At 72.3% G+C, this 56451-nt stretch carries 54 protein-coding genes (1 of these 54 only partly in view); 17 read left to right on the top strand and 37 right to left on the bottom strand.

Annotation, left to right across the window (positions count from 1 at the left end):
- Together folP and ACIRST_RS38220 are read right to left on the bottom strand one after the other, a co-directional pair.
- Positions 1 to 558, bottom strand: the 5' portion of a protein-coding gene (folP, locus tag ACIRST_RS38225; RefSeq protein ID WP_402808578.1) for a dihydropteroate synthase. Its footprint begins 315 nt before the window's first position; the window shows 558 of its 873 coding nt (coding positions 1–558); it begins with the start codon at positions 556 to 558; its stop codon lies off the left edge, out of view.
- A gap of 146 nt (positions 559 to 704) precedes the next feature.
- Entirely contained in the window at positions 705 to 2546 is a 1842-nt protein-coding gene (locus ACIRST_RS38220; RefSeq protein ID WP_402808576.1) for a phosphatidylglycerol lysyltransferase domain-containing protein, read from the bottom strand.
- A gap of 381 nt (positions 2547 to 2927) precedes the next feature.
- Between ACIRST_RS38220 and ACIRST_RS38215 the strand changes: the two genes are divergently transcribed.
- Together ACIRST_RS38215 and ACIRST_RS38210 are read left to right on the top strand one after the other, a co-directional pair.
- Positions 2928 to 4082 (top strand): alpha/beta hydrolase-fold protein, encoded by a 1155-nt coding sequence (locus ACIRST_RS38215; protein WP_350525673.1) that lies wholly within the window; start codon positions 2928 to 2930, stop codon positions 4080 to 4082.
- Between the two features lie 119 nt (positions 4083 to 4201).
- Positions 4202 to 4990, top strand: coding sequence for a ferritin-like domain-containing protein (locus ACIRST_RS38210; RefSeq protein ID WP_350525674.1), 789 nt, complete (start codon positions 4202 to 4204; stop codon positions 4988 to 4990).
- Between the two features lie 46 nt (positions 4991 to 5036).
- Here the strand turns inward: ACIRST_RS38210 and folE are convergent, their stop codons facing one another.
- From folE to dacB, 6 genes are all read right to left on the bottom strand, one after another.
- Positions 5037 to 5642 carry a GTP cyclohydrolase I FolE gene (folE, locus tag ACIRST_RS38205; protein WP_350525675.1) on the bottom strand — a complete coding sequence of 202 codons (606 nt, stop codon included), beginning with the start codon at positions 5640 to 5642 and terminating at the stop codon, positions 5037 to 5039.
- A gap of 107 nt (positions 5643 to 5749) precedes the next feature.
- Complete coding sequence (ftsH, locus tag ACIRST_RS38200; protein WP_350525676.1) at positions 5750 to 7804, bottom strand: ATP-dependent zinc metalloprotease FtsH; 2055 nt, start codon at positions 7802 to 7804, stop codon at positions 5750 to 5752.
- A gap of 227 nt (positions 7805 to 8031) precedes the next feature.
- Complete coding sequence (gene hpt / locus ACIRST_RS38195) at positions 8032 to 8586, bottom strand: hypoxanthine phosphoribosyltransferase (RefSeq protein ID WP_030059589.1); 555 nt, start codon at positions 8584 to 8586, stop codon at positions 8032 to 8034.
- Positions 8587 to 8657: 71 nt separating this feature from the next.
- Positions 8658 to 9785 (bottom strand): tRNA lysidine(34) synthetase TilS, encoded by a 1128-nt coding sequence (gene tilS / locus ACIRST_RS38190; protein WP_350525677.1) that lies wholly within the window; start codon positions 9783 to 9785, stop codon positions 8658 to 8660.
- Between the two features lie 280 nt (positions 9786 to 10065).
- On the bottom strand, positions 10066 to 11235 hold the full coding sequence (locus tag ACIRST_RS38185) for a zinc-dependent metalloprotease (RefSeq protein WP_350525678.1): 1170 nt from the start codon (positions 11233 to 11235) through the stop codon (positions 10066 to 10068).
- Between the two features lie 312 nt (positions 11236 to 11547).
- Positions 11548 to 13164, bottom strand: a complete 1617-nt coding sequence (gene dacB, locus ACIRST_RS38180) for a D-alanyl-D-alanine carboxypeptidase/D-alanyl-D-alanine-endopeptidase (RefSeq protein ID WP_402808569.1) — start codon at positions 13162 to 13164, stop codon at positions 11548 to 11550.
- Positions 13165 to 13240: 76 nt separating this feature from the next.
- On the opposite strand from dacB, the gene ACIRST_RS38175 reads away from it, so the two are divergent.
- On the top strand, positions 13241 to 13732 hold the full coding sequence (locus tag ACIRST_RS38175; RefSeq protein ID WP_030244505.1) for an inorganic diphosphatase: 492 nt from the start codon (positions 13241 to 13243) through the stop codon (positions 13730 to 13732).
- Positions 13733 to 14019: 287 nt separating this feature from the next.
- Positions 14020 to 14688 (top strand): biliverdin-producing heme oxygenase, encoded by a 669-nt coding sequence (locus ACIRST_RS38170; protein WP_350525680.1) that lies wholly within the window; start codon positions 14020 to 14022, stop codon positions 14686 to 14688.
- Between the two features lie 197 nt (positions 14689 to 14885).
- Here the strand turns inward: ACIRST_RS38170 and ACIRST_RS38165 are convergent, their stop codons facing one another.
- The 3 genes from ACIRST_RS38165 to ACIRST_RS38155 form a co-directional block, all read right to left on the bottom strand.
- Entirely contained in the window at positions 14886 to 15095 is a 210-nt protein-coding gene (locus tag ACIRST_RS38165) for a dodecin (RefSeq protein ID WP_350525681.1), read from the bottom strand.
- A gap of 202 nt (positions 15096 to 15297) precedes the next feature.
- Positions 15298 to 16257 (bottom strand): asparaginase, encoded by a 960-nt coding sequence (locus ACIRST_RS38160; protein WP_350525682.1) that lies wholly within the window; start codon positions 16255 to 16257, stop codon positions 15298 to 15300.
- A gap of 74 nt (positions 16258 to 16331) precedes the next feature.
- Positions 16332 to 16949: an ABC transporter substrate-binding protein gene (locus ACIRST_RS38155; RefSeq protein WP_350525683.1), complete on the bottom strand. Its 618-nt coding sequence runs from the start codon at positions 16947 to 16949 to the stop codon at positions 16332 to 16334.
- Positions 16950 to 17593: 644 nt separating this feature from the next.
- On the opposite strand from ACIRST_RS38155, the gene dtd reads away from it, so the two are divergent.
- Positions 17594 to 18034 carry a D-aminoacyl-tRNA deacylase gene (gene dtd / locus ACIRST_RS38150; RefSeq protein WP_402808564.1) on the top strand — a complete coding sequence of 147 codons (441 nt, stop codon included), beginning with the start codon at positions 17594 to 17596 and terminating at the stop codon, positions 18032 to 18034.
- 26 nt (positions 18035 to 18060) lie between these two features.
- Here the strand turns inward: dtd and ACIRST_RS38145 are convergent, their stop codons facing one another.
- From ACIRST_RS38145 to ACIRST_RS38135, 3 genes are all read right to left on the bottom strand, one after another.
- Entirely contained in the window at positions 18061 to 19023 is a 963-nt protein-coding gene (locus tag ACIRST_RS38145) for a folate-binding protein (RefSeq protein WP_350525719.1), read from the bottom strand.
- Positions 19024 to 19042: 19 nt separating this feature from the next.
- Positions 19043 to 19525 carry a Fur family transcriptional regulator gene (locus ACIRST_RS38140; protein WP_350525685.1) on the bottom strand — a complete coding sequence of 161 codons (483 nt, stop codon included), beginning with the start codon at positions 19523 to 19525 and terminating at the stop codon, positions 19043 to 19045.
- Positions 19526 to 19638: 113 nt separating this feature from the next.
- On the bottom strand, positions 19639 to 20241 hold the full coding sequence (locus ACIRST_RS38135; protein ID WP_350525686.1) for an FABP family protein: 603 nt from the start codon (positions 20239 to 20241) through the stop codon (positions 19639 to 19641).
- A gap of 348 nt (positions 20242 to 20589) precedes the next feature.
- Here ACIRST_RS38135 and ACIRST_RS38130 point away from each other — a divergent pair, with 348 nt between their 5' ends.
- Positions 20590 to 20952, top strand: coding sequence for a DsrE family protein (locus ACIRST_RS38130; protein WP_350525687.1), 363 nt, complete (start codon positions 20590 to 20592; stop codon positions 20950 to 20952).
- Positions 20953 to 20988: 36 nt separating this feature from the next.
- Here the strand turns inward: ACIRST_RS38130 and ACIRST_RS38125 are convergent, their stop codons facing one another.
- The 7 genes from ACIRST_RS38125 to ACIRST_RS38095 form a co-directional block, all read right to left on the bottom strand.
- Positions 20989 to 21261 (bottom strand): DUF3099 domain-containing protein, encoded by a 273-nt coding sequence (locus ACIRST_RS38125; protein ID WP_350525688.1) that lies wholly within the window; start codon positions 21259 to 21261, stop codon positions 20989 to 20991.
- A 123-nt stretch (positions 21262 to 21384) separates the two neighbouring features.
- Complete coding sequence (locus tag ACIRST_RS38120) at positions 21385 to 21675, bottom strand: DUF1416 domain-containing protein (RefSeq protein WP_030059605.1); 291 nt, start codon at positions 21673 to 21675, stop codon at positions 21385 to 21387.
- 37 nt (positions 21676 to 21712) lie between these two features.
- Complete coding sequence (locus tag ACIRST_RS38115; RefSeq protein WP_350525689.1) at positions 21713 to 22546, bottom strand: sulfurtransferase; 834 nt, start codon at positions 22544 to 22546, stop codon at positions 21713 to 21715.
- 234 nt (positions 22547 to 22780) lie between these two features.
- Complete coding sequence (locus tag ACIRST_RS38110) at positions 22781 to 22861, bottom strand: Ms5788A family Cys-rich leader peptide (RefSeq protein WP_350517234.1); 81 nt, start codon at positions 22859 to 22861, stop codon at positions 22781 to 22783.
- 294 nt (positions 22862 to 23155) lie between these two features.
- Positions 23156 to 23890: a DUF2993 domain-containing protein gene (locus ACIRST_RS38105; RefSeq protein WP_402808559.1), complete on the bottom strand. Its 735-nt coding sequence runs from the start codon at positions 23888 to 23890 to the stop codon at positions 23156 to 23158.
- A gap of 220 nt (positions 23891 to 24110) precedes the next feature.
- On the bottom strand, positions 24111 to 25577 hold the full coding sequence (locus ACIRST_RS38100) for a hypothetical protein (protein WP_402808556.1): 1467 nt from the start codon (positions 25575 to 25577) through the stop codon (positions 24111 to 24113).
- Between the two features lie 5 nt (positions 25578 to 25582).
- On the bottom strand, positions 25583 to 25876 hold the full coding sequence (locus ACIRST_RS38095) for a MoaD/ThiS family protein (RefSeq protein ID WP_350525692.1): 294 nt from the start codon (positions 25874 to 25876) through the stop codon (positions 25583 to 25585).
- A gap of 708 nt (positions 25877 to 26584) precedes the next feature.
- On the opposite strand from ACIRST_RS38095, the gene ACIRST_RS38090 reads away from it, so the two are divergent.
- The 5 genes from ACIRST_RS38090 to ACIRST_RS38070 all read left to right on the top strand — a co-directional run bounded on the left by ACIRST_RS38090 (position 26585) and on the right by ACIRST_RS38070 (position 32226).
- On the top strand, positions 26585 to 27316 hold the full coding sequence (locus tag ACIRST_RS38090; protein ID WP_350525693.1) for a response regulator transcription factor: 732 nt from the start codon (positions 26585 to 26587) through the stop codon (positions 27314 to 27316).
- A gap of 125 nt (positions 27317 to 27441) precedes the next feature.
- Positions 27442 to 28503, top strand: a complete 1062-nt coding sequence (locus tag ACIRST_RS38085; protein ID WP_350525694.1) for a LacI family DNA-binding transcriptional regulator — start codon at positions 27442 to 27444, stop codon at positions 28501 to 28503.
- A gap of 185 nt (positions 28504 to 28688) precedes the next feature.
- Positions 28689 to 29843, top strand: a complete 1155-nt coding sequence (locus ACIRST_RS38080) for a trypsin-like peptidase domain-containing protein (RefSeq protein ID WP_350525695.1) — start codon at positions 28689 to 28691, stop codon at positions 29841 to 29843.
- A gap of 68 nt (positions 29844 to 29911) precedes the next feature.
- A complete protein-coding gene (locus tag ACIRST_RS38075; protein WP_350525696.1) occupies positions 29912 to 30682 on the top strand; it encodes a response regulator transcription factor in 771 nt (256 codons plus the stop codon).
- Positions 30679 to 32226 carry a HAMP domain-containing sensor histidine kinase gene (locus ACIRST_RS38070; protein WP_350525697.1) on the top strand — a complete coding sequence of 516 codons (1548 nt, stop codon included), beginning with the start codon at positions 30679 to 30681 and terminating at the stop codon, positions 32224 to 32226. Before ACIRST_RS38075 ends, ACIRST_RS38070 begins: the two co-directional genes overlap by 4 nt.
- Positions 32227 to 32318: 92 nt before the next feature.
- Here ACIRST_RS38070 and ACIRST_RS38065 read toward each other — a convergent pair whose 3' ends face one another.
- From ACIRST_RS38065 to ACIRST_RS38040, 6 genes are all read right to left on the bottom strand, one after another.
- Complete coding sequence (locus tag ACIRST_RS38065) at positions 32319 to 34118, bottom strand: bifunctional metallophosphatase/5'-nucleotidase (RefSeq protein WP_350525698.1); 1800 nt, start codon at positions 34116 to 34118, stop codon at positions 32319 to 32321.
- A 186-nt stretch (positions 34119 to 34304) separates the two neighbouring features.
- The gene (locus ACIRST_RS38060; RefSeq protein ID WP_396549292.1) at positions 34305 to 35654 is read right to left on the bottom strand and encodes an ATP-binding protein; all 1350 of its coding nucleotides are present in this window, start codon (positions 35652 to 35654) and stop codon (positions 34305 to 34307) included.
- Between the two features lie 113 nt (positions 35655 to 35767).
- Positions 35768 to 37342, bottom strand: coding sequence for an SCO6880 family protein (locus ACIRST_RS38055; RefSeq protein ID WP_350525700.1), 1575 nt, complete (start codon positions 37340 to 37342; stop codon positions 35768 to 35770).
- A gap of 7 nt (positions 37343 to 37349) precedes the next feature.
- A complete protein-coding gene (locus tag ACIRST_RS38050) occupies positions 37350 to 38588 on the bottom strand; it encodes a hypothetical protein (protein ID WP_402808548.1) in 1239 nt (412 codons plus the stop codon).
- 49 nt (positions 38589 to 38637) lie between these two features.
- Positions 38638 to 39456, bottom strand: coding sequence for a hypothetical protein (locus ACIRST_RS38045; RefSeq protein ID WP_402808546.1), 819 nt, complete (start codon positions 39454 to 39456; stop codon positions 38638 to 38640).
- Positions 39457 to 39623: 167 nt separating this feature from the next.
- Complete coding sequence (locus tag ACIRST_RS38040) at positions 39624 to 39974, bottom strand: hypothetical protein (RefSeq protein WP_350525702.1); 351 nt, start codon at positions 39972 to 39974, stop codon at positions 39624 to 39626.
- Positions 39975 to 40222: 248 nt separating this feature from the next.
- On the opposite strand from ACIRST_RS38040, the gene ACIRST_RS38035 reads away from it, so the two are divergent.
- Together ACIRST_RS38035 and ACIRST_RS38030 are read left to right on the top strand one after the other, a co-directional pair.
- Positions 40223 to 41401 (top strand): NlpC/P60 family protein, encoded by a 1179-nt coding sequence (locus ACIRST_RS38035; protein ID WP_402808543.1) that lies wholly within the window; start codon positions 40223 to 40225, stop codon positions 41399 to 41401.
- Positions 41402 to 41595: 194 nt separating this feature from the next.
- Positions 41596 to 42318 (top strand): phosphatase PAP2 family protein, encoded by a 723-nt coding sequence (locus tag ACIRST_RS38030; RefSeq protein WP_350525704.1) that lies wholly within the window; start codon positions 41596 to 41598, stop codon positions 42316 to 42318.
- Between the two features lie 102 nt (positions 42319 to 42420).
- Here the strand turns inward: ACIRST_RS38030 and ACIRST_RS38025 are convergent, their stop codons facing one another.
- The gene (locus ACIRST_RS38025; RefSeq protein WP_350525705.1) at positions 42421 to 42609 is read right to left on the bottom strand and encodes a hypothetical protein; all 189 of its coding nucleotides are present in this window, start codon (positions 42607 to 42609) and stop codon (positions 42421 to 42423) included.
- A 163-nt stretch (positions 42610 to 42772) separates the two neighbouring features.
- Here ACIRST_RS38025 and ACIRST_RS38020 point away from each other — a divergent pair, with 163 nt between their 5' ends.
- On the top strand, positions 42773 to 43669 hold the full coding sequence (locus ACIRST_RS38020; protein WP_402808539.1) for a hypothetical protein: 897 nt from the start codon (positions 42773 to 42775) through the stop codon (positions 43667 to 43669).
- Between the two features lie 195 nt (positions 43670 to 43864).
- Entirely contained in the window at positions 43865 to 44053 is a 189-nt protein-coding gene (locus ACIRST_RS38015; RefSeq protein ID WP_402808536.1) for a hypothetical protein, read from the top strand.
- A gap of 59 nt (positions 44054 to 44112) precedes the next feature.
- Here the strand turns inward: ACIRST_RS38015 and ACIRST_RS38010 are convergent, their stop codons facing one another.
- Complete coding sequence (locus ACIRST_RS38010; RefSeq protein WP_402808534.1) at positions 44113 to 44502, bottom strand: metal-sensitive transcriptional regulator; 390 nt, start codon at positions 44500 to 44502, stop codon at positions 44113 to 44115.
- Positions 44503 to 44862: 360 nt separating this feature from the next.
- On the opposite strand from ACIRST_RS38010, the gene ACIRST_RS38005 reads away from it, so the two are divergent.
- A complete protein-coding gene (locus ACIRST_RS38005; protein WP_350525709.1) occupies positions 44863 to 45483 on the top strand; it encodes a DUF47 family protein in 621 nt (206 codons plus the stop codon).
- Positions 45484 to 45488: 5 nt separating this feature from the next.
- Positions 45489 to 46484, top strand: a complete 996-nt coding sequence (locus ACIRST_RS38000) for an inorganic phosphate transporter (protein WP_350525710.1) — start codon at positions 45489 to 45491, stop codon at positions 46482 to 46484.
- A 213-nt stretch (positions 46485 to 46697) separates the two neighbouring features.
- Here ACIRST_RS38000 and pstB read toward each other — a convergent pair whose 3' ends face one another.
- The 8 genes from pstB to mshD all read right to left on the bottom strand — a co-directional run bounded on the left by pstB (position 46698) and on the right by mshD (position 56339).
- Positions 46698 to 47474: a phosphate ABC transporter ATP-binding protein PstB gene (gene pstB, locus ACIRST_RS37995; RefSeq protein WP_350525711.1), complete on the bottom strand. Its 777-nt coding sequence runs from the start codon at positions 47472 to 47474 to the stop codon at positions 46698 to 46700.
- Between the two features lie 39 nt (positions 47475 to 47513).
- Positions 47514 to 48584: a phosphate ABC transporter permease PstA gene (pstA, locus tag ACIRST_RS37990; protein ID WP_350525712.1), complete on the bottom strand. Its 1071-nt coding sequence runs from the start codon at positions 48582 to 48584 to the stop codon at positions 47514 to 47516.
- Positions 48581 to 49558, bottom strand: a complete 978-nt coding sequence (gene pstC, locus ACIRST_RS37985; RefSeq protein ID WP_350525713.1) for a phosphate ABC transporter permease subunit PstC — start codon at positions 49556 to 49558, stop codon at positions 48581 to 48583. The genes pstA and pstC overlap by 4 nt, the downstream gene beginning before the upstream one ends.
- Positions 49559 to 49708: 150 nt before the next feature.
- The gene (gene pstS / locus ACIRST_RS37980) at positions 49709 to 50842 is read right to left on the bottom strand and encodes a phosphate ABC transporter substrate-binding protein PstS (RefSeq protein ID WP_350525714.1); all 1134 of its coding nucleotides are present in this window, start codon (positions 50840 to 50842) and stop codon (positions 49709 to 49711) included.
- A 245-nt stretch (positions 50843 to 51087) separates the two neighbouring features.
- Complete coding sequence (locus tag ACIRST_RS37975; RefSeq protein WP_396549435.1) at positions 51088 to 51525, bottom strand: NUDIX hydrolase; 438 nt, start codon at positions 51523 to 51525, stop codon at positions 51088 to 51090.
- Between the two features lie 91 nt (positions 51526 to 51616).
- Positions 51617 to 52702, bottom strand: coding sequence for a CHAD domain-containing protein (locus ACIRST_RS37970; RefSeq protein WP_350525716.1), 1086 nt, complete (start codon positions 52700 to 52702; stop codon positions 51617 to 51619).
- A gap of 121 nt (positions 52703 to 52823) precedes the next feature.
- The gene (locus ACIRST_RS37965) at positions 52824 to 55001 is read right to left on the bottom strand and encodes an RNA degradosome polyphosphate kinase (protein ID WP_350525717.1); all 2178 of its coding nucleotides are present in this window, start codon (positions 54999 to 55001) and stop codon (positions 52824 to 52826) included.
- A 342-nt stretch (positions 55002 to 55343) separates the two neighbouring features.
- Entirely contained in the window at positions 55344 to 56339 is a 996-nt protein-coding gene (gene mshD / locus ACIRST_RS37960; RefSeq protein ID WP_402808526.1) for a mycothiol synthase, read from the bottom strand.
- Positions 56340 to 56451 lie beyond the last annotated feature (112 nt).

Below are 56451 nucleotides of genomic sequence, written 5' to 3'. Positions count from 1 at the left end.
CAGCTGGTCTTCCTTGACCCCGGCCGCCAGCAGCGCGTCCACCCGGGCGGTGAGCTCGGCGACCACGTCCCGCACCACGTCGTCGTAGACGGCCAGCCGGTCCATGTCGGCGGACTGCCCGCGCCAGTGCATCACCACGAAGGGCGCGCCGGTCTCGGCGACCACCCGGGCCATCGCCGGGTCCGCCAGCCCGCCGGAGACGTCGTTGACGATCGCGGCGCCGGCCTCGACGGCCCGCTCGGCGACCGAGGCGCGCATGGTGTCGACGGAGACGGTCACCCCGGCGTCGGCGAGCTCGCGCACCACCGGGACCACCCGGCGCAGCTCCTCCTCCTCGGGCACCCGCTGCGAGCCCGGCCGGGTGGACTCGCCGCCGACGTCCACCAGGTCCGCGCCGCGGGCCCGCAGGGCGAGCCCGTGCGCGATCGCCTTGGCGGGGTCGTGCCAGAGCCCACCGTCCGAGAAGGAGTCGGGCGTGACGTTGACCACGCCCATCACGGCGCAGCGTTCGAGCCGCGGCAGACCGACCGGGAGGGAGAAGGACGGTGTCTCGCTCATGCGCCCGCCCCGTTCCGCTCGGCAGGGGCCTGGGCCCGTGCGCGCCTTCCGGTGATCCGCTCGCTGCGCTCGCTCATGCTCCCCATTATCGAACGAGGCCCCCGCCGGGGATTCCCGGCGGGGGCCTCGTTCACGGCTGCGGTGCCTCAGGCGGCCTCGGTGACCTCTCGGGTCGACGGGACCGGCATCAGGCCCTCCCGCTGGCGCTTGCGGCCGAAGCGCGGCATGCCGAGGGTGATGAAGGCCTCCGCCTGCATCGCGGCGAAGCCGATCCGCGGCAGATCCCGGGTGTTCGGGAAGACCAGGAAGCGCGGCTCCCACTCGGGCTGGAACTTGGCGTTGAACTTGTACAGCGACTCGATCTGGAACCAGCGCGACAGGAACACCAGCAGTCCGCGCCAGGCGCGCAGCACCGGGCCCGCGCCGATCCGCTCGCCGCGGGCCAGGGCCGAGCGGAACATCGCGAAGTTGAGCGACACCCGGCGGACGCCCAGCGCGGGCACCGCCTGGAGGGCGGCGACGATCAGCAGCTCGTTGAGGCCGGGGTCGGCGGCGCGGTCGCGGCGCATCAGCTCCAGCGAGATGCCGTCCGGGCCCCAGGGCACGAAGTGCAGCACGGCCTTCAGGTCGTCGCCGCTCTCGCCCTCCTCGGGGTCCTTGTGGGCGGTGACCACCACGCAGTCGTCGTCCAGCGGGTCGCCGAAGCGGCCCAGCGCCATCGAGAAGCCGCGCTCGGTGTCCGTGCCGCGCCAACGGGCGGCGGCGTCGGCGATCCGGTACTTCTCCTCCGCGGTGAGCTCGGAGACCCGGCGGACCTTGCAGGAGTAGCCGTTGCGCTCGATGCGCTTGACCATCTGGCGGACGTTGCGCATCGCCCGGCCGGCGAGCGAGAAGGTCGAGGTGTCGACGATCGCCTCGTCGCCCAGCTCCAGCGCGTCCAGGCCCGCCTCGCGGGTCCAGACCTCGCCGCCGACCTCGCTGCAGCCCATCACGGCCGGCACCCAGGCGTGCTCGCGGGCCTCGGCCATGAACACCTTGATCGCGCCCGGCCAGGCCTCGACGTCGCCGACCGGGTCGCCGGAGGCCAGCATCACGCCGGAGACCACCCGGTAGGAGATCGCGGCCTTGCCGGTGGGCGAGAACAGCACGCTCTTGTCGCGGCGCAGCGCGAAGTAGCCGAGCGAGTCGCGCTCGCCGTGCCGCGCGAGCAGCTCGCGGACCTTCTCCTCGTCCTCCGCGGTGAGCTCGGGCTTCGGCTTGCCCGGGCGCAGCGCCAGGTAGGCGGTGGTGAAGGCGGTCAGCAGCCCGAGCCCGCCGAGCAGGTAGGCGACCAGGTCGGACATCCGGATGTTGGTGTACCGGATCGGGCCCTCGAAGCCGAAGAGTCCGTAGCCGACGTGCTCCAGGCGCTGGGCCAGGCCCGGGTGGCCGATCTCGTACTTGGTCCGGGTGCTCACGATCAGCAGACCGAGCAGCACGCTGAGGACGCCCATGACGACCAGGTTGGCCAGCGCCCGCCAGCGGGTGCGCGGGTCGGCCTTGGCGTAGAACTCGCGCCGGTGGAGGAGCATCACGGCGAGGACGACCAGCGAGACGACCGCCGGGCCGACCTGGTGCCAGCGCACGATGTGCAGCGCCGCGCTGAGCGGCAGCAGCACGCAGACCACCCGCCAGGCCCGACGCTTGCGGCGGCGCAGCGCGTGGGCGAGCGGCACCAGCAGGATGCCGACCATCAGCGTGCCGACCGCGGCCAGGCTGGTGGTGCCGCCCGGCAGCTGCCCGGCGACCGTGTGCATCTTGGTGTGCCGGAGCTTGGGGAACACCGCGCTGGTGATGTCCACCAGCCCGATCAGCAGACAGGCGTAGCCGACCGCGCCCGGGAGCCAGGCCCTCGGAACAGCGGCTGCCTGGGTGCGCAGCGTCTGCAGGCCGCGGCGACGGCGCGGCGGCTGCTCGGGGCTCGGCTCAACGGACACGGGAACGCTCATGGAAGCTCAGCGTAGAGGCTGCGGTGCGGTGTCCCGTCACTCCGGGGGAGGACGCGTGATGGACCTTCATGCCTATTCCTTCATCAGGCAATGCGCATACCAAGGACCCGGAAACGGTCGGTAAACCGGGACCGTGGACGCGCTGCGGGGTTGAGCCGGCGGTGGGAGCAGGGGGGTCGCCGCAGCGTGGCGCGGCGGCACCCCCCGGGACGCGTTACGTACGGTGGACGCCGCATTCTAGGGCGCCGGTTGCCTGCGACTTCCCCCCGCCCTTCCGGCCCCCGCCCGGGCGCCCGGACAGCCTAGCTGCGGTGGCCCGATCTGATGGGCCGCCAGACGATGAAGCCTGCCCCGCCAGTGTCCCACCGGAAGGCCGACCGCATGGAACTGACCAGCGACGCGTTGATGAACTCGCTGCTCGCACTCGGGACCGCGGCCCTGGTCACCACCCTGTGGGTCTGGCCCCGGCTGGCCAGACAGCGCCCCCTGCCCGTGCTCGGCCGGATCGGCCTGCTGACGGTCGTTCAAGTCTCGATCGTGGCCGTGCTCGCGCTGTCGGTGAACAACTCCTTCGGGTTCTACACGTCCTGGAACGACCTGCTCGGCCACAGCGGCGCCAAGCTCGCCCTGACCAGCAACGAGAACCACAAGGGCGGCACCCCGGTCGCCGACGCGCTGATCCAGCCCACCACCGAGGGCGGCCTGGAGACCGTCACCAACCTGCCGAAGGGCACCCCCGAGGAGGTCGGCAAGGTCGAGTCGGTCCAGGTCAGCGGCAAGGAGACGGGCTTCTCCGACCAGATGTTCGTCTACCTGCCGCCCGAGTACTTCGACCCGAAGTTCGCCCTGGTCCGCTTCCCCGTCCTGCTGGCCATCGCGGGCTACCCGGGCACGGCGCTGAACCTGGTCAAGGACCTCTCCCTCCCCCAGACGGCGTACGAGCTGGAGCGCTCCGGCAAGATGCCGCCGACCGTCCTGGTGATGGTCCGCCCGGGGGTGGTCCCGTCCCGGGACACCGAGTGCGTGGACGTCCCCGGCGGGCCGCGCACCGAGGCCTGGTTCGCCAAGGACGTCCCGGAGGCCGTCCTGAGCACCTACCGGGTCGGCCGCACGGCCGGCTCCTGGGCCACCTTCGGCTACTCCACCGGGGGCAGCTGCGCGCTGCGCCTGGCGATGCGCTTCCCGAACGTCTTCGGCACCGCGGCCAGCCTGCACGGCGACTTCACCGTGCGCCAGGACGGCTACACCGGCGGCGACCTCTTCAACGGCGACAAGGCGCTGACCCAGCAGCACGACCTCGGCTGGCGGCTGCAGAACCTGCCGGTGCCGACGCTCAACGTCCTGGTGGTCTCCACCCGCAAGGAGTCGGACTACCCGCAGACCGTCCAGTTCGTCGACCAGGCCACCCAGGTCGCGGCGGCCAACCCGCAGTTCAAGGTCGACTCGCTCTACCTGGAGGACGGCGGGCACAACATCGACAGCTGGACCAAGGAGCTGCCGGCCTCGCTCGAATGGCTGGGCACGCACCTCGGCTAGCGCGTGTGAGTGATTACCCGCCGGTCGGCCCGGGCGGCCGACGGCCGGGGGGAACGCATCGAGGCCGTCCCGCCCGCCGCCCAGGCGCGCGGACGTCCCGGATCCGCGCAGGAGGCGCAGTGCTGAGCACCCGATCGCTCTTCAACGAGATCTACCGGAACGACCAGGCCTACCAGCTGTTCTGCAGCATCGCGGCCGGTGGTGAGGACCAGGGCGGCTGGGAGAACGAGCGGATCACCACGCTCACGCGGGACCCGGTCCTCGCCCCGAAGGTCGCCCGGCACGGTGCCGACGAGCGCAAGCACGGCCGGATCTTCACCCAGCTGCTGGCCAAGCGCGGCCTGCCCAAGGTGCCGGTCCCGGACGAGGCCGACTACTGCATGCTGCTGGAGCGCCAGGGCGTCGGCCTCTCCCACGAGCGGCTGAACAGCGACCTCCCGCTGACCGAGCGCGAGATCATCACCTACCTCGCGCACAGCCGGGTCACCGAGCAGCGCGCCGCCGAGCAGATGCGCCAGCTGGTCAAGGTGTACGGGGACAACCCCGACCTCGGCCGGGCGATGAGGATGATCTCCGCCGACGAGGACAACCACCTGGCGTACTGCCACGAGGAGCTGCTGCGGCTCCGGGCCGAGGGGCACGGCCCGTACATCCGGCACACCCTGGAGACCAGCGCCCGCGGCGAGATCCGCACCCACCGGGACGTCGGCCTCGCGGTCACCTCCCGGATGGCCCGGATCCTGCGCTGGCCGCGCTGGCAGCTGGCCCTGGTCACCCTCGGGGTGCACGCGCTGTACCTGTACGACCGCGCCTACGGCTGGCGCCGGATGGTCACGCTGCGGATGCCCGAGCGCCGCAACGCACTGGGCACCCCGGCTCCGCCGCACGCGGAGCACGAGGTGCCCTGAGAGCCGTTCCCGGCCGCTCGGCCGGGCCCTACCGGCCCTATCGGCCCTATCGGCCGATGATGAGGCTCATCGCCTCGGCCCGGGTGGCCGGGTCGCGCAGCTGGCCGCGCACGCAGGAGGTGATGGTCTTGGCGCCGGGCTTGCGGATGCCGCGCATCGACATGCACATGTGCTCGCACTCGACCACGACGATCGCCCCGCGCGGCTCCAGGATCCGCATCAGCGCGTCCGCCACCTGGCTGGTCAGCCGTTCCTGCACCTGCGGCCGGCGGGCGTAGACGTCGACCAGCCGGGCGAGCTTGGACAGCCCGGTGATCTTGCCGCTGAGGGACGGGATGTACCCGACGTGCGCCACGCCGCGGAACGGCACCAGGTGGTGCTCGCAGACCGAGGTCAGCTCGATGTCCTTGACCAGCACCATCTCGTCGTGGCCGAGGTCGAAGGTGGTGGTCAGGACGTCCTCGGGCTCCTGCCACAGGCCCGCGAATATCTCCTTGTAGGCCCGCGCGACCCGGGCCGGGGTCTCCAGCAGGCCCTCGCGGTCCGGGTCCTCCCCCACGGCGAGCAGCAGCTCACGGATGGCGTTCTCGGCCCGCTTCTGGTCGAAGGTCCCGACGGCGGGCGGACCGTCGAGCGTCACCGGGTCGATCATGCGGGCCTCGCTTACATGTGGGAAGACTCTGGCTGAACAGCACGGATGCCGCGCCTCCAGGGTACAAACCCTGGTGACGCGGCATCCATTCCCTACGGAACCGGGGGTCAGCCCTCGACCGGCGGCTCGGAGGCCGGCAGCGGCGGGAGCTTCACGACGTCCACCGGAGCGGTGTCCCCGGAGACGGCGCCGTTGGTGAGCGCCAGCTCCTTGGGGGACTGCACCGGAGGCCGGGTGGACGGCGTGCGACGGGTGGAACCCGTCCAGGCCGGCCGGGTCGGGCGCTTGACGATCGGGGCGAAGATCTCGGCGATCTGCTCCTTGTTGAGGGTCTCCTTCTCCAGGAGCTCCAGCACCAGGTTGTCGAGCACGTCGCGGTTCTCGACCAGGATCTCCCAGGCCTCGTTGTGCGCGCTCTCGATGAGCTTCTTGACCTCTTCGTCGACCAGCGCGGCGACCTCTTCCGAGTAGTCGCGCTGGTGGCCCATCTCACGGCCCAGGAACGGCTCCGAGTTGTCGGAACCGAACTTGATCGCGCCCAGGCGCTCGGTCATGCCGTACTGGGTGACCATGGCCCGCGCCGTGGCGGTGGCCTTCTCGATGTCGTTCGAGGCGCCGGTGGTCGGGTCGTGGAAGACCAGTTCCTCCGCCGCGCGACCGCCCAGCATGTAGGCCAGCTGGTCGAGCATCTCGTTGCGGGTGGTGGAGTACTTGTCCTCGTCCGGCAGCACCATGGTGTAGCCGAGGGCCCGACCGCGGGACAGGATCGTGATCTTGTGCACCGGGTCGCTGTACTGGCAGGCCGCCGCGACCAGGGCGTGACCGCCCTCGTGGTACGCGGTGATCTTCTTCTCCTTGTCGGACATGATCCGCGTGCGCTTCTGCGGACCGGCCACGACGCGGTCGATCGCCTCGTCCAGGATGCCGTTGTCGATCAGCTTCTTGTCCGAGCGGGCGGTCAGCAGCGCCGCCTCGTTGAGGACGTTCGACAGATCGGCACCGGTGAAGCCGGGGGTGCGCTTGGCGACGGCCGAGAGGTCGACGTCGGGCGCGATCGGCTTGCCCTTCTGGTGCACCTTGAGGATGTCCAGTCGGCCCTGGAGGTCGGGACGCTCCACCGCGATCTGGCGGTCGAAGCGGCCCGGGCGCAGCAGCGCCGGGTCCAGGATGTCGGGGCGGTTGGTCGCGGCGATCAGGATCACGCCGCCCTTGACGTCGAAGCCGTCCATCTCGACCAGCAGCTGGTTGAGGGTCTGCTCGCGCTCGTCGTGGCCGCCGCCGAGACCCGCACCGCGGTGCCGGCCGACGGCGTCGATCTCGTCGACGAAGACGATCGCCGGGGCGTTCGCCTTGGCCTGCTCGAAGAGGTCGCGGACGCGGCTGGCGCCGACACCGACGAACATCTCGACGAAGTCCGAGCCGGAGATGGAGTAGAACGGCACCCCGGCCTCGCCCGCGACGGCGCGCGCCAGCAGGGTCTTGCCGGTCCCGGGCGGGCCGTAGAGCAGCACGCCCTTCGGGATCTTGGCGCCGACGGCCTGGAACTTGGCCGGCTCCTGCAGGAACTCCTTGATCTCGTGGAGCTCCTCGACCGCCTCGTCCGCGCCTGCGACGTCGGCGAAGGTGGTCTTCGGGGTGTCCTTGGTGAGCAGCTTGGCCTTGGACTTGCCGAACTGCATGACGCGGGAGCCGCCGCCCTGCATCTGGTTCATCAGGAACAGGAACACCAGGACGATGATCACGATCGGCAGCATCGACAGCAGCAGGCTGACGAAGGTGCTCTGCTTCTCGGGACTGACGGTGTAGCCCTCGGCGAGGGTGTTCGAGTCCTTGTCGTTGACCTGGGCCTGCAGCTTGTCGGCGATCGCGACACCCTGGTCGCCGATGTACGAGGCCTGGAACTTGGTGCCGGACGGGGTCTTGCCCGTACCGGCGCTGGGCAGCGTTGCGCCGTCCTTCAGCTGGATCTTGATCGTGTTCGAGTCACCGGTGGTGATCTGCGCCGACTTGACGTTGTGCGCGTCGATCGCCGCCACGACCTGACCGGTGTCCACCGTCTTGTAGCCGTTCGAGTCCGAAACGACCTGCATCAGTACGATGACGGCGAGGACGGCCAGCACGATCCACATGATCGGCGCACGGAAGTATCGCTTGACGTCCATCCATGCGGGGCGTTGCCGCCCCGTCCCTCCTGCCACTCAACGGCGCCGTGTGGCTGTCGGCCGCGGCGCATCCGGTCGGTGCTCATGTGAAGAGCGGTTTTATTGGACCGTACCGCAGTCGGACCCACCGATGGCGGGAGCGCAGCGGACACGGCTTGGTTCTTCGATCCCCCGGTCCAACGGGCGGGAACGACCTACTGTTCCCGCCCATAGCCCGAACGGAGCCCTCAGCCGCCGTAGACGTGCGGGGCGAGGGTGCCGATGAAGGGGAGGTTACGCAGCTTCTCCGCGTAGTCCAGGCCGTAGCCGACCACGAACTCGTTCGGGATGTCGAACCCGACGTACTTCACGTCGATCTCGACCTTGGCCGCATCCGGCTTGCGCAGCAGCGTGCAGACCTCCAGCGAGGCCGGACCGCGCGAGCCCAGGTTGCCCAGCAGCCAGGACAGCGTCAGACCGGAGTCGATGATGTCCTCGACGATCAGGACGTCACGGCCGGCGATGTCGGTGTCCAGGTCCTTCAGGATCCGCACCACGCCGGAGGACTTGGTGCCCATCCCGTACGAGGAGACGGCCATCCAGTCCATGGTGACCTGCGAGTGCAGGGCCCGGGCGAGGTCGGCCATGACCATGACGGCACCCTTGAGGACGCCGACGATCAGCAGGTCCTTGCCTGCGTAGTCCCGGTCGATGCGCTCGGCCAGCTCAAGGAGCTTGGCGTCGATCTCGTCCTTGCTGATGAGCACCTTCGCGAGGTCAGCGCCCATGTCGTTCTGGTCCACCGGGGATACGTCCTCAAACGTTCGGGGTCTGTGTGGCCGGCGGCCGGCTCCCCCGGGGCATGCCTCGCCCCTCAGTCGCCCTGCCGCCGAAAGACCAGCGTGCCACACCTGCGGGTGGCCTCGACGCCCCCGGGTAGGTGCAGCGGCCCCTGGCCGCGCCATCCGGTGACCAGCAGGTCGATCGTCTCCAGGTGCCGGGCGAAGAGGTCCCCGGCCGGACACCCCGCGCGCAGTGCGGCCCGGCGCAGCACCCGGCGCCGGACGGCCGGCGGCAGTTCGGCCAGTTTCACGGCGTCCAGGGCGCCCTCGCCCGTACGGAGGTCGCGTTCGGCCAGGGCGGCCCACTGGTCGAGGGCGTCGGCGTCGTCGCGGAAAAGCCGGGCCGTGCGGGCCAGCGCCTCGACCACGCCGCCGCCCAGGTGCTTCTCCAGCACCGGCAGCACCTCGTGGCGGACCCGGGATCGGGTGTAGGCGGGATCACAGTTGTGCGGGTCGTCCCAGACCGGGATCGACTGGGCGGAGCAGGCCTGCCGGGTGGCGGCCCGGTCCAGCTCCAGCAGCGGACGGCGGTAGCGGCCCTTCTGGGCCGGCATCCCGGCCAGCGAACGGGCGCCCGAGCCGCGGGCCAGGCCCAGCAGGACGGTCTCGGCCTGGTCGTCCCGGGTGTGGCCGAGCAGCACGGCGACGGCGCCGTGGCGTTCGGCGGCCTCGTCCAGGGCGGCGTAGCGGGCGTCCCGGGCGGCCGCCTCCGGGCCGCCGGCCCGGCCGACGCGCACCGGGACCGCCTCGACCGGGTCCAGGCCGAGCGAGCGCAGCCGCTCCGCCACCTGGTCGGCGCGCTCGGCGGAGCCGGGCTGCAGGCCGTGGTCGACGGTGACGGCGCCGACCCGCAGGCCGATCTTGGGGGCTTCGAAGGCGGCGGCGATGGCCAGCGCCATGGAGTCCGCGCCGCCGCTGACGGCGACCAGGACCAGCGGCGAACCGGGCGCGGCCGGGGTGCGGGGCAGCCCGGACGGGTGGCGCGCGGCGTTGCCGATCAGGGTGGTGCCGACGGCGGCACCCACCAGCGGCGCCCCGGCCGGGCGCTCGCGGGGCTCGCGCACGGGCGCGGTGAAGGTGGTACCGGCCTCGGCGGCGAGGTCGGCGAGCGTGCGGCGAACGGCCAGGCGTATCGCGGCGACGGCGGGGTGAGGGCCCACGGCGAAGTCTCCTCGACGGAGGGGGACAGGACTGCGGCGGGCGGCGGGGACCGCACACTGCGTGCGCGCCCTGTTACCGGGCGCTCACAGATGGTGGCAGAAAGGAGCGACCCGCTACGCCACCCGCGCCACCGGTACGACCACCGTCCCACGTTCGGGTGAATGAAGAAACGCTTCTTCACGCACCATCTGCCCGATTGGACCACTCGTACGAGCGGGTTTGACCGCCGCGCGCCGCTTGCCGTCCGGCTGGCGGCGCGCCTGCGTCACGACGGGGAGCTCAGCGGGCCACCCGGGCCACCCAGGCGGCCGGGTCGTGGATCTCCTCCTTGGTCGGCAGGGTGTTCGGCGAGGTCCACACCCGGTTGAACCCCTCCATGCCGACCCGCTCCACCACCCCGCGCACGAACACCGCACCGTCCTGGTACTGGCGCAGCTTGGCGTCCATGCCCAGCAGCCGGCGCAGCAGCAGGTCCAGCCGGTTCGCACCGCGGTCCCGGCGCTGCTGGAACTTCTCCCGGATCTCCGCCACCGTCGGCACCACGGCCGGGCCGACGCCGTCCATCACCACGTCCGCGTGGCCCTCCAGCAGCGACATCACGGCCGTCAGCCGGGCGAGGATCTCGCGCTGCGCGGGCGACTGGACGATCTCCATCAGGTTCGACGAGGAGCCCTCCCGGCCGCCGACGCCCGGCAGCCCGCCGAGCGAACCCGCCGCGTCCCGCAGCCGGTCCAGCAGCGCGCCCGGGTCGACGTCCGTCTCGGCGAGGAAGGACTGCACCTCGGACTGGATGTGGTCACGCAGCCACGGCACCGCCGTGAACTGCGTCCGGTGCGTCTCCTCGTGCAGGCAGACCCAGAGCCGGAAGTCGGACGGGTCGACGTCCAGCTCACGCTCGACGTGCACGATGTTCGGCGCCACCAGCAGCAGCCGGCCCGGCCCGGGACCGTCCGGCCCCAGCCGCGGCTTGTCGAACAGCGCCGCCGGACTGTCCGGCGCCTCCAGCGAGGGCTCCGCCGGGGCGAAGGTCTCGTACTGGCCCAGCACCTTCGTCGCCAGGAACGCCAGCAGCGCCCCGACCTCGATGCCGGTCGCCTTCTCCCCCACGGTGCCGAACACCCCGGCCGTCGCGCTGTTCGTCCGGCGCGCCTGCAGCTTCTCCACCAGCGGCTGGACGACCGTGCGGAAGCCCGCCACGTTGGCCCGCACCCAGCCGGGGCGGTCCACCACCAGTACGGGCGTCGCCGCGGCCCGGGCCAGGCTCGACGACTGCATGCCGGTGAACGCCCGAACGTGCTCCTCCGCCTCCAGGGCGTGCCGGCGCAGCTCGGCGACCACCGCCGCCGCCTCCTCCCGGCTCACCTCCGGGCCCGGCCTCACCAGCCTGGTCGCAGTCGCGACCGCGAGGTTCCAGTCGACCATGTCAGCACCGCCACTCGCGCTCGTCATGCCCTCACCGTACGTGCTCCCCACCACCAACGGCAGCCACCCACCCGGAACACCTCGCCCCCGGCACCCCGGGGCGCGGCCTCCCGACACCGGCCCCGACCCGGTCGGCACGCCAACTCCCGTGCCGCCCGGGGGCCGTGACGCTCCGCGCCGGGTGGACGGCGGGCCCGCCGGGGGGTGCGGCGGGGGCACCCGGGGCCGCGCGCGGGAGGGGCGGCGCCGCGCCTGGTCGCCGCCGTCCCCGCGGGAGGACCACGGCGACCCGGGGGCCGGCGCCGGGCGGCGCCGGCGGGGCGGGGACGGGCGGGTGGATCAGTGGCAGCCGCAGCCGGCGAGGTGGGCGGCTATGCGGTCCATGGCGGCGCGGGCGGTGTCGGCGGGGGCGGGGGTGCGGGTCATGACGGCGAAGGCGAGGAGGCGGCCGTCGGCGTCGACGACCGTGCCGGCGAGGGTGTTGACGCCGCGGAGGGTGCCGGTCTTGGCGCGGATCAGGCCGGCCGCGTCGGCGGAGCCAGAGCCGGCGCCGTAGCGCTTGCCGAGGGTGCCGGTGAAGCCGGCGACCGGGAGGCCGGTGAGCACCGGCCGCAGGGCGGGGTGCTCCGCGGAGGCCGCCAGGGAGAGCAGCCGGACCAGCACGGCGGGCGGGATCGCGTTGCCCGTGTGCAGGCCGCTGCCGTCGTTGAGGACCACGTCGCCCATCGGCACGCCGAGCCGGGTGAGTTCCCGGGTGACGGCGGCCGCCGCCCCCTCGAAACTCGCCGGCTGGTGGGCCGCGAGCGCGGCCTGACGGGCGATCGCCTCGGCCAGCTGGTTGTCGGAGGTGGTCAGCAGGCGCTCGACCAGGCGGTCGAGCGTGGGCGAGTCGACCCGGCCGAGGACGGGCGCGTCGGCGGCGGCCGGCGCGGCGGCGGGCCCGGGCCCGCCCTGCACGGTGATGCCCTGGGCCTTGAGCAGGGCGGCGAAGGCCCCGGCGGCCGCGCCGGCCGGGTCGGGGACGCGGTCCGGCGCGTCCTCGCGGCTCTTCGGGTCCGCCTTGGCCTCGTCCACCATCAGCGGGACGACCAGGGCGATGTTCTGCCCGTCGTGGTTGTTGTGCTGCGGGTTGCCGGCGTACATCGACAGGTCGTAGTCCAGCTTGACCGTGGTGGTGCCGGCGGCGGCCAGGGCGGCGGCGGTCTGCCGGGCGAGGGCGTCCAGCGAGGCGGGGGCGGTGTCGGCGTCGACGGGCTGACCGCCGATCTGCACCTGGTCGGCGGGGAGTGCGGTGAGCGTCGGGTCGCCGCCCCCGACCAGCGTGATCGTGCCCGGATCCGCGCCGCGGACCACCTTGGTGGTCAGCCGGGTGTCGCCGGGGAGCAGGGACAGGGCTGCGATCGAGGTGGCCAGCTTGGTGGTGGAGGCGGGGGTGGCCGGGGTGTTCTCGCCCGAGCCGTACAGGAGTCGGCCGTCGGCGGCGTCCGCGACGGCGAAGGTGACGTCACCGAGGTTCGGGTCGGCGACGGCGCCGGCGAGCGCCTGCCGGAGGCCCTGCGCGGTGGGGACGGCGGCCGTCGGAGCGCCGTCGGCGGAGGCCAGGACGTCGCCCGCCGCGGGGGCCGGGCGCGCGGCGGACGGGTCGCCACCGGTGTTCGCGGGCGCGGGGGCCGCGGAGGGCCCGGACCGGCGGGCGGGTGCGGCGCTCGGACTGTCGCCCGGCCCCGGCTTGGCGCCGCCCTTCCCGTGGTCACCCTTCTTGCCGCCGTTGCCGTCCCGGCCGCCGTCGCGGTCGTCGTCCTCGCCGTGCCCGGTGCTGTGCCCGCCCGGGGGCGGTGAGGGCTGCGCGTACGCACCGCCCGAGGTCAGGACCGTTCCGGCGACCAGCAGCGCCGCTCCGAACAGCCCCGCGGCCGTCCCCCTGCGGCGGCGGACCGCCCCTCCCCCAGCGCTCACCGACCGGCCCCTTTCCCGAGCACCCACTCCCGTAGGAGACACTTGGATTCTGTCAGTCCCTACCTTGGAGGAACCGTTGGAGTTCGACGTCCTTATCGAAATCCCGAAGGGCTCTCGTAACAAGTACGAGGTCGACCACGAGACCGGTCGCCTGCGGCTCGACCGGATGCTCTTCACCTCGACCCGCTACCCGGCCGACTACGGCTACGTCGAGGGCACGCTCGGCGAGGACGGCGACCCGCTGGACGCCCTGGTCATCCTGGACGAGCCGACCTTCCCGGGCTGCCTCATCAAGTGCCGCGCCATCGGCATGTTCCAGATGACCGACGAGGCCGGCGGCGACGACAAGCTGCTCTGCGTCCCGGCGACCGACCCGCGCTGGGAGCACCTGCGCGACATCCACCACGTGTCGGAGTTCGACCGCCTGGAGATCCAGCACTTCTTCGAGGTCTACAAGGACCTGGAGCCCGGCAAGTCCGTCGAGGGTGCCAACTGGGTCGGCCGCGCCGAGGCCGAGGCCGAGGTCACCGCTTCGATCAAGCGCCTGGCGGAGCAGGGCGGCCACTGAGCCGTCGTTCCGATCTCGATCGATCAGGACCGTTCGAGGTAGGTCGGGACAGCCTGGGGCCGGGGTTCGCGGATTCGTCCGCGGGCCCCGGCCTCTGTCGTGCCCGGGGCCGGGCCGTCCGGTCCGGGCCGTTCCGATCGGGGCCGTTCCGTTTCGCGGAGCGGTGGCCGGGCCGGCTTGCCAGACTGGTTGCCGACAGACTGTCGGCACGATGTGAAGTCAGGTTAGCCTAACCAAAACTGTCGGGGCCGGATCCGACCCGGCCGCATCCGATCGCTGGAGGCCGCATGCCCGCGCCCGCGCCCGTCCCGTTCTCCACCGTGCTCCGCACCGCCAGCAGCGAGGAGCACGAGGCCGCCGAACACTCCTCGTTCATGAGCCACCTGCTGAACGGGCGCCTCGGGATCGAGGCGTACGCCGACCTCACCGGCCAGCTCTGGCACGTCTACCGGGCGCTGGAGAGCCGGACCGGGCAGCTCGCGGAGCACCCGCTGGCCGGCCCCTTCATCGACGGCGCGCTGCTGCGCACCGCCGCCATCGAGCGCGACCTGGCGCACCTGCGCGGGCCCGGCTGGCGGGACGGACTGGCGCCGCTGCCGGCCACCGCCGCGTACGTCGCGCGCGTGGAGGAGCTGGCCGCCGCGTGGCCCGCCGGGTACATCGCGCACCACTACACCCGCTACCTGGGCGATCTGTCGGGCGGCCAGATCATCCGGGGCGTGGCCGAGCGGACCTGGGGCTTCGCGCGCAAGGGCGACGGCGTGCGGTTCTACGTCTTCGAGGAGGTCGACAACCCGGCCGCCTTCAAGCGCGAGTACCGCGCCAAGCTGGACGCGGCCGGGGCCGCGATGGACGAGGTCGAGCGGCGCCGGGTGGTCGAGGAGTGCAAGCGGGCCTTCGTGCTCAACGGAGCGGTCTTCCGCGACCTGGACTCGCGCTACCCGCTCAGCGCGTAGGCGCCGCCCTCCGACGGCACCGGAGGCGGGCCGGCCCCGGCGAACGACCGCCCGCCGGGGCGACGGTCACGGACGGGCCGGCCGCCGAGGTGCTGCGCGCACCGCCGCTCGGCCGGGTGTACGGCCACCCGGTGGAGGTGCCGGCGCACCTACGCACCGGGGTGCCGCCGGTGCTGCCGCGGCGCGGCTGAACCGGGTCAGTCCTCCAGCCGGAAGCCGACCTTGATGCAGACCTGGTAGTGCTTGATCCGGCCGTCCTCCAGATGCCCCCGGACCTGGGACACCTCGAACCAGTCGAGGTTGCGCAGCGTCCGGGCGGCCCGCTCCACCCCGTTGCGGATCGCGGCGTCGATGCTCTCGGTCGAGGACCCGACGATCTCGGTCACCCGGTACACGTGGTCGGTCATGGCGGACTCCCTCAGCTGTGCGACGGTCCCCCGGTCCACCGTGCACCGCCCCCGCCCCGCCCGCACCCCGACGGGCCGCCGCCGCCCCGAGCCGGGCCCCGGGACTCCGGGGGCCCTGCCCGGACAGGGGCCCCGAGGGCTCCCGGAGCGGGCCCCGGAGGACCGGCCCCAGGGCGCCGGGCCGGGCTCCCGGGTGCCGGGCCTAGAAGGCCGCCCGCACCTGTCCGACCGGCGCGCCGCCGCCGAACAGCGGGGCCGAGCCGATCCGCTCGACGGTCTCGTCCGCCCCGGCCACCCCGAGCCGGCGCAGCGCGGCCGCCAGCACCGGGCCGCGGGCGCGCTCACCACCGTCGTCGATCTTGAAGGCCAGTGCCCGCCCGTCCGGCAGCGCCACCACCTGGACGGCCTCGGCGCCCATCTTGGACAGCGCGCCCGGGATCGCCCGCATCAGCCAGGTGTCGGCCCGGCGGGTGCCGGCCACGTACTCGGGGTGGGCGCGCATCGCGTCGGCCACCCGGCGCGGCGCGGACCCCTCGGGGGCCAGCACCAGGCCGCGGTAGCCGCGGGCCAGGCCGGTCAGCGTGACGGCCAGCAGCGGGGCGCCGCAGCCGTCCACCCCGGCGTGCGCGGGCGTCTCGCCGGTGCCCTCCTCCAGGGCCTCGCGGGCCAGCAGCTGGATCGGGTGGGACGGGTCGAGGTAGCTCTCGGTGTCCCAGCCGTTGGCCACGCAGGCGGCCAGCCAGCCGGCGTGCTTGCCCGAGCAGTCCATCAGGATCGGGGCGCGCCGACCGCCGGCGCCGAGCAGCAGCTCCGCCTCGGTCTCGTCCAGCGGCAGGTCGGCCGGGGTCCGCAGGGCCGACTCGTCGAGCCCGGCGGCGCCGAGGATGGCTCTCACACCGGCGAGGTGAAACGATTCTGCAGAGTGGCTGGAGGCGGCCAGCGCCAACAGCTCGGCGTCGATCGACAGCCCGGCCCGCAGGGTGGCCACCGCCTGGAACGGCTTGGCCGTCGACCGCGGGAAGACCGGTGCGTCCGGGTCGCCCAGCGCGAACTCGACCGAGCCGTCGGCGGCGAGCAGCACCAGGGAACCGTGGTGGTGGCCCTCGACGAAGCCCGATCGTATGACCTCGGCGAGCACGGGCACGGTGGCGAGCTGGGGCATGGGGGTTGAGCCTTCCGGGGCGAGGGTGAGCCGGGAGCGAGCCGGGCTCCACCCGCCCGCAGCGACTCACCCGGTCAGAGCGGCCCCCCTGCGAGCAGGTCGTCGACCCGTGCTTCCCCATCACGGTACCTGCGGGTGATCTCGGCATTGCAACCGTCGGCCGTGCGCAGCAGCCGCTGACGCCGTCCGGACACCTCCCGCTCGTGCGCCCGCAGCCGCTCCAGGGCGGCCAGCAGCTCCTCGGCCGGGTGCGCCGCCAGGTCGGCGAGCTGGACGTCGCCCATGAGCGCGTCCGCCTCCAGCCCGGACTCCCGGGTGCGCGGCGGGCCGAGGGTCACGTGCCGGGCCGAGCGCCGCACGGTGGAGGGCGCGTCGGTCAGGATGGCCGGCAGCCGGTCCAGCAGGTCGCCGGGGGCCGGATCGGGGCCGGGCACGCCGGCCGCCCGGACCGGGCCGCCGGGGCGCCGGTCGAGCTCGGCGCGCAGGATGTCCATCCGCCCGTGCAGCAGCCGCCGCAGGTAGGACAGGTCGGCCTCCTGCTCCAGGGTCTCCCGGCGCAGCACCCGCAGCTGGTCCAGGCCCAGCCCCTCCAGATCGGGCTCGTCCTCCGCGTCCGCCACCGGACCGCACGGGCCCCCGGGGGCCGGCGCCATCCGCCCGGACCGGTCCCGCGCCGCGCTGCTCGCGTCCATCACCCAACCCACCTGCCGTCGTCGATCCCGCCCGCTCGCGGCAACCCCGTCCCTGCCGCCGGTCCGGCCCGTCCCCCGACGGGCTCGGCGTTCCGTCCCTCGGCACGCCCGGGAGCCCCCCGGAGGTTCCGCTCCCCAGTCGCGACCACCCGTCGGGGCGACACCACCAGAACGCCTGACCCACCGACTCGACCGCCCGGCCGAACCCGGGCCCGGCGCGGCGGACCTCCTGGCGCCCCGGACCCTTCGTACGGTCCACAGCGTGCCACCCCACCCGGCGCGCGCGCACCGCCCGTGCACCCGAACGGCCCCCTGGCGAACGGGGGTGGCTGATATGACCGGCCCTTTCCGCAGGAAGAGCAGCGCCCGAACCGGCGCAGGCGCCCACTTTGCGGCGTGCGCAACCATCGTGCGCGCCCCTCGTCTGCGCCCTGGGACGACCTCTGTGACGCACGTGGGGGATGCGGGGCGACGGGCGGCCGGCGCACGGGCAGCGACGTGCGGAAGCGGGTGCCGAGGGACGGGCGGACCGCCCGCGCAGCGCCCGTGGGGGCGCGCGACAGCGGGCGGAGCGCGGGACGGCGGGGCGGGCGCCGCGCCGGGGCCCCTCCGGTGGCCGCACCGCCCTCCGGCACAATGGCGGCATGCGAGCAGTGGTGCAGCGAGTGACCGAGGCCCGGGTGACCGTGGCCGGTGAGACCGTCGGCGCGATCGAGGAGCCGGGGCTCTGCGTCCTGGTCGGCGTCACCCACGACGACACCCCCGCCAAGGCCGCCCAACTGGCCCGCAAGCTCTGGACGCTGCGGCTGCTGCCCGCCGACGAGGAGGGCGTCGAGCAGAGTTGCTCCGACCTCGGCGCCCCGCTGCTGGTGATCAGCCAGTTCACGCTCTACGGCGACGCCCGCAAGGGCCGCCGCCCCACCTGGAACGCCGCCGCCCCCGGCCCGGTCGCCGAGCCGCTGGTGGACGAGGTGGTCGGCGCGCTGCGGGCGCTGGGCGCCAAGGTGGAGACGGGCCGGTTCGGCGCCGACATGCAGGTGGCGCTGGTGAACGACGGCCCGTTCACCGTCCTCGTCGAGGTCTGAGGCCGGAGGCCGGAGCCCCGCCCTGGCTACTGCGGGACGATCACGTCCTGGGTGCCCGGCACCGTCCCGGCCAGCAGCACCGCGTCCACCGGGACGTTCCGCTTGACGATCGCCAGCGCGATCGGCCCCAGCTCGTGGTGGCGGGCCGAGGAGGTCACGAAGCCCAGCGACCGCCCGTCCGGGTCGGTGGCCAGCCGGACCTCGGTGCCGTGCGGGGGCAGCGACTCCTCGGTGCCGTCCAGGTGCAGGAAGACCAGTCGGCGCGGCGGCCGGCCCAGGTTGTGCACCCGGGCGACGGTCTCCTGGCCGCGGTAGCAGCCCTTCTGCAGGTGGACGGCGGTGCGCAGCCAGTCCACCTCGTGCGGGATGGTCCGGTGGTCGGTCTCGAAGCCGAGCCGGGGCCGGTGGCCCTCGATCCGCAGGGCCTCGTACGCCCAGATCCCGGCCGCCGGACCGTACCCGGCGGTGAGCTTCTCCAGGTCGGCGCGCGGCACGAATAGGTCGCGCCCGTAGGGGAGTTCGCGGACGGCCGCGGCGCCCTCGACGGAGCCGGTGGAGCCGGCCGGCAGGTGGACCACGGCGTACTCGGCGGTCGCGTCGGCGACCTCCACCCGGTAGAAGAACTTCATGCTCTCCAGGTAGGCGACCAACGCGCCCTGGGTGCCCGGCTCGACGTGCGCCCAGGTGGTGGTGCCGTCGTCCACCAGGTAGAGCGCGTGCTCGACGTGCCCGTTCGGGGAGAGCACCAGCGCCTCGGCGGCCTGCTGCGGGGGAAGCTCGCTGACGTGCTGGGTGACCAGCAGGTGCAGCCAGGCGAGGCGGTCGGCGCCGGTGACGGTGACGACCCCGCGGTGCGAGAGGTCGACGAAGCCGGTGCCCTGCGCGAGGTGGCGTTGCTCGCGGAAGATGTCGCCGTAGTGGGCGGCGACGCCCTCGTCGGCCCCCTCGGCGGGGACGGCTCCGGGCAGGGCAAGCAGCGGGCTCTTCACACCGGTCATACCGGCCAGCTTACGACCGGCCCTCGGCGAGCTTGGCGGTGCAGTCGGCACAGCGGCCGAAGATGGCGAAATGCTTGAGGTCGGTGTCGAAGCCGTGCTGCGCGCGCAGGCTGTCGATCAGCGGCTGGGCGATCTCGGTGCCGGTCTCGGTGACCTTCTCGCAGTCCCGGCAGACCAGGTGCAGGTGGTGGTGGCGGCCGGCCAGGTGGTAGGTCGGGGCGCCGTGGCCGAGGTGGGCGTGCGAGACCAGGCCCAGCTCCTCCAGCAGCTCCAGGGTCCGGTAGACGGTGGAGATGTTGATGCCGCTGGCGGTCCGCCGGACGTGGCAGAGGATGTCGTCGGGGGTGGCGTGGTCGAGGACGTCGACGGCCTCCAGCACGAGCTGCCGCTGCGGGGTGAGGCGGTAGCCGCGCTCGCGCAGGTCGGCCTTCCAGCCGTCGGAGAGGTGCCAGTCGCCGGAGAGCTGCCAGTCGGTGGTGCCGGTGTCCGCCACGGTGCTGTCCCTGCCAAGGAAAGATGGAAAGTCGGGGTCCTGATGCAAGTGTAGGGACCGGCCCGGGGCCGGTCCCTACACTTGCACGGACTGCGCTGTTGCCGGAGCCGTGTCTACTTGAAGAACGCGATGCCGTCGTCCGGCAGGTCGTTGATGTCCTTGATCAGCTGGGCCGGGCTGAGCACCTTCTTCAGCTGCGCGGACATGTACGGGCGCAGCGGCACGCTCGGGGCGGCCTTCTCGCCGACCCACAGCAGTTCGCCGTTGACGAAGCCGTACAGCCGCTTGCCGCCCGAGTACTCCGGCGAGCCCTCGATCCGCGCCACCGCGTCGGTCGAGACGTCGACCTGGGGCTTGCCGTCGGCCAGCTCGCCGTACCAGATCTCGACCGTGCCGTCGTCGCGGACGGAGGAGATCTCGATCCCCCGGGCGCCGCTGGTGCCGTCGGGGTTGCTCGTGATGCGCCAGAACGCGTGCTCGTTCTCCAGCGGGCGGACCTTCTCGCCGTCGTTGTCCAGCACCCAGGTGCGGGAGCGGAACTCCAGGAAGGGCCGGCCGTCGTGGCGGATCACGATCTCCTGGCCGAAGTTGCACTTCTCCGCGCCCGGGCCCCCCTCACCCGGCAGAGGGGCGTACACGCCCGCGCCCTCCCAGGTGCCGAGGAGGAAGGCGAGCGGCACGACGTCCTTGTGGAGGTCAGAGGGGATCTCGATCATGTTCCTGGTCGCTGTCGTCGTCGGTGTGGGGCTGCCTCAACCGTACGGCAGGCTCAGCGCTGACCCTGGTACAGCTTCATCACCGAGAAGATGGCGAACCAGGTGATCAGCACGGCCATGAGGGCCAGCAGACCGTCGAAGAACATTTCCAGACCGGACACGGGGGGCTCCCAGGCGGCGACAGTGTGGTGGATTTTGCTCCGCTCACTCTATCCGTCGGGCTCCGGCCGGTCGCGGTGAGCCCCACCACGTCGCTGTTCGCGCCGGGGTTACCACGCCACCCGAGCTTTCCCCACGGGTTCCCGGGATGACGGCCGACGGGGGTGGCGGGACCTCTAAGGTGGCGCCATGTCGAAGAAACTGGTCATCAAGGTCACCGCAGGGGCGGACGCGCCGGAGCGGTGCTCGCAGGCGTTCACGGTGGCGGCGGTGGCCGTCGCCAGCGGGATCGAGGTCTCGCTCTGGCTGACCGGCGAGTCCTCCTGGTTCGCGCTGCCGGGGCGCGCCGCGGAGTTCGAACTGCCGCACGCGGCGCCGCTGCCGGACCTGCTGGAGTCGATCCTGGCGGTCGGTTCGGTGACGCTCTGCACCCAGTGCGCGGCCCGGCGCGGGATCGAGCAGAAGGACACCGTCGAGGGTGTCCGGATCGCGGGCGCGCAGGTCTTCGTCAGCGAGATCATGGCGGACGGCGTCCAGGCGCTCGTCTACTGACCGCTCCGCACCCGCCGACCGATTCCGTACCGGGGGTCACGGACGCTGCTCGTGGTCGGGGCGGTCCCGGTCGTGGCCGGGCTCGTCCCACTTCGGGTCGTCCCAGCGCGGGTCGTTCCACCAGTCGTCGTCCGGGTCGCGCTTGTTGGCGAACACCGCGGCGGCCGGCGGGATCACCATCGCGACCAGGCACATGCCGATCGCCGCGCCCACCGAGAAGAACCGCACCACGCCCCAGGCCATGACGAACAGGCCCACGCACACGCCCATCATGGCGAAGTAGTAGCGACGCCGCCGTCTTGCCTGCACCCCTCCACGGTACGGCCGAGGGCCCCTGCTCGGCAGGGGCCCTCGGGGTGTCGTCCGCACTCCGGTCGACGCGCTCGCTCCGGAGCGGCCGACCCGGTCGGCCGCTCCGATCGACCGATCCGGTCAGACCGCGATCGCGACCTCGACGGCGGTGCCCTGGGAGGCCACCACCTGGCGGTCCACGGTCTGGCCCGGCACCAGCGCGCGCAGGGTCCACTTGCCCGGGCGGGCGAAGAACCGGAACTGGCCGGTCGCCGAGGTGGGCACCTCGGCCGTGAACTCACCGCCCTCGTCCAGCAGTCGGACGTAGCCGTTGACCGGCTCACCGTCGCGGGTCACCGAACCCTGGATGATCGTCTCGTTCGCCACGTCAACTCCTGCCAGGTCCGGGCCGCCGGCCTTCGCACCGCACATGTCTGTCTTCCCTTCTACTTACGGGTCGAGCCGGGGCTCAGTTGCCGAGCTCGATCGGCACGCCGACCAGGCTGCCGTACTCGGTCCACGAACCGTCGTAGTTCTTGACGTTCTCCTGGCCGAGCAGCTCGTGCAGCACGAACCAGGTGAGCGCGGAGCGCTCGCCGATGCGGCAGTAGGCGATGGTGTCCTTCGCCAGGTCGATGCCCTCGGCCTCGTACAGGGCCTTGAGCTCGTCGTCGCTCTTGAAGGTGCCGTCGTCGTTGGCGTTCTTGGCCCACGGGATGTTGCGGGCGCTCGGCACGTGGCCCGGGCGCTGCGACTGCTCCTGCGGGAGGTGGGCGGGGGCCAGCAGCTTGCCGGAGAACTCGTCGGGCGAGCGGACGTCGACCAGGTTGAGGCTGCCGATGGCGGCGATCACGTCGTCGCGGAAGGCACGGATCGACGAGTCGGCGGCCTGCGCCGTGTACTCGGTGGCGGGGCGGGCCGGCACCTCGGAGACCAGGTCGCGGGAGTCGAGCTCCCACTTCTTGCGGCCACCGTCCAGCAGGCGGACGTCGCCGTGGCCGTACAGCTTGAAGTACCAGTAGGCGTACGAGGCGAACCAGTTGTTGTTGCCGCCGTACAGGACGACGGTGTCGTCGTTGGCGATGCCCTTGGCGCTGAGCAGCGCCTCGAAGCCGGCCTGGTCGATGAAGTCGCGGCGGACCGGGTCCTGGAGGTCCTTCTTCCAGTCGATCCGGACGGCGTTGCGGATGTGGTTCTTGTCGTAGGCGGAGGTGTCCTCGTCGACCTCGACGATGACGACCTTCGGGTCGTCCAGGTGGGCCTGGACCCAGTCGGCGTCGACCAGGACGTCGCTGCGGCTCATGGTGGTGTTCTCCATCCGAGGGCGGTTGGCGGAAGGTGCTGCTCAGGAGGTGCTGCAGGGGCACCCGGGCGGATGCGGGTCCGAACCGCTGTCCGAATAGTGGGACAGGGCGGGGGGACCGGGGCGACCGGGCAGGAGACTGCGGAGTACATCGGCACCGACCCGCGAGCACAGCCGGGTACGGTCACCGGGAAGATCGGCGGCGAGCGTCAACTGCCCTGCCTGGATGCCGAGTCAGCGCATTCGACACAGACAGGCGGCCACGCGGCACAGGTCTACCGCCCGCCGCTTCGTGAGGTCCGTCTGTCGCTTCATGCCGACGATGCTAGGGACACCGACGGCCCGCTGTCATCAGCGTATCGAATAATGAGATCAAAACAGCCGCATCGCGAGATTTGGCTTCCGCGTGTCCTCTGCCCGGCCCGTCCGCCCCGGCCGGGCCGCCTTCCGGTGGCGTACAACGGGCGGAAGCGACACCGCTCCGCGGTCCGCGCTGGACAGCGCGTCTCGCGGAGCGGAACGTTTCGGCGATCAGACGGCGGGTCGATCCCGGGACGGCGGGGCGGGGCGGGCCGGGTGCGGGGCGGGCCGGACGGGACGGCAGGGGGCTCAGCCGAGGAGCTTGACGCCCTTGCCGTCGAAGGTCAGCTGGAGGCCCTCCGGGAGCGGCGTCACGCCGTCCTTGTCGCCGTCCTTGGCGGCCAGCTTCAGCCCGGCCGGCAGCGTGTCCAGCGTGAAGCTCATCGGCTCGATCTGCTGGTTGGTGATCCCGGCCATCATCCCCGCGAGGGCGCTCAGCCGGAAGCCGTCCACCGTGACGGTGTTCCCGTCGTTGTGCACGGTGCCCTCGCCGATCGCGATCGGCCCCAGCGAGGCCTTGACCTTGCCCGGCCCGCCGTACGACAGGCTCAGCCGCGTGCTGCTGCCCACCGGCAGCTTGGTGCCGTGCAGCAGCTGGGAGGCCGGGGGCAGCAGCTGCGCGAGGTCCGGGTACGAGATCACCCCGCTGCCGGTGCCGCTGTCCACCGTGGCGCTGTTCATGCTGTCGCTCACCTTGACCCCGGCGAGCTCGGCCTTGAACGAGTGCAGCGCGACCTGGTGGCTGCCGTCGCCGACGGTCAGGCCGTCGGCGGAGATCCGGACGTCGTCCAGCTTCATCGACAGCACCTGGGTGAGGAACGGGAAGCCGTCGATCGAGACGTCCGGCCGCTGGCTCATCCGGCCGCTCTTCACGATCCGGTCGGCGGCCTCGTCCTCGGCCACGCCGACCGCGATGCGGTCGGCGCCCACCAGGAGGCCGGAGAGCACCACCAGGCCGATCGTGGCCTTCAGCCATCCGCGCATCGTGTCCCCCGTCGTCGCCGGTCGCTGTGGTCGTTCGCTTCGTTCGCTGTCGTTCGCTGTGGTCGTTCGCTGCTGTCCGCTGGTGGTCGTTCGCTGTCGTTCGTGGTCCCGCGGCGGCCGCCGAACGCGGCCGCCCCGCACGACGGTACGACGTCCCGCCCCGGAGCATGGTTCCGGGGCGGGACGTCGTGGGGAAGGGGCGGCTCGACGCCGAGGAGCGTCAGGCCAACAGGTCGGTGGCGATCCAGATCAGCGGTGCGGCCACCGCCAGCGGCAGCGCCACGCCCGCCGTCATGTGCACGAAGCGGGACGGGAAGTCGTACGCCGCGACCCGACGGCCGACCAGCGCCCCCAGCCCGGCGAGCGCACCGAGCGCCACCGGCGCACCCACCAGCAGGCCCAGCGCCACGGCCGCGACCAGGCCCAGGACCGCGCCGAGCTGCTTCGGGCCGGGCAGCGGCGCCGCGGCCAGCAGGGTGGCCAGCGCGACCGCGCCCACCCCGGCCGGCACCCAGTCGGCCAGCAGCAGCATGGTGCACAGCGCCGTCACCACGGTGGCCGAGCCCAGCACCGTCAGCGCGTAGAACCGCTCCTTCGGGTCCGACGGGCGGAACGTCTGCAGCACCAGGACCAGCAGGAAGAACCCGCCCAGGGTGCCCACCACCGCCGCCACGCCGCCGTCGGAGTCCGCCAGCAGCACCGCGGCATCCGCGGTGAAGCCGGCCAGCGCGGCGAGCAGGATGCCCTGCCGGGCCGGCCACATGCCGTTCAGCCGGAACCAGCCGGCCGCCGTCAGCAGCTGCAGCAGCGCGACCACCAGGGCCAGCGCCACCTGCCCCAGCGCGGCGCCGCCGGCCAGCAGCGCGGCCGCGCCGGCGGTGATCAGGGCCGGCTGCAGACCCGGGTCGATGATCGGAGAACCGGTCCGGCCCGCCGGACCGGCGGGCGGCACGGGCGGAAGGGGCTGCGCCGGGACGGCCGCGAACGGCGGCGCGCCGGCGGCACCCAGCGGGCCCGCCGGACCCACCGGGCCGGGGGCGGGCGGGCGCTTGAGCGTCATGGTCGGCGGGTCGAAGGCCTCCGCCGACGGCTGCGCGGCGGCAGGCTGCGGCGCCTGAGCCGCGTGCCGGGCCCGCGCCCGGGCCGGCGGCTGCTGCGGCTGCGGCGCGTGCTGCGACTGCTGCTGGGCGTGCTGCGGCACCGGCGGCTGGTACTGCGGAGCGGGGGACTGGTGCCGCCCCGGAGCCTGCCCCGGGTGGAGCGGCGCCCCGGCGGGCACCGGGCCGGAGGCCGTCACCGGCGGCAGCAGCGTGGTGGCCGCGGCATCGTCCATCACGGGGACGGGCGGCAGCAGCGTCGTCGCCGCCGGGTCGTCCATCGCGGGAACGGGCGGCAACAGGCTGGTCGCGGCCGCGTCGTCGAACGCCGGTACGGGCGGCAGGACCGTGGTCGCCGCGGCGTCGTCCACCGGGTAGCCGTACGGCGGCTGCTGCGCGTGCGGAGCCTGCGGCGGGTAGGGCTGCCGCGCCTGCGGCGGGTACGGCTGCTGCCCGTGCTGCCCGTGCGGAGCCTGCGGCGGGTACGGCTGCTGCCCGTGCTGCGGGTACCCCTGCGGGGCCTGGGGGTGCCGGGGCTGCTGCGGCCACTCGCCGTAGGGGCCGCGGTTCGGGTCGTTCGTGTCGGTCACGCCGCTCACCCTCCCGCGAACGGCGGGAGGACCTCGACCGTCCCGCCCTCGGTCAGGGCGACGGTCGCGTGGTCCCGGCCGCCCACCTGGGCGCCGTCGACCAGGTACGAGCTGTGCCCGAACAGCCGGACGAGCTTCGGCTTGTCGGCGTGCCGCTCCTTGGCCGCCGCCAGCGCCTCCGCCAGGGTCGCCGCCTCGTACGGCTCCTCGGCCAGCCCGGCCTCGGACTTCGCAGCCGCCCAGTAACGGATCGTCCCGCGCACCCGGGCGCCGCTCGCGGGCTCGGTGGTAGCGCCCATCGGGCCACCCCTTCTCGTCGTCCTCGCCCGGCCCCGGTGACCCGGTCCGGCTCGCCACCGGGGCGGCCGCCCGACCACCCGAACGATGGACCCGCGATGCGCCGCCGATGTGCGTCCCATGATGGCGTGTCCGTCGCCACGAGCGGCAATCGCCCTGGCTCCGCCGGTGCGGAGCGGCGCTCGAAGCTGTGTCCAGGCTCACCCGGCGCACGCCCGAAATAGGTGAACCGCCGGATTCGAACACTCCCGGCGCGGCGGGAGGTCGGCTATCCTCGACCACCAAGAGGGATCCGGGCAGAGTCGCCCCCGGGTCCTTTTGTGCTTTCAGGACGCCAGTACGGACGTTCTTGCGATTCGTCGGCCCACCCCCGGCGCAGCGCGGGAACCGCCCCGTCCGTCGCGGCACAACGACGTGCCGCGGCCGGCCGGGACGTCGCCACCGGGCACCGGGCCGCCGCCCGGGGACCGGAACCAGACCGGAGGGTTCACGGTGATGGACAGGGCAGGAACGGTGCGCCAGGGGTTGCGGGACCCCCGGCGGGTCCGCCATTCCTTTTGCACCGACTCCTCCTTCGCCCTGCACGCCGTCCGCTCCCCCGGTACGCCCCAGGCGCCCGTCCTCCTCTCCTCCCCCTCAGCACGTGCGCCATCCGGCTGTGGCGGCAGCCGTAACGCGACCGCGACGACCCGGAAAGGGGACCACCGGGTATGAGTTCTCTCCTCCTCCTCACCAACGCACTGCAACCGTCGGCCGAGGTACTGCCCGCCCTCGGCCTGCTGCTGCACAACGTCCGGGTGGCCCCCGCCGAGGGCTCCGCCCTGGTGGACACGCCCAGCGCGGACGTCATCCTGGTCGACGGCCGACGCGACCTGCCGCAGATCCGCAGCCTGTGCCAGCTGCTGCGCTCCACCGGCATCGGCTGCCCGCTGATCCTGGTGGTGACCGAGGGCGGCCTGGCCGCCGTCACCGCCGAGTGGGGCATCGACGACGTCCTGCTGGACACCGCCGGCCCGGCCGAGGTCGAGGCCCGGCTGCGACTGGCCCTCGGCCGTCTCCAGGTCACCACCGACGACAGCCCGATGGAGATCCGCAACGGCGAGCTCTCGGTCGACGAGGCCACCTACTCCGCGAAGCTCAAGGGCCGGTCGCTCGACCTCACCTTCAAGGAGTTCGAGCTGCTCAAGTACCTCGCCCAGCACCCCGGCCGGGTCTTCACCCGGGCCCAGCTGCTGCAGGAGGTCTGGGGCTACGACTACTTCGGCGGCACCCGGACGGTGGACGTCCACGTCCGCCGTCTGCGCGCCAAGCTCGGCGTGGAGCACGAGCAGCTGATCGGCACCGTGCGCAACGTCGGCTACCGCTTCGTCGTCCCGGAGAAGCCCGAGAAGGGCGAGCGCCCGGAGCCCTCCCAGCGGCCCCCCGCCTCCCTGGAGGCGTGACCGGCGAGCCGGGCGGGCCGTCACCCGCCCGGCTTGTCCGGTTCATCCCGGAGCCGCCCGCCGTCCACCGACGGCGTCCCCCGGTCCCACTGCCGCCCCGGTGACCACACGCGTAGACTCCACTCGTGGCCAAAGTGACGCGCGACGATGTAGCCCGGCTGGCTGGTACCTCGACCGCGGTCGTCAGCTACGTCATCAACAACGGACCGCGCCCGGTCGCGCCCGCGACCCGGGAGAAGGTCCTCGCGGCGATCGAGCAGCTCGGCTACCGGCCGAACAGCGTCGCCCAGGCGATGGCCTCCCGCCGGACCAACCTGATCGGCATGGTCGTCCCGGACGCCCGCCAGCCCTTCTTCGCCGAAATGGCGCACGCCGTGGAACGCGCCGCCTCCGAGCGCGGCAAGCTCGTGCTGATCGGCAACTCCGACTACGTGGACGACCGCGAGGTCCACTACGTCCGCGCCTTCCTCGGGATGCGCGTCTCCGGCCTGATCCTGGTCAGCCAGGGCCCCTCGCAGCGTGCCGCGGAGGAGTTCGCGGCGATGGAGGGCGCCAAGGTGGTGCTGCTGCACCGCCGCCCCGAGGCGATCGACGACGTCGCGGTGGTCACCGACGACGTGGGCGGCGCCGAGGCCGTCGTCCGCCACCTGCTGGAAGTGCACGGACACCCGTACGTCGCCTGCTTCGGCGGCCCGGTCGAGTCCCCCGCCCCCGGCGACCCGGTCATCGACCACGTCGAGGGCTGGCAGCGCGCCATGGACGCGCACGGCGTCCCCACCGAGCCGCACCTGATCGACGCGCCCTTCCACCGCTACGGCGCCTACGAGGTCGCGCTCTCCGTACTGAGCTCGCCGGACCGGCCGCGGGCGGTCTTCTGCTCCACCGACGACCAGGCCATCGGCGTGCTGCGGGCCGCCCGCGAGGTCGGCCTGCGCGTCCCCGAGGACCTCGCCGTCGCCGGCTTCGACGACGTGCCGGAGGCCGCGCTCGCCGACCCGCCGCTGACCACCGTCGCCTCCGACCGCGACGCGATGGCCCGGGCCGCCGTGGACCTGGTGCTGGACGACTCGCTGATGGTGCCCGGTTCGGACACCGAGCGGGTCCGCAAGTTCCCCTCCCGCCTGGTCATCCGCCGCTCCTGCGGCTGCGACGGGGCGGCCCCGGGGGCGGGCACCGCCGCGCAGTAGCGGGCGCAGAGGACCGGCAGGTAGCACGCGGACCCGAGCGGCGGGTCGGGCCGGGGCGCACCCGGAGCCGTCGATTCCGCTCCGCAGGGTGCCTGACCAGGCTTTATGAGAACCCAACGGGCTTCTCTCCCCGTTCTGAGCCGGTTCTCATCCAGTCCTCATCCACCGGGCGGAGCTTGGTCGGCATGAGCGAACAGCAGCAGCACCCCGACGACCGGTACCGCGACCAGTACGGCCCGTACGAGCCCCGGGTGATCGAGGGCACCGTGCTCGGCAGCGGCCCCGCGGGCAGCACCGACCCGGCCGGGTACGCGTACCACGAGGACCACTCCGGCGGCAGCTTCGACGGACCGCCGCCTCCCCCGCCCATCCCGCCCGAGCCGCCGACCGTGCTCGGCCCCGGCTCCCCCGACGGTCCCGACGGCCACGGCCGCCGCAGCCGGGCCCGCAGCGGCCTGCTGCGCGGCCGACTCGCCCTGGTGACCGCCGTCGCCGCGGTCGCCGCCGTCCTCGGCGGGGTCACCGGCGGGGTGGTCGCCGCCGACCGGCAGTCCGCCGACACCCGGGTCGCCACCGTCGCCAGCCCGGTCTCCGCCCGCAGCGACGGCAGCGCCGACGTGCCGGCCATCGCCTCCGCCGTCTCGCCCAGCGTCGTCCAGATCACCGTGAAGAGCGGCAACGGCACCGCCACCGGCACCGGCGTCGTCCTGGACAAGGACGGCCGGATCCTCACCAACTACCACGTGATCGACACCGCCGGCGCCAGCGGCCGGATCACCGTGACCTTCAAGGACGGCTCCACCGCCCAGGCCACCGTCACCGGCACCGACAAGGCCCTCGACATCGCCGTCATCACCGCCACCGGCGCCGGCAACCTCACCCCCGCCGTCCTCGGCGACTCCTCCACCGTGGCCGTCGGCGACCCCGTCGTCGCCATCGGCAACCCCGACGGGCTCACCGGCACCGTCACCTCCGGCATCATCAGCGCCGAGAACCGCGACGTCACCGTCCAGCTCGACGAGGGCAGCACCAGCACCAACGGCGGCTTCGGCCTCCCCTTCCTGCCCGGCACCCGCGGCACCGCCCCGCAGTCCGGCAGCAGCACCACCTACAAGGCCTTCCAGACCGACGCCGCCCTCAACCCCGGCAACTCCGGCGGCCCGCTGATCAACGCCAACGGCCAGGTCATCGCCATCAACTCGGCGATGTACGCACCCAGCGGCAACGGCAACGGCTCCGGCGGCAGCAGCTCGGCCGGCAGCGTCGGCCTCGGCTTCGCCATCCCGATGAACGACATCAAGCAGGTCCTGCCGAAGCTCGAAGCCGGACAGAACCTGTAAGCCACAATCCCTACGACGGACAATTGGCCCCAGCAGGCCCTCCACCCGACGAGAAAGGGCACCCGCCCATGACCCCGTCCGCCGACGACCGCACCCCCGCCGAGCCCGGCCACCCCGCCGCCCGGCTCCTCGTGGTCGACGACGAACCCGCCCTCCGGGACGCCCTGGAGAGCAGCCTCGCCTTCGAGGGCTACGAGGTCTCCACCGCCACCGACGGCTACGAAGCCCTGGAAACCGTCGAACGCGAACGACCCGACCTCGTCCTGCTGGACATCATGATGCCCCGGATGGACGGCCTCACCGCCGTCCGCCGGATGCGCTCGCGCGGCGACACCGTCCCGGTGCTGATGCTCACCGCCCGCGACGCCGTCGGCGACCGCGTCACCGGCCTCGACGTCGGCGCCGACGACTACCTCGCCAAGCCCTTCGAGCTCGACGAACTCCTCGCCCGCGTCCGGGCCCTGCTGCGCCGCAACGCCCTCGCCGCCGAGGCCGCCGCCCGCGCCGCCGCCGAGGACGAGAGCGAGGTGCTCTCCTTCGCCGACCTGCGGATGAACACCGCCACCCGCGAGGTCACCCGGGCCGGCAAGCCCATCGAACTCACCCGCACCGAGTTCATGCTGCTGGAGATGTTCCTCTCCCACCCCCGCCAGGTCCTCACCCGGGAGCAGATCCTCAAGGCGGTCTGGGGCTTCGACTTCGAGCCCTCCTCCAACTCCCTGGACGTGTACGTGATGTACCTGCGCCGCAAGACCGAGCAGGGCGGCATGCCCCGTCTGATCCAGACCGTGCGCGGCGTCGGCTACGCCCTGCGCGCGGCCGCCGGCGTCGGCGCGTGAACGAGCACGCCGAGCGGGCCGAGCAGGGCGTCCGGAGCGGCAACGTCCCGCCCCCGCCCCTGGCCCCGCCCCGCGCCCCCGGCCGCCGACGGCGCCTGGTCCACTGGCTCCGCTCCCGCTCGCTGCGCAGCCGCCTCACCTTCCTGAGCGCGGCGGCGGTGGCGGTGGCCATCGCACTGTCGGCGCTGGCGTGCTGGTTCATCGCCCGCGAGCGCATGTACGGGGTCATCCGCAGCGATCTCCAGAGCGTCAGCGTCCCCCTGCGCCTGCCCAATCCGCCCGACTGCGCCGCGAGCCCGCAGGCGGCCCTCAAGAACGTCCAGAGCAACCCCCGCCAGCCCCCGATCGGCGGCCCGGCTCCTCGCGACACCCAGTACGTCCTGGTCAGCCAGAGCGGCAGCACCCTGGTCTGCCTGCCTCCGAGCGCCACCAAGGCCATCTTCACCCAGAGCAGCGACAGCAAGGCGCTGCAACTGAGGCCGGGGCAGTCGATCATCCGGGACGGCCACTACACCAACGGCACGCCGGCCATGGTGCGCGTGACCGCCGTGGGCTCGGAGGTGCCCGGATACCCGGCGGCCCTGGTGATGGTGGCCGGTTCCACCCAGGTGGTCGAGGAATCCCTCCAGGGCCTCGCCATCCTCCTCGGATCCGTCTCCGTCGGCGGCATCCTCCTCGCCGCCATCGCCGGCCGCCTGGTCGCCCGCTCCGCCCTGAAGCCGGTCGACCAACTCACCGACGCCGTCGAGCACATCGCCCGGACCGAGGAGGTCGGGACCACCATCCCCGTCCACGGGCACGACGAGATCGCCCGGCTCTCCACCTCGTTCAACTCGATGAGCACCTCGCTCGCCAACTCCCGCGAGCGGCAGACCCGGCTGATCGCCGACGCGGGCCACGAGCTGCGGACGCCGCTCACCTCGCTGCGCACCAACGTCGACCTGCTGATCCGCAGCAACGACACCGGTCGCCCGCTCCCCCCGGCGACCAAGACCAAGCTGCTCGGCAACATGAAGGCGCAGATGCAGGAACTCACCGTCCTGATCGGCGACCTGCTGCAGCTCTCCCGGCCCGACTCCCCCAAGGCGGGCCCGAACCTCGCGGTCGTCGCCCTGCACGAGATCGCCGGGCGGGCCGTGGAGCGGGCGAAGCTGCGTGGCCCGGGTCTGGTCTTCGAGACGAGCACCGAGCCCTGGTACGTGCACGGCGACGCCGCCGGGCTGGAGCGGGCCGTGATCAACCTGCTGGACAACGCGGTCAAGTACAGCCCGCCCGGGGGGACGGTCGAAGTCCGTTTGCAGCAGGGCGTGTTGACCGTCCGGGACCACGGCCCGGGCATCCCGCCGGACGAGCTCCAGTACGTCTTCGACCGGTTCTGGCGTTCGCCGTCCTCGCGGCAGCTGCCGGGCTCGGGCCTCGGGCTGTCGATCGTCGCGCAGAGCGTCCGGGAGGCGGGCGGCGAGGTCACCCTCGGCCCGGCCGCGGACGGCGGTCCGGGCGCGCTGGCCACCGTCCGGCTGCCCGGCGGGCCCGCCCCCGAGTAGGCCCGCCCCGAGCCGGAGCGGCCCCGGACAGGGAAAGGGGCGGGTGGGGCGCCCCGACAGCGCCCCACCCGCCCCTCAGGGCCGGCTCACGGTCAGTCGATGTCGCTGCCCGGGCCGATGATCTTGATCCGGTCCTGCGCCGGGGCCTGCAGCGGCGCGCTCGCCGAGCTGTGGGCGCCCAGGTAGGCCGTGAAGAGGTCCAGGTCGGAGGCGCCGACGAGCTTGTCGGTGCCGGCCGCGAAGGCCGGGAAGCCGTCGCCGCCGCCGGCCAGGAACTCGTTGGCCGCGACGCGGTACTTGGCGGCCGGGTCGACCGGCGCGCCGTTCAGCCGGATCGAGTCCACCAGGACCCGGTCCGCGCCGGTCTTGCGCATGTCCAGGGTGTAGTGCAGGTTCGACGACACCTGGAGGACCTTCGGCGCGGCGTCGTTGGAGCCGCTCACCTGCTGCTGGAGCAGCTGGACCAGCTGGGCCCCGGTCAGCGTCTTGACCTGCATCATGTTGGTGAACGGCTGGACGGTGAACGCCTCGCCGTAGGTCACCACGCCGTCGCCCTCGCTGCCCGAGGCCTTGTGGACCAGGTCGGAACGGATGCCGCCCGGGTTCATGAAGGCGACCTGCGCACCGCCCTTGTCCGCCGGGGTCAGCCCCGCCAGCTGCGCGTCGGCGATCACGTCACCGAGCGGCTTCTCCAGGTCGCTGCTGCCGCGGCCGTTGATGTCCGAACCGATCCAGCCGATCGGACGGTTGGCGATCGGGGCGGCCAGCTTCTGGTAGTGGTCGACCAGCGCCGTCATGTCGGGCGCCTTCTCGACCGTGCGGCGCACCACGTGGTTCTCGGCCTTGACCGAGGGGCGCACGATCTCGCCGGTGGTCTTGTCCAGCTTCATGTCGATCTCGGTGAAGAGCCGGCCGAAGGAGGCGGCACTGGTCACCGAGCGCGGAACGCCGTTCGGGTCGGGGATGGTGCAGGCGTACGCGTTGTGGGTGTGGCCGGTGACGATGGCGCCGACCGCCGGGTCGATCTTCTTCGCGATGTCGACGATCGGGCCGGAGACGCCCTGGCCGGCCGCACCGCAGTCGTAGTTGTAGACGGAGCTGGCCGGGTAGCCGCCCTCGTGGATCAGCGCGACGATCGAGTTGACGCCCTTGGCCTTGAGCTCGGCGGCGTACTTGTTGATCGTGGTGACCTCGTTGGCGAACTTCAGGCCCTTGACGCCCTCGGCGGTCACGATGTTCGGCGTGCCCTCCAGGGTGACGCCGATGAAGCCGACCTTCACGCCCTGGGACTTGGTGATCCAGTACGGGGCCAGCAGCGGCTTGCCGGTCTTCTCGTCGGTGACGTTCGCCGACAGGTAGTTGAAGTTGGCGCCCTTGAAGGTGCGGCCGGGCTCGTAGCAGCCGTCGGTCGGGTGGCAGCCGCCCTCCTGCATGCGCAGCAGCTCCTGCGCGCCCTCGTCGAACTCGTGGTTGCCCACGGAGGTGACGTCCAGGCCGAGCTTGTCCATCGCCTCGATGGTCGGCTCGTCGTGGAAGAGCGCCGAGGTGAGGGGGCTGGCGCCGACGATGTCGCCGGCCGCGACGGTGATCGAGTCGTCGGCCGGTATCCGCGCCTTGCGCAGCTCGGTGGCCAGGTACTCGATGCCGCCGGCCGGGGTGGCGACCTCCTTGCCGGTGGCCGGGTCGATCTCCTTGATCGTGCCGGACGAGCCGGCCGGAGGCTCCAGGTTGCCGTGGAAGTCGTTGATCGCCAGCAGCTGGAGGTTGACGGTCTTGTGACGCTTGGAGTTGGCGTCGGCGGCCTGGGCGGCCGTCGGCACGACCACCGTGCCGAGCAGACCAGCGGCGGCGACGACGGCGAGCGCCGTCCGTCGGGATCTGACGGTGAGCATGAGAGGGGTCCCCTGCACCTCGGAGGAGCACCGGCTGTGGGACAGCATCGGCGTACGGGCATGTGTTGCGCGTGTGAAGCCTAGGGTCAACGCGCGTAGCTGTCAGGACGTCGAACGTAACGAGAGGATTACCTCCTGACGAACCGTCGCCGTCCGCGGGGTGCGGAGACTGCGCAGGGGCGGGCCTCAGACCCCCGGCTCGGCGGCCAAGTGCCGCTCCGCGCGCACCCGTTCGGCCACCGCGTCCTCGGTCATCGCGCGGTCGGTGTACACCAGTGGTCGCTCGGTCTCGGTGATGATGTGTTTGACCACCTGGACGTTCCCGTTGACGTCCCAGACCGCGATACCCGGCGAAAGTGTGGGAATGATCTCCACCGCCCACCGCGGCAGACCCAGCACCCGGCCGGTGGCCCGCGCCTCCTCGGCCTTCTGCATGTAGATCGTCCGGGTGGAGGCCATCTTCAGGATCGCCGACGCCTCCTTGGCCGCCGCACCGTCCACCACGTCCGACAGGTGGTGCACCACCGCGACGAAGGAGAGCCCGAGCCGGCGGCCGAACTTCAGCAGCCGCTGGAACAACTGCGCCACGAACGGGCTGTTGATGATGTGCCAGGCCTCCTCGACCAGGAAGATGCGCTTCTTCCGGTCCGGTCGGATCCAGGTGTGCTCCAGCCACACCCCGACGATCGCCATCAGGATCGGCATCGCGATCGAGTTGCGGTCGATGTGCGAGAGGTCGAAGACGATCAGCGGCGCGTCCAGGTCGATGCCCTCGGTGGTCGACCCGTCGAACATGCCGCGCAGGTCACCGTCGACCAGCCGGTCCAGCACCAGCGCCACGTCCAGGCCCCAGGACTGCACCTCCTCCACCGCCACGCCCAGCGACTCCACCGAGGACAGGTCGGGGTTGCGCAGGGTGTCGATGATGTCGTCCAGCACCGGCTGGCGGTCCGTCACCGAGGCCACCACGTGGGCGTGCGCCGCCTTCAGCGCGAAGCCGGCCCGCTCCTCCAGCCCTCGCCCCATCGCCACCTCGATGATGGTGCGCAGCAGCGACAGCTGGCCGGTCTGGGTGATCGCCGGGTCCAGCGGGTTGAGCTTCACCCCGCCGTCCCGGGCGGCCATCGGGTCCAGCCGGATCGACTTTATGCCCAGCGCGTCGGCGATCAGGTTCCACTCGCCGACGCCGTCCTCGCCCTGCGCGTCGAGCACCACGACCTGGCGGTCGCGGAACCTCAACTGCCGTAGCACGTACGTCTTCTCCAGCGCCGACTTGCCGTTGCCGGACTCGCCGAGCACCAGCCAGTGCGGAGCCGGCAGCTGCTGCCCGTACAGCTGGAAGGGGTCGTACACGTACCCCTTGCCGCTGTACACCTCACGGCCGATGATCACGCCCGAGTCGCCCAGCCCCGGCGCGGCGGTGGGAAGGTAGACCGCCTGCGCCTGGCCGGTGGAGGTGCGCACCGGCAGGCGGGTGGTCTCCACCTTGCCGAACATCAGGCTGGTGAACGCGTCGGTGAGGTTGCCGAGCGCCATGTGCGGCCTCCCTGAGTCGGCGGAACGGTCGGACGGGTGCGGAGGTCCGCGGCGGTTGTCGGCGACCGCGGAAGCCCGCGGCGGTGTCGGTGGCCGCGGAGTCCGCGGCGGTGTCAGCGGCGGATGCCGGTGGCGAACGGAAGGGTGTTGACGAAGGCCCGGTGGTGCTCGCGGTCGCACCACTCCAGCTTGAGGTAGCTCTTGCCGGCCGAGGCCCGGATGGTCCGCTTGTCGCGGGCCAGCGCGTCGGGGTTGCGCGAGGAGACCGTGATGTAGCCGACCAGGTTCACCCCGGCCGCGCCGGAGGCCAGGTCGTCACCGCGCTGGTCCACCCGGCCGGTGTGGGCCAGGTCGCGCGGGTCGACCGTCCGGTTCATCTTGGCGGCGCGGCTGGCCTCCGCCTCGTCGTTGGTCTTCTCGGTCAGCATCCGCTCGATCGCGACGTCGGTGGGCTCCAGGTCCATCGTCACCGCGACCGTCCGGATCACGTCCGGGGTGTGCACCAGCAGCGGCGCCAGGAAGTTGACGCCCACCGGGGTGAGCGGCCACTCCTTGATCCAGGCGGTGGCGTGGCACCACGGCTCCCGGGTCGCCGACTCGCGGGTCTTCGCCTCCAGGTACTGCGGGTTGGTCGCGTCCAGCTCGGCCGGCCAGGCGTTGCGCCGGGACATCGCCTGGATGTGGTCGATCGGGTGGTCCGGGTCGTACATCGAGTGCAGCAGCGAGGAGAGCCGGGCCTGGCCCAGCGGCTGGCGCACCCGGATGTCCGCCTCGGCCAGCCGGGCGCAGATGTCGGTCAGCTCGCGCGCCATCACGGCGGCCAGCCCCTCGTCGTCCCGGGCCCGCCGGCCGGTGGCCGTGCGGCCCATCGCGTGCGCCTCCGCGGCCAGGTCACGGGTGTAGTGCATGCAGGCCACCAGGTACGCCCGGTGCTGCTCGGACGACGTCGACACCATCGACTGCAGCTGGTCGTAGGAGTCCTGCAGCCAGCGGGGCGAGGACGGATCGCCGCGGCGCTCCACGTCCTTGGCGTGCGCGTCCGGGTCGGCCGGCAGGGTCCGGGCGAGGATCTGCAGCCGGGTCACGAAGCCGTCCCCGTTGGCGACGTGCTTCAGCAGCGTGCCGAACCGGTCGACCAGCGCCTCCTGGTCCTCCGAGTCGCGCAGCCCGACGCCCGGGCCCTCGATCTCGATCGCGGCCGTCACCGTCCGCCGCTCCAGGTGCATCAGCACCCCGACCTCGTCCGGCCCGAACGGCGCGGTCAGCCAGCGCAGCCGCCCGACCCCGGGCGGCGGCCCGACCTCCACCTCCCGGCCGTCCATCCGGGTACCGGCGTCCATCACGTCCGAGCGCCACACCGCCCGCCCGCTGCGGATCGTCCGGCGGTAGGTGCGGTTGATCTCCACCCACTTGTAGAACGTCCGCTTGCGGTACGGCACGTACACCGCCGCGATGGCGAGCGCCGGCAGGCCGACCAGACCGCCGATCCGCAACGGCAGGATCGGCATCAACAGGCCCCAGAGCATGCCGAGGAACGCCCCGAAGATGATCAGCAGGATCTCGCCGGACTCCCGGTTCCGGCCGATCGGCGCGTTCGGGCGGGCCTTGCCGATCAGGTAGGTGCGGCGCTGGTGCACGTACGGCTGGGCGTACTGGGCACCGTACTGGCCGAGCGGTTCGCTGCTCACTTACCCGTCACCCTCCCTTCGCTGGATTGCTGTCGCGGATCGGAACCGGGGCGGCCTGCGGCGGCCCGGCCTGCGGCGGTGGGGCGGGCGTCCGGCCGGCGTGGGCGGCGATGCCCGGCGCGACCGAACCGCCGCCCGCGCCACCGCCGCCGCCACCCGCGCCCGCCGGCCCGCCGCGGTCGCCGTGGGTGGTGATGCCCTGCTTCATCAGGTTCGCGGTGCCGTTGATCATCGCCGAACCCGCCTGCACCGCATTGGCCCGGGCCTGACGCATGTTCAGGATCTCGTCGCCGAAGCCCGGCACGAAGCGGTAGATCGCGGCACTGGCGAAGATCGACAGGAACAGGATCGCCAGCCCCGACAGCACCCGGGCGAAGTCGTCGCTCGCCCCGGCCCCGCTCGCCACTGCGCCTGCCAGGCCCAGGATGATCACGATGATCGGCTTCGCCAGGTCCACCGCCAGCATCACCCCGGCCCACCGGCGCACGTGCTTCCACAGCTGCTTGTCGACCAGCCCGGCGTACACCGCCGTCCCCAGCAGCGCGCCCACGTACAGCATCGCCGCCCGGATCAGCAGCTCGATCCAGAGCACCGCCGCCGCCAGCACCGCGACCAGCGACACCAGCACCAGGATCAGCGGACCGCCGCCGACGTTCCCCTTCTCCAGGGTGTCCGCGAACCCGCCCAGGTACGACCCGGTGTCCGTCTTCGTGCCGACCGCGATCGCCTTGGTCAGCCCGTCCGTCACGCTCACCACGGTGTAGAGGATCAACGGCGTGAACGCGGACGCCACCACCGTCAGCCACAGGAAGCCGATCGCCTCCGAGAACGCCGTCGTCAGCGGCGCCCCCCGCACGGCCCGCTTCGTCACCGCCAGCAGCCACAGCACCAGCGTGATCACCGTCGACACCGCGAACACCACGGCGTACTGCTGCAGGAACGACGCGTTGGTGAAGTCCACCTGCGTCGTCCCGTCGATCGCCCCCGACAGGTTCCGCACCACCCACGCCGCCGCCTGCGCACAGCTCTTCGCCAACGCCCCGAGCGGATCGGTCACATTGCTGACGGTGTTGCTGCCGGGGAGCGAGCCGCCACCGGGCTTGTCGACACAGAGGATGCCGTTTCCAGAGATCGGCAGGTCGGGGCAGTTGGCGTTGGGAGTCCCGCTCGGGGCCGGAGTGGGCGCCGGATCGGCGAACACCCGCTGGGCGGCGAGCATCACCGTCACCTGCAGAGTGGCCAGCACGCCGGCCACCGTGCCCGCACGGCGTGCGGTCCTTCGGCGCGAGGTCTGGTCAACGGGCATAGCGGAACCCCCCGAACTGCTGCACGGCGCCGGTGATCTCCTCGGCGGTTGCGGCCTGCTGGTCTCCGGGCATCGGCGCGGGGCCCTGCCTGCTGGTGAAGTCGGTGAGCTTCCAGTCGCCGCCCGTCCAGTGCAGCGAGAGCGTGAGGGTGAACCAGTTCGTGGTCACCGGCTGGACGGAGCGCTCGCCGGCGAGGCCGGTGAGGCCGGTGCACCACACCTCGACCTTGGCGTCGCTGTCGGTGTAGCCGGTCGACTTGGTGCCGACCGGGACGGTGCGGCTGACGAAGGTGAGGCCCTTGGGGGCGCGGCCCTGGGCGTCGAGGCCGTAGCGGGCGACGGTGTCGCCGCCGAAGCCCTGGTCCAGTCGGCTCTGCAGGGTCGGCGCCGCGCCGGGGTCGGCGATGGTGGCGACGATGGTGTGGCGGTTGTCCGCGCGGAACATGTCCGCCGAGCCGATCGCCACCGCGTAGTTGGCTGCGGCGGACTGGGCGCCCTGGTCGCTGTGCGGGAAGCCGGAGGCGATGCCGTTGACGGTGGTGCCGACGGGCTGGTCGCCGCTGGGGGCGGGGCCGGCGCCGGAGGGTGCGCTGGGGGCGGCGTGGTCGGCGGAGCGGCCGCCGTCGCTGCCGGTGCCGGGCTTGCCGCGGTTGGCGATGGCGATGGCCACGACGAGCAGGGTGACGACGACGAGGACGGTCAGCAGGGTGCGCAGCGGCCGTGACTGACGGAGGCTCGGCTGCGGGGAGGGCTGTTCGCCGACCGGTAGCCGCGTACGGGTGTGCGGCTGGTCGTCGGACAACGGCACGGCGGCCCTCCTGGTGCGGGGAGCCGGGGGCGGCTCCGGGGGCCCTCCACCCGGGGGCGGGCGCGGACGGAGGGTGGGAACGGGGGTGGAGTCCTGGCAGGCCGGCCGCTGGAGGGGGTCCGGACGGGGACCCGATCTCGGACGGGCGGACTACTGCTGTCCGATCGTCAGATCGCCATGCCGTAGACAATGGTGAACAGAGTGCCGAGTGATCCGATGATGAACACGCCGGTCAGTCCGGCCACGATCAGCCCCTTGCCCTGTTCGGCTCCGAAGCTGTCGCGCATCGCGGTCGCACCGATCCGCTGCTTGGCGGCGCCCCAGACGGCCAGGCCGAGGCAGACGAGGATGGCGACGGCCATGATGACCTCGACCATCACCCGGGCCTCCGACCCGAGGCTCGCGAACGGGCCCCAGTCCGGGGCGATCCCGCCGATGATGGTGTCGATATTCGGCTTCTTCGGTGGGTCATCGGCCAGGTGGCCGACCGCATAGGTGTGCACGCTGCTCAGGTTCATTTCCATCTCACCGCCCGATCAGGCAAATTCAAGGGCCCGGACCCCGCCCGCGCGAAGGGTCGGTGCCTATTCTTGGCCAGATCTGATGTCGACTTGGCTACTTCTCGCGGATTGGTCGTGAGGCATCGGACACGTACGCGAGGATGTCCACCGTACGAAGGATAGCGCTCACTCCTTGTATCTCTGATGATTGCGGTGAGCAACGCCTTCCGGGACACTTCGACTGACGAATCGTCGGGATGGTGCTGATGGTACTCCGGAAGGCCGGTGCGGCCGCCGTCGCTGCGGGAGTTGTTTCGTTCGGGCTCATCGGGCTGGTGACGATGGGGACTTATGCGGCGAGTGGGACGGCGCAGCAGGCGGCGAATCGTTCCGCCCTCTCCCCCGGAACGGTCCCTGCGGCCTACCAGGACGCGATCCAGAAGTGGGGCGCGCTCTGCCCGGAGATCTCCCCGCCGATGCTCGCGGCGCAGCTGTACCAGGAAAGCGGATTCGACCCCAAGGCCCGCTCCGGTGTCGGGGCGCAGGGAATGGCGCAGTTCATGCCGGGCACCTGGGTGACGTACGGAACGGACGCGAACGGTGACGGCCGGAAGGACGTCTGGGACCCGTACGACGCGATCGCCTCGGCGGCGGTCTACGACTGCGCGCTCGCCAAGGACGTCTCGAACGTCCCGGGCGACCCGCAGGCCAACATGCTGGCCGCCTACAACGCCGGTCCGTACGCGGTGACGAGCAACCGGGGCATCCCGCCGTACAAGGAGACCCAGGGCTACGTCCGGAGCATCCAGGCGATGGCGCGCAGCTTCACGGCACCGACCGCGCCGTTGGAGGTGTCCGCGCAGTCGGCGGCGGCGATCTACTTCGCGCAGACCAAGCTCGGCACCCCCTACCTGTGGGGCGGCGAGGGCCTGCCCTCGCAGAACGGCCGGTTCGACTGCTCGGGCCTGACCCAGGCGGCGTACGCCAGCGTGGGCATCACACTGCCCCGGGTGGCCAACGACCAGTGGTACGCGGGCCCGCACCCGACGCGCGATCAGTTGCGGCCCGGGGACCTGGTGTTCTTCGCGACGGACCTGAGCGACCCGCGGAGCATCCACCACGTGGGGATCTACGTCGGCGGCGGCTACATGATCAACGCGCCGCACACCGGCGCGGTGATCCGCTACGACAAGATCGACACCAAGGAGTACATCGGCGCGACCCGGGTCACCTCGGACGGCGCCCAGGCGCTGCCGAGCCGGAACAACGACGGATCGGTCAACGCCCCGAGCCGGCCCGGTTCGACGGCGCCGGCGAGCCCCGTCTCGAACCAGGGCGGAACCCAGGGCGGCACGCAGGGCGGCAGCCAGGCGGTCTCCGCCCGGCCCGCGGTGGCGGCCCCGCCCGCGCCGACCGGGCCGGCCCCCGCCGGGGCGGGCCGGTAGGCCGCGGTGCGGCCGGGCCGCCCGGGACCTGTGTGCGCACTGTGGACGCTGAGTCAAGTTTCGATAACCGCGCGTTTCCGTGGAACGCTGTATCCCGGAAATGACGTTTCTTCCGGTGGCCCCTCGTCAGCAGTCCGCGCCGGGCGGGCCCCGGCGGGAACCCACAGGTGCAGCGGACCAGAAGGAGGTGCGGCGTGTCGACGCCGCTTGCCGACACGACCAACCCCGACCTCGGCCTGCTCTACGCCGTCAACGGTCTGGCCAAACGCTCCCCGCAGTGGCTGGACCACCTGGTCTCGTGGATCGGCGAGTACGGCATCCTGATCGGCCTGGGCATGCTCGGTCTGGTGGCCTGGCTGCAGGCCAGACGCCGCCCGGACGCGCCGGTGGCGGTCGCCGGGCTGCTCTGGGTGCCGCTCTCGGTCGCGATCGCCGAGCTGGCCAACCTGCCGATCGCCGCGATCGTGAACCGTCCGCGCCCGTTCGTCGACCACCCCGGGCTGCTGGTGCTGGTGGACGGCAAGGCCGGCACGCACTCCTTCGTCAGTGACCACTCGACGATGACGATGGGCGTCGCGGTGGCGCTGTTCCTGGTGAACCGGAGGCTCGGCTGGATCGCCGGCGGCCTGGCCCTGTTGCAGGGCTTCTGCCGGATGTTCATGGGCGTCCACTACCCGACCGACGTGATCGGCGGCTTCGCGCTGGCCGTCGCCGTGGTGCTGCTGCTGGCGCCGATCGCGATGGCGGTGCTGGTCCCGTTCTGCCATGCGCTGAGCCGGACGGCCGTCGCGCCGCTGATCCGGGCTCCGGAGCGCGCCGATGCGGCCCGCGGCGGGGCCGCCCCGCGCGGCCGTCGGCGCGGGCGCGGGCCGGTGCGGGCCGAGGAGCAGCCGCCGGAGTCCGACCTCGCGGCCTGACCCACCGCACCGGTGGCACGGCCGGGAAACCGTCCGGCCAGGAAACGGTCACGCCCGGAGGCGGCCCGGGTCGGGTCCGGCCCGGCCGCCCGCCCCGGGCAGTCAGTCCGACGCCGTGCCGTTCTCGGCCAGGTGGCCGGCCCCCTCTCGGCGGGCGAGGTCGCGGGAGCGTCGGGCCGGGGAGTACCAGCCGCAGCTGCACGTCGCGTAGGCGAAGGAGCCGCGCTCGCTGATCGCGACGCGGTGCTCGGGCATCCGGGTGCCGGGCGCGGCCGACAGCTCACTGTGCACGTAGTTCACCGTAACGCGCCGGACGCCCGGTGCGCGACGCCCTCCGGCCGACGGGCACCCGTAACCCTTTCCGGCCCAACTCGTTTGCCCGGAAAGAGCTCTGCCCACCCGGTGGTGTCCCGGCAGGGCAGTCGGGCCCGAGGGGGTTGTCGCGAGGATGAAGATGACCGACCAGCAGCGCACCGGGCGGCCAGCGCGCCGTCCGGGTCCGCACCTGCGCTCGGCGGCCGGGGCCGCCCTGCTCGCCGTCGCGCTCGCCGCGGGCGCGGCCGGCTGCACGGGATCCGGCGGCGGTTCCTCGGACCAGCAGTCGAACGCCCCCGACCAGCTCGCCGCGGACCCGCTGACCGCGGTGCGCAACGCCGCCGACATCACCGGCCGCACCGGCTCCGCGCACACGGCCACCGAGCTGGTCACCGAGTCCGCCGAGAAGAAGGCCTCGTTCAGCGGCGCGGGCGGCTACGACTACGTGAAGCGGATCGGGCGGCTGGAGGTGCAGGTCCCGCCGGGCGCCGCGACCACCGGAAAGATCGTCGAGGTGGTCCTGCCGGGCACCGTGTACCTGCAGAACAGCGGCGCCAAGGTGCCCGAGGGCAAGTGGGTGAAGCTGGACGTGCGCCAGCTGCCGGACGGCAACCTGGTCAGCAGCGGCGCGACCGACCCGGCCTCGGCGGCGGGGGCGCTGCGCGGGGCGCAGAAGGCGGACGCGGTGGGCACCGAGACGGTCGACGGCGTCGCACTGCACCACTACCGCGGCACCCTGGACCTGGCCAAGGCCGCCGACGCGACCGGTGGCCGGGGCGGGGACGGCCTGCGGATGGGCGCGCAGACCTTCACCGTCAAGGATGTCCCGTACGACGCCTGGCTGGACGACCAGGGCCGGCTGCACAAGGTGGTCGAGGTGTTCACCTTCGCCGGGGTGGCCGGGTCGAAGGAGGCCAAGGACCAGGTGAAGGTGACGTCGACGACCGCGCTGGCGGACTTCGGCAAGCCGGTCGAGGCGGCCGAGCCGTCGGCCTCGGACATCTACCAGATGAAGCCCACGGAGAGCCCCAAGTAGGTCGCCCGGGCAGCGCTCCGGCGCCGGGGCGAGACGGGGTGCCGTCGGAGCGGGTGGCCGTCCGGGGAGCGGCGGTCACCCGTTTCGGCGGCGCCGAGATGGCCCGTCCGTGCCATGTGGACGGGCCCCGGAGTGCCTAGGCTGGACGTCGGGTGGCTGCCGCCCGGGCTGGCGAGCACTGAAGGGGTGGTGCAGGTGGTGTCGTCCACGGGCGGCCGCAGCGGCGGCCACGACGACGCGGCCCTCGACGAGATCGAGCTGGCCGGCGAGCTGATGATCGCCGCGACGGCCAGCTCCGGCGAGCGGCTGCCGACCGAACGGATCGACGAGGTGCTGCTCGACCGGGCCGATTCCCGGTCCGCCGACCGGGACGCCGACGGCTAGCGGGGCGGCCCGGACCACCCGCAGGGCCGTGGGGCTGTGGGGCCCGTCGGGCCGTGGGCTCAGCTGCGCAGCAGGCGGCTGATCGCGGCGGTGGCCTCCGCCACCTTGGCGTCCAGTTCGGCCCCGCCCTCCTCGGCGGCGGCGGCGACGCAGTGCCGCAGGTGCTCCTCCAGCAGGGAGAGCGCGAAGGACTGCAGCGCCTTGGTGCTGGCCGAGACCTGGGTGAGCACGTCGATGCAGTAGACGTCCTCGTCGACCATCCGCTGGAGGCCGCGGATCTGGCCCTCGATCCGGCGCAGCCGCTTGAGGTGCGCGTCCTTCTGGGCGCTGTAGCCGTGCGGGCCGTGCCCGCCCTGGTGTCCGCCGGCGGCCGCGGGTGCGGCGTGGCCGGCGTGCGGGTCGGCCCCGTGCGCGTGATCCGGCTCGGTGCGCGCTTGCGTCGTGGTCATCGGCCCCGCCTTCGTCTGAGTGCCTGGTGGCTGCGTCGGCCACCAGTGTCCAACACCGGGGCCTCCGGTGGTGTTCCGGCGGCCGATGCGGCATGTGCCGCCGAGCTCTGGCGGGGCCGTCCGGCGGGTTCACCCGTCTGAGCGGCGACCCGGCCCTCCGTGCGCACGACGGGGACAATCCGGGCGAGGTTCCGTCAGACTGGGGGCCCGCGTCCGTACGTGGCGGTGCGGCCGGGCCGGCCGATGCAGCAGCCGAACGGAAGGGGAGGCTCCGGCTCCGTGCTCGGCACCCCGTTTGCGTGATTGCGCTCGGTTGCACCTAGCATCGTTCAGTCCCTACCCCGCACATCGGAGATTTCCGTGCGTTTTAGCCTGACCCCGAAGGAGACGAGCTTCTACGACATGTTCGCCGCCGCGGCGGAGAACCTCGTCGTCGGATCGAAGCTCCTGCTGGAGCTTCTGGGATCGGACGTGTCGGCCCGCACGGAGATCGTCGAGCGCATGCGCGCCGCCGAGCACGCCGGGGACGACACCACCCATGCCGTCTTCCACCAGCTGAACTCGTCCTTCATCACGCCCTTCGACCGCGAGGACATCTACAGCCTCGCCTCGTCGCTGGACGACATCATGGACTTCATGGAGGAGGCCGTCGACCTGGTCGTCCTCTACGACATCCAGACCCTGCCGAAGGGGATCGAGCAGCAGATCGAGGTGCTGGCCCGGGCCGCCGAGCTCACCGCGGCGGCGATGCCGAACCTGCGGAGCATGTCGAACCTCACCGAGTACTGGATCGAGGTCAACCGGCTGGAGAACCAGGCCGACCAGATCCACCGCAAGCTGCTCGCCCACCTGTTCTCCGGTCAGTACGACGCCATCGAGGTGCTCAAGCTCAAGCAGATCGTGGACGTTCTTGAGGAGGCGGCGGACGCGTTCGAGCACGTCGCCAACACGGTGGAGACCATCGCCGTCAAGGAGTCCTGACCCTCGTGGACATGGCAGCACTCATCGCCGTCATCGGCGTTGCGTTCTTCTTCACCTACACCAACGGCTTCCACGACTCGGCGAACGCGATCGCCACGTCGGTCTCCACCAGGGCGCTCACCCCGCGGGCCGCGCTCGCGATGGCCGCGGTGATGAACCTGGCCGGCGCCTTCCTCGGCAGCGGCGTGGCGCACACCGTCTCGCAGGGGATCATCGACACCCCCTCGGGCAACCAGGGCATGACGATCCTGTTCGCCGCCCTGATCGGCGCGATCGCCTGGAACCTGGTCACCTGGTACTTCGGACTGCCCTCCTCCTCCTCGCACGCCCTGTTCGGCGGCCTGGTGGGCGCCGCGCTGGCCGGCGGCACCGGGGTGATCTGGAGCGGAGTGATCGACAAGATCATCATCCCGATGGTCGTCTCGCCGGTGGTCGGCCTGATCGGCGGCTACCTGGTGATGCTGGCGATCCTGTGGATCTTCCGCCGGGCCAACCCGCACCGGGCCAAGCGCAACTTCCGGGTCGCCCAGACCGCCTCCGCCGCCGCGATGGCACTGGCGCACGGCCTCCAGGACGCCCAGAAGACCATGGGCATCGTGGTGATGGCCCTGGTCATCTCGGGTCAGCAGGCCACCTACGACATCCCGGTCTGGGTGAAGATCTCCTGCGCGACGATGCTCTCGCTGGGCACCTACGCGGGCGGCTGGCGGATCATGCGGACGCTCGGCCGCAAGATCATCGAGCTGGACCCGCCGCAGGGCTTCGCGGCCGAGACCACCGCCTCGATCGTCATGTACATCACCTCGTTCGTCTACAAGGCGCCGATCTCCACCACCCACGTGATCACCTCGGCGATCATGGGCGTGGGGGCCACCAAGCGGATCCGCGCGGTGCGCTGGGGCGTCGCGAAGAACATCGTGCTCGGCTGGTTCATCACGATGCCGGCGGCCGCCATCGTCGCAGCGCTGGTGTACTGGTTCGTCCACCTGTTCTGGGGCTGATCCCGGAGGGACCCGTCGGGCGCCGGTCCCGGAGGACCCGCCGGACGCCGGTCCCCCGGAGGCCCCCGGACGACACCGGGAACATGACAGGGCCCGCCCCCACATCTCGGGGGCGGGCCCTTCTTCATGTCCCGCGGCGGCACCGCCATGCAGCACCACGGGACAGCTCGCGTTCCGCCGTTGGCCGCGCTCGCGCGCGTGGCGGGGTCCGGTCTAGCCGAAGCGGCCGGAGATGTAGTCCTCGGTCGCCTGGACCGACGGGTTGGAGAAGATCCGCTGGGTGTCGTCCAGCTCGATCAGCTTGCCCGGCTGGCCGACGCCCGCCAGGTTGAAGAAGGCGGTGCGGTCGCTGACGCGGGCCGCCTGCTGCATGTTGTGGGTCACGATCACGATGGTGAACTGCGACTTCAGCTCGCCGATCAGGTCCTCGATGGCGAGGGTGGAGATCGGGTCGAGCGCGGAGCAGGGCTCGTCCATCAGCAGGACCTGCGGCTCGACCGCGATGGCGCGGGCGATGCACAGGCGCTGCTGCTGACCGCCGGAGAGGCCGGCACCGGGCTTGTTCAGCCGGGTGTGGACCTCCTTCCAGAGGTTGGCGCCCTTGAGCGAGTGCTCCACGACCTCGTCCAGGACGGCCTTCTTCTTCACGCCCGCGAGCCGGAGGCCGGCGACCACGTTGTCGTAGATCGACATGGTCGGGAACGGGTTCGGGCGCTGGAAGACCATGCCGATCGAGCGACGCACGGCGACCGGGTCGACGTTGGCGGCGTACAGGTTCTCGTCGTCCAGGAGGACCTTGCCCTCGACGCGGGCGCCGGGGATCACCTCGTGCATCCGGTTCAGGGTGCGCAGGAAGGTGGACTTGCCGCAGCCGGAGGGGCCGATGAAGGCGGTCACCGAGCGGGGTTCGATGCTCATCGAGATGTCCTCGATGGCCTTGGTGGTGCCGTAGTAGGCCGACAGTCCGCTGACGTCGATGCGCTTGGCCATGATCGTTGCTTCTCTCGTCTGTCTCGTACGTCAGTCTGGTCAGTGGCCGGTCTTGGGCGAGCGCCAGCGGGCGATACCCCGGGCGATGAGGTTGAGCCCCATCACGAAGGCGATCAGCACCAGCGCCGCACCCCAGGCTCGGGCGTAGCCGTACTGGTTGTTCACCTGGGAGTACTGAGTCCAGATGTACATCGGCAGGGACTGCTGCGGACCGTCGAACGGGTTGTTGTTGATGTAGTCGGCGCCGAACACCAGCATCATCACCGGGGCGGTCTCGCCCGTGATGCGGGCGACCGCGAGCATCACACCGGTGGTGATGCCGCCGATCGCGGTGGGGAGGACGATCCGCAGGATGGTCTTCCACTTCGGCACGCCGAGCGCGTACGAGGCCTCGCGCAGCTCGTTCGGGACGAGCTTGAGCATCTCCTCGGTGGACCGGACCACGACCGGCATCATCAGGATCGCCAGCGCGAGGCTGCCCGAGAAGCCGGAGTAGCTGAAGCCCAGGGCGAGGTTCCAGAGCGAGAGGATGAACAGACCGGCGACGATCGACGGGATGCCCGTCATGACGTCGACGAAGAAGGTGACCGCCTTGGCGAGCTTGCCGCGGCCGTACTCGACCAGGTAGACGGCGGTCAGCAGCCCGATCGGGGCGGCGATGGCGGTCGCCAGGGCGACCTGCTGCAGGGTGCCGATCAGCGCGTGGTAGATGCCACCGCCGGGACCGGACTGGAGCACACCCTTCATCGAGTGGCTCAGGAAGTTCCCGTTGACCACCTCGATGCCCTGCTGGACGGTGTACACGGTCAGGGCGACCAGCGGGACGACCGCCAGGATGAAGGCGACCCAGACCACCGAGGTGGCGAGCCGGTCCTTGGCCTGTCGGCGGCCCTCGACCCAGGCCGAGGCGCCGTAGCTGATCAGGAGGAACAGCAGGCCCGAGATCAGGCCCCACTGCAGGTGGCTGGCGAGGCCGGCGGCAGCGCCGATCCCGCAGCCGAGGGCGATCGAACCGACCGCGACGGCAGCCGGGGCCCACTTGGGCAGCCGGTTGGCGGTCAGCGGACGGCCGGCGGGCCGGGCGTCCTCGACGACGGCGGTGGCGGTCATGCGTTGGCCCCCGAGTACTCCTTGCGGCGGGCGATGATCAGTCGCGCGGCACCGTTCACCAGGAGGGTGATGACGAACAGGACGAGGCCGGAGGCCATGAGTGCGTTGCGGCCGTTCTCGCCGGCCTCGGCGAACTTCAGCGCGATGTTCTGCGCGAAGGTTCCGCCGCCCGCGTCGAGGATGTGCAGCGACAGGACGTTGCTGGAGGAGAGCACCACCGCGACCGCGATGGTCTCGCCGAGCGCGCGGCCGAGGCCGAGCATCGAGGCCGAGATGATGCCGGGGCGGCCGAACGGCAGCACCGCGGTGCGGATCATCTCCCAGCGGGTCGCGCCGAGCGCGAGCGCCGCCTCCTCGTGCATCCGCGGAACCTGGCGGAACACCTCGCGGGAGACCGCGGTGATGATCGGCAGGACCATGATCGCCAGCAGGATGCCCACGGTGAACAGGTTGCGCGGGGTGCCCGACTTGGTCTGGTCGAAGATGTACGTCCAGCCCAGGTACTCGTTGAGCCAGCTGGTCAGGCCGTCCATGTGCGGGACGAGGAAGAGCGCGCCCCACAGGCCGTAGACGATGCTGGGGACGGCGGCGAGCAGGTCGACCAGGTAGGCGAACGGCTGGGCGATCCGGCGCGGCGCGTAGTGCGAGATGAACAGCGCGATCCCGATGGCCACCGGGACGGCGATCGCCATCGCGATGACGGCGCTCACGATGGTGCCGACGACCAGCACCGCGATGCCGAAGACCGGCTTCGGTGCGTCCGGCGCCCACTCGAAGGTGGTGAAGAAGTTGCCCTCGTTCTTGCTGAGGGCCAGGCCCGAGCGCCAGGTCAGGAAGCCGGCGATCGCGGCCATGATGACCAGCAGCAGGATGCCCGATCCCCGGGCGAGGTTCATGAAGATCTTGTCGCCGAACCGGCTGTCACGCGGTCGGCGTTCCCTGCCTCGCGGGGCGGCAGGGGAGGATGAAGTCATTGGTCTACTCCGGTCTGGTGATGCCGCCCCGGAAGGGGGACGGCACCATGGCGGCGGTGCCCCGGACGTGGTGCTGGGTTTGGTGCGTTCCGGTGGGGCGGCCCCGGCCCCCCTCGCTCACGGGGCCGCTCCACCGGTGGTCCTGTCGGATCAGGCCAGGGTCGGGATGACGGCGTTGACCTTGTCGGTCAGCTCCTTCGGCAGCGGGACGTAGCCCTTCTCGCCGGCCGCCTTCTGGCCCGCATCGCTGATGGTGTAGGTCAGGAAGGACTTCAGGGTGTCGACCGTCTCGGCCTTGTTGCCCTTGTCGCAGACGATCTCGTAGGTGACCAGGACCAGCGGGTACGAGCCCTCGTCCTTGGTCGCGTAGTCCAGCTTCAGCGCCAGGTCGCTGCCGGTGCCGGCGATCTGGGCCTTGGCGAAGGTGTTGGCGGCGTTGGCGGCGGTGGCCTCGACCGGCTTGGAGGCGCCGGTGTTGATGGCGGCGCTCTTCAGGCTGTTGGTCTGGGCGTAGGCCAGCTCGACGTAGCTGATCGAGTTCTTGACCTGCTTCACCTGGGCCGCGACACCGGCGCTGCCGTTGGCCGACTGGCCGCCCTTGGCCGCCCAGGTCTTGCTGGACGGGTAGGACCAGGCGCCGTTGCCGGCGGCGGCGAAGTACTTGGTCAGGTTGTCGGTGGTGCCGGAGTCGTCCGAACGGTGGAACGACTGGATCTCGGCGTCCGGCAGCTTGGCGCCCGGGTTCAGGGCGACGATCGCCGGGTCGTTCCACTTGGTGATCTGCGAGTCGAAGATCTTGGCGGCGGTCGGGCCGTCCAGGACCAGGTTGTCGACGCCCTCGACGTTGAAGACCAGCGAGATCAGACCGCCGGCCATCGGCAGGTCGATGCCCTGGCCGCCGGTGCAGACCGCCTTGGAGGCGTCGACCTCGGCCGGCTTCAGGGCCGAGTCGGAACCGGCGAACTGGACCTTGCCCTGGGTGAACTGCTGGATGCCCGCACCGGAGCCAACGCCCTGGTAGTTGATCGTGGTGCCGGAGCAGGCGCCGCTGAAGTTGGTCTTCCAGACGTCGATCGCGGTGCCCTGCGCGGTCGAACCGGCGGCGATCAGCGAGCCCGGCTTGCCACAGTTGATCGAGGCAGCGGGAGCGGCGGAGCCGCTGGAGCCGCCCGAGGCGGTCGTGTTGTTGTTGTCCGAGCCGCAGGCGGCGAGCGACAGCGAGCTGACGAGCGCCACGGCACCGATGGCGAGGGCCTTGGAGCGGCCGTTCCGCTGGAGCTTCACAGGGGTGTCCCTTTCTGAGGCATTGCCCGCTGCGCTTGCCGTACGCGTACGGCTCAGCACGGGTTTCTGCTGTGGTCCGGGGCCCGTTCGGCCCTCCGGTGGTCCCGAAGTTAGGCCGGGTAAGTGACACGACAGCCGGTCGCAAGTGAACGGGGAGTGAACCTCGAAGGGATGGCAGGAAACTACGTCAGGTAGTAACGGTTGCGTCACGGCAAGGGCGCGGGAAGATCACTTCCACGGTTCCTTCACCGGGGCGCGCCGGCCGAGCGCACCGGCTTCGCCCCCAGGATCACCAGCAGCGCATCGATCAGCAACCGGTCGTGCTCGTACGTGAGCCGGGCGCGCGCCTTCCCGGCCGGCAGCCACTCCAACCGGTCCACCTCGCGGTTGGGCCGGAAGGCGCCGCTCGACGGCACCGCGGCCCAGTAGCGGACCTCCTTCGGGCGGCCCTGCACCTGGTAGTGCTGGGCGGGCAGCTCCGGGCCGAGCAGGCACCGGAAGCCGGTCTCCTCCCACACCTCGCGCAGCGCCGCCTCGACCACGCCCTCGCCGGGGTCGAGCTTGCCCTTCGGCAGGCTCCAGTCGTCGTACTTGGGCCGGTGGATCACCGCGATCCGCGGCCGCCCCAGCCGGCCGCTCTTCTTCGGCCGGCCCGGCAGCCACAGCACCGCGCCCGCCGCCATGACCACCGTCGCGCGCACCGCCCCGGTCGCGCGCACCGCCCCGGTCGCGCTCCCCGCCGCGGCCCGCCCGGCTCCCGGGCGCCCGCCCAACTCAGACCGTCCTCGGTGCGGCGGAGTGGCCCCAGCCCTCGGCCGGGAACTCCGGCCAGCCGTCCGGGCCGGGCATCAGCTCGGGCCACCGGCGGCCGAAGGCGTACCGCGCCGACTCCACCTCCAGCCGCTGGTCGGCGTGCACCACGCCCAGCACGTACGCGGTCGCGGGGGTGATCCGCGGGGTGCGCGCCGCGGTGGAGGCGGTGACCGCGGCGTCCGCGGCCTCCTGCTGCCGGGCCAGCACCGCGTCCAGCTCGTCCAGGTCGGAGGACGGGCGGCCGCAGACCTCCAGCGCGTACCTGCCGCGCTTCACCAGGATCCGCAGCCGGGCCCACGGCGCGTCGTCGGCCGCCAGCGCCGAGTCCGCGTCCACCGCGCCCCGGGCGGCCGGGACGGCGCCCAGCCGGCGCATCCCGTCCCCGCCGTACGGCGTCGCGGCCCGCTGCAGCGGCAGCTGCTGGGCGGTCGCGGACAGCGCGGCGAAGGCCGCGGCCGCGTGCGGCAGCAGCACCGCCGACGCACGGCCGTCCGCCGAATCCAGCAGCGGCGCCTCGCCGACCAGCAGCGTCATCCGGTCCGCCAGGGCGTGCAGCCGGGCCGAGCGGAGCTCCTGGAGGACCGTGGAGTGCGCCCGGGTCCGGGCCAGGGTCAGCTGCCGGTCCAGCAGCGCCCGCGCCTTGGGGGCGCCCGCGTGGCCGGCCAGCATGCCCGTCCCCTCCGGGTCGCTGCCGCTCAGCGAGTCCAGCGCGCCCAGCAGCCGGGCCGAACGGCGGACGTACCCGGGTTCGAGCGCCAGCAGGTTGAGCAGCCAGCGCAGCTCGGTGCGCGACTCCTGCGCCCAGGTCTGCTCGAAGACCGAGCCGAAGGTGTGCAGCAGCCCGCCTATCCGCCGGACGGCCCGCAGCAGGTCGGCGGTACCCGCCGCCGGGACGACCGAGGCGGTCCCGGGTCTGGCGCCGACCTCGCCCACCGCCAGCGGCAGGGCGCGCAGGAAGGCGCCGGCCTGGGCGGTGAGGTGGCGGGAAAGGATGTCCCCGGCGGTCGCGGTGGAGGCCGCCTGGGCCGTCATCGGCGCATCGGTCATGGCGTGGTAGATCCCCGTTCCTCCGGGGTCGTTCCCCGGAGCTGGTGGCCGACCGCCGGACCGGCTGCCCTCGGGAGTCTCCAGGGCCCGCCGTTCCGGCAGCTTCGCATCAGTGGACGCGTCAGCGCGTGGTGGCGGCCCGGCGGCGCTGGCGCGAATCGATCAGGAGGTCCTGGATGTGCCGCAGCTGTCGGCCCTCGGCGTCCTGCGAGTGCCGGGTCCAGGTGCCGTCCGGCCCCAGGTGCCAGGACTCGGTCTCGTCCGACACCCCGAGGTCGATCAGCCCGGACAGCTCGGCGCGGTGCGCCGGATCGGTGATCCGCAGCAGCGCCTCGATCCGGCGGTCCAGGTTGCGGTGCATCATGTCGGCGCTGCCGATCCAGACCTCCGGATCGCCGTTGTTGCCGAACACGAAGATCCGGGAGTGCTCCAGGAAGCGCCCCAGGATGCTGCGGACCCGGACGTTCTCGCTCAGTCCCGGCACGCCCGGGCGGATCGCGCAGATGCCGCGCACCCAGACGTCCACCGGCACCCCGGCCTGCGAGGCCCGGTAGAGCGCGTCGATCACGGCCTCGTCGACGATCGAGTTGACCTTGAGCTTCACGTACGCCGGGCGGCCCGCCTTGTGGTGGGCGATCTCGTTGTGGATCCGCGCGACCAGCCCGTCGCGCAGGCCGCGCGGGGCGGTCAGCAGACGGCGGTAGGACTCGCGGCGCGAGTATCCGGAGAGCCGGTTGAAGAGGTCCGACAGGTCGGCGCCGACCTGCGGGTCCGAGGTCAGCAGGCCGAGGTCCTCGTAGAGCCGGGCCGTCTTCGGGTGGTAGTTGCCGGTGCCCACGTGCGAGTAGCGGCGCAGGGTGTCGCCCTCCTGGCGGACCACCAGCGACAGCTTGCAGTGCGTCTTCAACCCGACCAGGCCGTAGACCACGTGGCAGCCGGATTCCTCCAGCTTGCGGGCCCACTTGATGTTGGCCTGCTCGTCGAAGCGCGCCTTGATCTCGACCAGGACCAGCACCTGCTTGCCGGACTCGGCCGCGTCGATGAGCGCGTCCACGATGGGCGAGTCGCCGGAGGTCCGGTACAGCGTCTGCTTGATCGCCAGGACGTCGGGATCGGCGGCGGCCTGCTCCAGGAAGGCCTGCACCGAGGTGGAGAAGCTGTCGTACGGGTGGTGCAGCAGGACGTCCCGCTCGCGCATCGCGGCGAAGATGTCCGGCTGGGAGGCCGACTCGACGTCGGTCAGGCCGCGGGCCGTGCCCGCCACGAACTTCGGGTACTTCAGCTCCGGCCGGTCCAGCTCGGCGATCCCGAACAGCCCGGTGAGGTCCAGCGGCCCGGGCAGCGGGAAGACCTCCGCCTCGGTGATGTTCAGCTCCCGCACCAGCAGGTCCAGGATGTAGGGGTCGATCGACTCCTCGACCTCCAGCCGCACCGGCGGGCCGAAGCGCCGCCGCATCAGCTCCTTCTCCAGGGCCTTGAGGATGTTCTCGGTGTCGTCCTCCTCCACCTCCAGGTCCTCGTTGCGGGTGACGCGGAAGGCGTGGTGGGCCAGCACCTCCATCCCGGGGAAGAGCTCCTCCAGGTGCGCGCCCATCACGTCCTCCAGCGGGACGTACCGCTGGGGCGAGGCCTCCAGGAAGCGCGCCAGCGACTGCGGCACCTTCACCCGGGCGAAGTGCTTGTGCCCGGAGACCGGGTTGCGCACCACGACGGCCAGGTTGAGCGAGAGTCCCGATATGTACGGGAAGGGGTGCGCCGGGTCGACGGCCAGGGGGGTCAGGACGGGGAAGATCTTCTGCCGGAAGAGGGTGTGCAGCCGCGCCTGCTCCTTCTCGGCCAGCTCCGACCAGCGGACCACCTCGATGCCCTCGGTGGCGAGGTCCGGCAGGACCTCCTGCTGGAAGGCCGCGGCGTGCCGGGCCATGAGCTCGCGGGAGCGGGTCCAGATCAGGTCGAGCACCTCACGCGGCTGGAGGCCGGACGCGCTGCGCTGGGCGACGCCGGTGGCGATGCGGCGCTTGAGGCCGGCCACCCGGACCATGAAGAACTCGTCCAGGTTGCTGGCGAAGATCGCCAGGAACTTGGCCCGTTCCAGCAGCGGGATCCCCGGGTCCTCGGCGAGTTCGAGGACGCGCTCGTTGAACGCGAGCCAGCTCCGCTCGCGGTCGAGGAAGCGGCCCTGCGGCAACGCTTCGAACTCCTGCTCGTCCGTGGCCGGCAGCTCGGGCGGGATGCCCAGCGCACTGGACATCCGGGCCGTCGGCGACAGCGCGGCAGAGACGGGGCGGGGGATGCTCATGGGCTCCAGCTCCTCCAGCAGCAGGACGGCGTCCGGACGCGAATGGCTCTGCGGGCCGTCGCCCTCGCCCCGGGGCGATCCCGGGAACAGCGCCCATCCGCCGGGCGCGGTCCGTACAGGACCGGCCGCCGTGGGGCGGTCGACTCTGCACGAGCGAGACACTACGGACTTCATCCTGTGATCTTCGCGGCAGCAATTGAATCCACGGTAAACACCGCATGGCCAGGAGGAAAGCTGAGTCGGTCGGGGCAAGGGCCGTTGCCGTTCCGGCCACTCCGCCCGCGACCGCTCCGGGCCGACTTCACCACCTCCGGGAGGCGGCCGGACCGTGGGGTGAGGGGGTCAGGCCGACCGGTTCTGCTCCTGGTACCGGGCTCGGTACATGAGGTCCACCTCGTGAACGGTGAATCCCAGTCGTTCATATACCCGCACGGCGGCCGGATTGTCGGCGTCGACGTAGAGGAGAACGGTTTCCAGTCCTCGCTCGTCCGGGCCGGAGCCCGTCAGGTGACGCAGACCCGCCGCGGTCAGCGCGCGGCCGAGGCCGCTGCCCTGCTCTGCCGGGTCCACCCCGACCACGTACACCTCGCCGCGCTCGGGCTCGGTGACGGTGGCCGGGTGCACCTTGGTCCAGTGGAAGCCGACCACCTTGCCGTCGCGGGTGGCGAGGAAGAAGCCGGCCGGGTCGAACCAGGGCTCGGCGATCCGCTCCGCCAGGTCCTGCTCGGTCCAGGCGCCCTGCTCCGGGTGGTGGGAGAAGGCCAGCGCGTTCAGCCGCAGCCACTCGGCGTCGTCCTCCCCCGGACGGAAGGTGCGGAGCTCGACGCCCGCGGGGAACGCCACCTCCTCGGCCTGCCGACCGGTGCGGCGCATCTGCCGAAGCTCGCGGACCAGCTCGGCGCCGTACGACCCGGCCAGGTGCCGGGCCGCCGGGTGCCCGCCGTGCACCCAGAAGTCCACCGCGTCGTGCCCCGCCCGGTGGGCCTGGGCCAGTACGGCGTCCACCAGCGGGCGGGCCAGGCCGCGGCCGCGGGCAGCCGGGTCGACGACCAGCTCGGCGGCGGGGGCGGCGGACTGGTCGGCGGCGGGGCCCTGCGGGATCTCCAGCTGGCCGTAACCGAGGACGACCCCGGGTTCGGGTTCGGTCCCGGCTTCGGTCTCCACGAAGTGGGTGACCCCCGGGCGCGCGCTCTCCGCGGCACGCAGCCGGAGCCGGCCCTGCTCCGAGACGGCGGCCCGACCGTCCACCGCCTGGGCCTCGGCCAGGACACGCAGGGCGCCGTCGCGCTGCCCGGGGTGGAGCACGTTGTTCGCAGTGACTGCCGTCTGATCGTCCATGCACTGACGATACGTCACCGGAAATGCAAAGAACCCCTGATCCGAGTGGATCAGGGGTTCTTTGGAATGATTGTTCGGCGGCGTCCTACTCTCCCACAGGGTCCCCCCTGCA

Source organism: Kitasatospora sp. NPDC101447 (assembly GCF_044767225.1).
In the GTDB taxonomy this organism is placed as follows: domain Bacteria; phylum Actinomycetota; class Actinomycetes; order Streptomycetales; family Streptomycetaceae; genus Kitasatospora.
The sequence above is the reverse complement of the archived record's forward strand: the minus strand, read 5'-3'. Positions and strand labels throughout refer to the sequence as shown.

Bases quoted from the DNA above. Each gene is read 5' to 3' on its own strand.
- ACIRST_RS38220 (WP_402808576.1), bottom strand. From the start codon at position 2,546: ATGAGCGTTCCCGTGTCCGTTGAGCCGAGCCCCGAGCAGCCGCCGCGC.
- ACIRST_RS38215 (WP_350525673.1), top strand. From the start codon at position 2,928: ATGGAACTGACCAGCGACGCGTTGATGAACTCGCTGCTCGCACTCGGG.
- folE (WP_350525675.1), bottom strand. From the start codon at position 5,642: ATGATCGACCCGGTGACGCTCGACGGTCCGCCCGCCGTCGGGACCTTC.
- ftsH (WP_350525676.1), bottom strand. From the start codon at position 7,804: ATGGACGTCAAGCGATACTTCCGTGCGCCGATCATGTGGATCGTGCTG.
- ACIRST_RS38185 (WP_350525678.1), bottom strand. From the start codon at position 11,235: ATGACGAGCGCGAGTGGCGGTGCTGACATGGTCGACTGGAACCTCGCG.
- ACIRST_RS38170 (WP_350525680.1), top strand. From the start codon at position 14,020: ATGCCCGCGCCCGCGCCCGTCCCGTTCTCCACCGTGCTCCGCACCGCC.
- ACIRST_RS38165 (WP_350525681.1), bottom strand. From the start codon at position 15,095: ATGACCGACCACGTGTACCGGGTGACCGAGATCGTCGGGTCCTCGACC.
- ACIRST_RS38160 (WP_350525682.1), bottom strand. From the start codon at position 16,257: ATGCCCCAGCTCGCCACCGTGCCCGTGCTCGCCGAGGTCATACGATCG.
- ACIRST_RS38155 (WP_350525683.1), bottom strand. From the start codon at position 16,949: ATGGACGCGAGCAGCGCGGCGCGGGACCGGTCCGGGCGGATGGCGCCG.
- dtd (WP_402808564.1), top strand. From the start codon at position 17,594: ATGCGAGCAGTGGTGCAGCGAGTGACCGAGGCCCGGGTGACCGTGGCC.
- ACIRST_RS38135 (WP_350525686.1), bottom strand. From the start codon at position 20,241: ATGATCGAGATCCCCTCTGACCTCCACAAGGACGTCGTGCCGCTCGCC.
- ACIRST_RS38130 (WP_350525687.1), top strand. From the start codon at position 20,590: ATGTCGAAGAAACTGGTCATCAAGGTCACCGCAGGGGCGGACGCGCCG.
- ACIRST_RS38120 (WP_030059605.1), bottom strand. From the start codon at position 21,675: ATGTGCGGTGCGAAGGCCGGCGGCCCGGACCTGGCAGGAGTTGACGTG.
- ACIRST_RS38115 (WP_350525689.1), bottom strand. From the start codon at position 22,546: ATGAGCCGCAGCGACGTCCTGGTCGACGCCGACTGGGTCCAGGCCCAC.
- ACIRST_RS38110 (WP_350517234.1), bottom strand. From the start codon at position 22,861: ATGAAGCGACAGACGGACCTCACGAAGCGGCGGGCGGTAGACCTGTGC.
- ACIRST_RS38105 (WP_402808559.1), bottom strand. From the start codon at position 23,890: ATGCGCGGATGGCTGAAGGCCACGATCGGCCTGGTGGTGCTCTCCGGC.
- ACIRST_RS38095 (WP_350525692.1), bottom strand. From the start codon at position 25,876: ATGGGCGCTACCACCGAGCCCGCGAGCGGCGCCCGGGTGCGCGGGACG.
- ACIRST_RS38090 (WP_350525693.1), top strand. From the start codon at position 26,585: ATGAGTTCTCTCCTCCTCCTCACCAACGCACTGCAACCGTCGGCCGAG.
- ACIRST_RS38080 (WP_350525695.1), top strand. From the start codon at position 28,689: ATGAGCGAACAGCAGCAGCACCCCGACGACCGGTACCGCGACCAGTAC.
- ACIRST_RS38075 (WP_350525696.1), top strand. From the start codon at position 29,912: ATGACCCCGTCCGCCGACGACCGCACCCCCGCCGAGCCCGGCCACCCC.
- ACIRST_RS38065 (WP_350525698.1), bottom strand. From the start codon at position 34,118: ATGCTCACCGTCAGATCCCGACGGACGGCGCTCGCCGTCGTCGCCGCC.
- ACIRST_RS38060 (WP_396549292.1), bottom strand. From the start codon at position 35,654: ATGGCGCTCGGCAACCTCACCGACGCGTTCACCAGCCTGATGTTCGGC.
- ACIRST_RS38040 (WP_350525702.1), bottom strand. From the start codon at position 39,974: ATGAACCTGAGCAGCGTGCACACCTATGCGGTCGGCCACCTGGCCGAT.
- ACIRST_RS38035 (WP_402808543.1), top strand. From the start codon at position 40,223: ATGGTACTCCGGAAGGCCGGTGCGGCCGCCGTCGCTGCGGGAGTTGTT.
- ACIRST_RS38020 (WP_402808539.1), top strand. From the start codon at position 42,773: ATGACCGACCAGCAGCGCACCGGGCGGCCAGCGCGCCGTCCGGGTCCG.
- ACIRST_RS38010 (WP_402808534.1), bottom strand. From the start codon at position 44,502: ATGACCACGACGCAAGCGCGCACCGAGCCGGATCACGCGCACGGGGCC.
- pstB (WP_350525711.1), bottom strand. From the start codon at position 47,474: ATGGCCAAGCGCATCGACGTCAGCGGACTGTCGGCCTACTACGGCACC.
- pstA (WP_350525712.1), bottom strand. From the start codon at position 48,584: ATGACCGCCACCGCCGTCGTCGAGGACGCCCGGCCCGCCGGCCGTCCG.
- pstC (WP_350525713.1), bottom strand. From the start codon at position 49,558: ATGACTTCATCCTCCCCTGCCGCCCCGCGAGGCAGGGAACGCCGACCG.
- ACIRST_RS37975 (WP_396549435.1), bottom strand. From the start codon at position 51,525: ATGGCGGCGGGCGCGGTGCTGTGGCTGCCGGGCCGGCCGAAGAAGAGC.
- ACIRST_RS37970 (WP_350525716.1), bottom strand. From the start codon at position 52,702: ATGACCGATGCGCCGATGACGGCCCAGGCGGCCTCCACCGCGACCGCC.
- ACIRST_RS37965 (WP_350525717.1), bottom strand. From the start codon at position 55,001: ATGAGCATCCCCCGCCCCGTCTCTGCCGCGCTGTCGCCGACGGCCCGG.
- mshD (WP_402808526.1), bottom strand. From the start codon at position 56,339: ATGGACGATCAGACGGCAGTCACTGCGAACAACGTGCTCCACCCCGGG.